General features: G+C 67.2%; 49 protein-coding genes, 1 tRNA gene and 2 pseudogenes (1 of these 52 running past the window's edge). 16 read left to right on the top strand and 36 right to left on the bottom strand.

Translation table 11 applies throughout. The features are described from left to right. Positions 1-227 precede the first annotated feature (227 nt). On the bottom strand, positions 228-2,354 hold the full coding sequence (gene helR, locus ACFVHY_RS20985) for an RNA polymerase recycling motor ATPase HelR (RefSeq protein WP_390275239.1): 2,127 nt from the start codon (positions 2,352-2,354) through the stop codon (positions 228-230). Between the two features lie 612 nt (positions 2,355-2,966). Between helR and ACFVHY_RS20990 the strand changes: the two genes are divergently transcribed. Together ACFVHY_RS20990 and ACFVHY_RS20995 are read left to right on the top strand one after the other, a co-directional pair. Next, complete coding sequence (locus tag ACFVHY_RS20990) at positions 2,967-3,752, top strand: hypothetical protein (RefSeq protein ID WP_390275241.1); 786 nt, start codon at positions 2,967-2,969, stop codon at positions 3,750-3,752. A gap of 160 nt (positions 3,753-3,912) precedes the next feature. Further along, positions 3,913-4,467, top strand: coding sequence for a putative glycolipid-binding domain-containing protein (locus ACFVHY_RS20995; protein ID WP_390275326.1), 555 nt, complete (start codon positions 3,913-3,915; stop codon positions 4,465-4,467). 34 nt (positions 4,468-4,501) lie between these two features. Here ACFVHY_RS20995 and ACFVHY_RS21000 read toward each other — a convergent pair whose 3' ends face one another. Continuing rightward, complete coding sequence (locus tag ACFVHY_RS21000; protein WP_078111845.1) at positions 4,502-5,476, bottom strand: prephenate dehydrogenase; 975 nt, start codon at positions 5,474-5,476, stop codon at positions 4,502-4,504. Positions 5,477-5,554: 78 nt separating this feature from the next. On the opposite strand from ACFVHY_RS21000, the gene ACFVHY_RS21005 reads away from it, so the two are divergent. From ACFVHY_RS21005 to ACFVHY_RS21025, 5 genes are all read left to right on the top strand, one after another. Continuing rightward, positions 5,555-6,097 carry a tRNA adenosine deaminase-associated protein gene (locus ACFVHY_RS21005; RefSeq protein ID WP_058250986.1) on the top strand — a complete coding sequence of 181 codons (543 nt, stop codon included), beginning with the start codon at positions 5,555-5,557 and terminating at the stop codon, positions 6,095-6,097. Positions 6,098-6,116: 19 nt separating this feature from the next. Then, positions 6,117-6,581, top strand: a complete 465-nt coding sequence (locus ACFVHY_RS21010; protein ID WP_176455868.1) for a nucleoside deaminase — start codon at positions 6,117-6,119, stop codon at positions 6,579-6,581. A 123-nt stretch (positions 6,582-6,704) separates the two neighbouring features. Next, complete coding sequence (locus tag ACFVHY_RS21015; RefSeq protein WP_137810127.1) at positions 6,705-6,974, top strand: hypothetical protein; 270 nt, start codon at positions 6,705-6,707, stop codon at positions 6,972-6,974. 170 nt (positions 6,975-7,144) lie between these two features. Continuing rightward, entirely contained in the window at positions 7,145-7,354 is a 210-nt protein-coding gene (locus ACFVHY_RS21020; RefSeq protein ID WP_058250988.1) for a CsbD family protein, read from the top strand. Positions 7,355-7,636: 282 nt separating this feature from the next. Continuing rightward, a tRNA-Ser gene (locus ACFVHY_RS21025) sits at positions 7,637-7,724 on the top strand. A gap of 66 nt (positions 7,725-7,790) precedes the next feature. Here the strand turns inward: ACFVHY_RS21025 and ACFVHY_RS21030 are convergent. From ACFVHY_RS21030 to ACFVHY_RS21045, 4 genes and pseudogenes are all read right to left on the bottom strand, one after another. Then, a pseudogene (locus ACFVHY_RS21030) lies at positions 7,791-8,189 on the bottom strand (MspA family porin); the annotation flags it as partial. Positions 8,190-8,219: 30 nt separating this feature from the next. Continuing rightward, positions 8,220-9,956, bottom strand: a complete 1,737-nt coding sequence (locus ACFVHY_RS21035; protein WP_390275244.1) for a SulP family inorganic anion transporter — start codon at positions 9,954-9,956, stop codon at positions 8,220-8,222. Positions 9,957-10,029: 73 nt separating this feature from the next. Further along, positions 10,030-10,506 (bottom strand): hypothetical protein, encoded by a 477-nt coding sequence (locus ACFVHY_RS21040; protein ID WP_390275246.1) that lies wholly within the window; start codon positions 10,504-10,506, stop codon positions 10,030-10,032. Positions 10,507-10,607: 101 nt separating this feature from the next. Next, a complete protein-coding gene (locus ACFVHY_RS21045; protein ID WP_390275247.1) occupies positions 10,608-11,204 on the bottom strand; it encodes a TetR/AcrR family transcriptional regulator in 597 nt (198 codons plus the stop codon). 36 nt (positions 11,205-11,240) lie between these two features. Here ACFVHY_RS21045 and ACFVHY_RS21050 point away from each other — a divergent pair, with 36 nt between their 5' ends. Further along, positions 11,241-12,197: a DMT family transporter gene (locus tag ACFVHY_RS21050; RefSeq protein ID WP_390275249.1), complete on the top strand. Its 957-nt coding sequence runs from the start codon at positions 11,241-11,243 to the stop codon at positions 12,195-12,197. Between the two features lie 41 nt (positions 12,198-12,238). On the opposite strand, the gene ACFVHY_RS21055 is transcribed toward ACFVHY_RS21050, so the two are convergent. Next, positions 12,239-14,014, bottom strand: a complete 1,776-nt coding sequence (locus tag ACFVHY_RS21055) for a DUF3556 domain-containing protein (RefSeq protein ID WP_390275250.1) — start codon at positions 14,012-14,014, stop codon at positions 12,239-12,241. A gap of 128 nt (positions 14,015-14,142) precedes the next feature. On the opposite strand from ACFVHY_RS21055, the gene ACFVHY_RS21060 reads away from it, so the two are divergent. Beyond that, the gene (locus ACFVHY_RS21060) at positions 14,143-17,511 is read left to right on the top strand and encodes an SNF2-related protein (protein WP_390275252.1); all 3,369 of its coding nucleotides are present in this window, start codon (positions 14,143-14,145) and stop codon (positions 17,509-17,511) included. A gap of 13 nt (positions 17,512-17,524) precedes the next feature. On the opposite strand, the gene ACFVHY_RS21065 is transcribed toward ACFVHY_RS21060, so the two are convergent. Then, entirely contained in the window at positions 17,525-18,496 is a 972-nt protein-coding gene (locus tag ACFVHY_RS21065; protein ID WP_390275254.1) for a hypothetical protein, read from the bottom strand. 120 nt (positions 18,497-18,616) lie between these two features. On the opposite strand from ACFVHY_RS21065, the gene ACFVHY_RS21070 reads away from it, so the two are divergent. Then, positions 18,617-19,546 carry a hypothetical protein gene (locus tag ACFVHY_RS21070; protein WP_390275255.1) on the top strand — a complete coding sequence of 310 codons (930 nt, stop codon included), beginning with the start codon at positions 18,617-18,619 and terminating at the stop codon, positions 19,544-19,546. A gap of 111 nt (positions 19,547-19,657) precedes the next feature. Here the strand turns inward: ACFVHY_RS21070 and ACFVHY_RS21075 are convergent. The 3 genes and pseudogenes from ACFVHY_RS21075 to ACFVHY_RS21085 form a co-directional block, all read right to left on the bottom strand. Next, a pseudogene (locus ACFVHY_RS21075) lies at positions 19,658-19,852 on the bottom strand (GNAT family N-acetyltransferase); the annotation flags it as partial. Positions 19,853-20,444: 592 nt separating this feature from the next. Beyond that, complete coding sequence (locus tag ACFVHY_RS21080; RefSeq protein ID WP_390275256.1) at positions 20,445-20,963, bottom strand: OsmC family protein; 519 nt, start codon at positions 20,961-20,963, stop codon at positions 20,445-20,447. Positions 20,964-21,237: 274 nt separating this feature from the next. Next, the gene (locus tag ACFVHY_RS21085) at positions 21,238-21,462 is read right to left on the bottom strand and encodes an amphi-Trp domain-containing protein (protein ID WP_058251007.1); all 225 of its coding nucleotides are present in this window, start codon (positions 21,460-21,462) and stop codon (positions 21,238-21,240) included. A gap of 133 nt (positions 21,463-21,595) precedes the next feature. Here ACFVHY_RS21085 and ACFVHY_RS21090 point away from each other — a divergent pair, with 133 nt between their 5' ends. Further along, the gene (locus tag ACFVHY_RS21090) at positions 21,596-23,197 is read left to right on the top strand and encodes an alkaline phosphatase D family protein (RefSeq protein ID WP_390275257.1); all 1,602 of its coding nucleotides are present in this window, start codon (positions 21,596-21,598) and stop codon (positions 23,195-23,197) included. Between the two features lie 67 nt (positions 23,198-23,264). Here the strand turns inward: ACFVHY_RS21090 and ACFVHY_RS21095 are convergent, their stop codons facing one another. The 18 genes from ACFVHY_RS21095 to ACFVHY_RS21180 all read right to left on the bottom strand — a co-directional run bounded on the left by ACFVHY_RS21095 (position 23,265) and on the right by ACFVHY_RS21180 (position 44,560). Beyond that, positions 23,265-25,037, bottom strand: a complete 1,773-nt coding sequence (locus ACFVHY_RS21095; RefSeq protein ID WP_390275259.1) for a penicillin-binding transpeptidase domain-containing protein — start codon at positions 25,035-25,037, stop codon at positions 23,265-23,267. 99 nt (positions 25,038-25,136) lie between these two features. Further along, positions 25,137-26,063 carry a serine hydrolase gene (locus tag ACFVHY_RS21100; RefSeq protein WP_390275260.1) on the bottom strand — a complete coding sequence of 309 codons (927 nt, stop codon included), beginning with the start codon at positions 26,061-26,063 and terminating at the stop codon, positions 25,137-25,139. Further along, a complete protein-coding gene (locus tag ACFVHY_RS21105) occupies positions 26,060-26,938 on the bottom strand; it encodes a LysR family transcriptional regulator (RefSeq protein ID WP_390275262.1) in 879 nt (292 codons plus the stop codon). The genes ACFVHY_RS21100 and ACFVHY_RS21105 overlap by 4 nt, the downstream gene beginning before the upstream one ends. Positions 26,939-27,129: 191 nt before the next feature. Next, positions 27,130-28,902 carry an NADH-quinone oxidoreductase subunit NuoN gene (gene nuoN, locus ACFVHY_RS21110; protein WP_390275263.1) on the bottom strand — a complete coding sequence of 591 codons (1,773 nt, stop codon included), beginning with the start codon at positions 28,900-28,902 and terminating at the stop codon, positions 27,130-27,132. Further along, positions 28,902-30,506 carry an NADH-quinone oxidoreductase subunit M gene (locus tag ACFVHY_RS21115; protein ID WP_390275265.1) on the bottom strand — a complete coding sequence of 535 codons (1,605 nt, stop codon included), beginning with the start codon at positions 30,504-30,506 and terminating at the stop codon, positions 28,902-28,904. The genes nuoN and ACFVHY_RS21115 overlap by 1 nt, the downstream gene beginning before the upstream one ends. Continuing rightward, positions 30,503-32,416 carry an NADH-quinone oxidoreductase subunit L gene (gene nuoL, locus ACFVHY_RS21120; protein ID WP_390275266.1) on the bottom strand — a complete coding sequence of 638 codons (1,914 nt, stop codon included), beginning with the start codon at positions 32,414-32,416 and terminating at the stop codon, positions 30,503-30,505. The genes ACFVHY_RS21115 and nuoL overlap by 4 nt, the downstream gene beginning before the upstream one ends. Before the next feature lie 10 nt (positions 32,417-32,426). Next, positions 32,427-32,726, bottom strand: coding sequence for an NADH-quinone oxidoreductase subunit NuoK (gene nuoK, locus ACFVHY_RS21125; RefSeq protein ID WP_058251017.1), 300 nt, complete (start codon positions 32,724-32,726; stop codon positions 32,427-32,429). Further along, positions 32,723-33,511 (bottom strand): NADH-quinone oxidoreductase subunit J, encoded by a 789-nt coding sequence (locus tag ACFVHY_RS21130; RefSeq protein ID WP_390275268.1) that lies wholly within the window; start codon positions 33,509-33,511, stop codon positions 32,723-32,725. The genes nuoK and ACFVHY_RS21130 overlap by 4 nt, the downstream gene beginning before the upstream one ends. Then, positions 33,508-34,071 (bottom strand): NADH-quinone oxidoreductase subunit NuoI, encoded by a 564-nt coding sequence (nuoI, locus tag ACFVHY_RS21135; RefSeq protein ID WP_068972608.1) that lies wholly within the window; start codon positions 34,069-34,071, stop codon positions 33,508-33,510. Before nuoI ends, ACFVHY_RS21130 begins: the two co-directional genes overlap by 4 nt. Then, the gene (gene nuoH / locus ACFVHY_RS21140; protein WP_390275270.1) at positions 34,064-35,344 is read right to left on the bottom strand and encodes an NADH-quinone oxidoreductase subunit NuoH; all 1,281 of its coding nucleotides are present in this window, start codon (positions 35,342-35,344) and stop codon (positions 34,064-34,066) included. The genes nuoI and nuoH overlap by 8 nt, the downstream gene beginning before the upstream one ends. Beyond that, positions 35,341-37,758, bottom strand: coding sequence for an NADH-quinone oxidoreductase subunit G (locus ACFVHY_RS21145; protein ID WP_390275272.1), 2,418 nt, complete (start codon positions 37,756-37,758; stop codon positions 35,341-35,343). Before ACFVHY_RS21145 ends, nuoH begins: the two co-directional genes overlap by 4 nt. Further along, positions 37,755-39,818, bottom strand: a complete 2,064-nt coding sequence (gene nuoF / locus ACFVHY_RS21150; RefSeq protein WP_390275273.1) for an NADH-quinone oxidoreductase subunit NuoF — start codon at positions 39,816-39,818, stop codon at positions 37,755-37,757. Before nuoF ends, ACFVHY_RS21145 begins: the two co-directional genes overlap by 4 nt. Continuing rightward, positions 39,815-41,128: an NADH dehydrogenase (quinone) subunit D gene (gene nuoD / locus ACFVHY_RS21155; RefSeq protein WP_065631169.1), complete on the bottom strand. Its 1,314-nt coding sequence runs from the start codon at positions 41,126-41,128 to the stop codon at positions 39,815-39,817. The genes nuoF and nuoD overlap by 4 nt, the downstream gene beginning before the upstream one ends. After that, complete coding sequence (locus ACFVHY_RS21160) at positions 41,128-41,835, bottom strand: NADH-quinone oxidoreductase subunit C (protein WP_390275275.1); 708 nt, start codon at positions 41,833-41,835, stop codon at positions 41,128-41,130. Before ACFVHY_RS21160 ends, nuoD begins: the two co-directional genes overlap by 1 nt. Continuing rightward, complete coding sequence (locus ACFVHY_RS21165) at positions 41,832-42,386, bottom strand: NADH-quinone oxidoreductase subunit B family protein (protein WP_004021558.1); 555 nt, start codon at positions 42,384-42,386, stop codon at positions 41,832-41,834. The genes ACFVHY_RS21160 and ACFVHY_RS21165 overlap by 4 nt, the downstream gene beginning before the upstream one ends. 38 nt (positions 42,387-42,424) lie before the next feature. Beyond that, a complete protein-coding gene (locus tag ACFVHY_RS21170) occupies positions 42,425-42,829 on the bottom strand; it encodes an NADH-quinone oxidoreductase subunit A (RefSeq protein WP_004021559.1) in 405 nt (134 codons plus the stop codon). Positions 42,830-42,990: 161 nt separating this feature from the next. After that, positions 42,991-43,398: a hypothetical protein gene (locus ACFVHY_RS21175; protein WP_390275277.1), complete on the bottom strand. Its 408-nt coding sequence runs from the start codon at positions 43,396-43,398 to the stop codon at positions 42,991-42,993. Between the two features lie 85 nt (positions 43,399-43,483). Beyond that, a complete protein-coding gene (locus ACFVHY_RS21180; protein WP_390275278.1) occupies positions 43,484-44,560 on the bottom strand; it encodes a D-alanine--D-alanine ligase family protein in 1,077 nt (358 codons plus the stop codon). 69 nt (positions 44,561-44,629) lie between these two features. On the opposite strand from ACFVHY_RS21180, the gene murF reads away from it, so the two are divergent. Continuing rightward, positions 44,630-45,943, top strand: a complete 1,314-nt coding sequence (murF, locus tag ACFVHY_RS21185; protein ID WP_390275280.1) for a UDP-N-acetylmuramoyl-tripeptide--D-alanyl-D-alanine ligase — start codon at positions 44,630-44,632, stop codon at positions 45,941-45,943. A 44-nt stretch (positions 45,944-45,987) separates the two neighbouring features. On the opposite strand, the gene ACFVHY_RS21190 is transcribed toward murF, so the two are convergent. Next, complete coding sequence (locus ACFVHY_RS21190; protein ID WP_390275282.1) at positions 45,988-47,412, bottom strand: glutamate decarboxylase; 1,425 nt, start codon at positions 47,410-47,412, stop codon at positions 45,988-45,990. A 46-nt stretch (positions 47,413-47,458) separates the two neighbouring features. Then, entirely contained in the window at positions 47,459-48,223 is a 765-nt protein-coding gene (locus tag ACFVHY_RS21195) for a MerR family transcriptional regulator (protein WP_374611600.1), read from the bottom strand. A gap of 234 nt (positions 48,224-48,457) precedes the next feature. On the opposite strand from ACFVHY_RS21195, the gene ACFVHY_RS21200 reads away from it, so the two are divergent. Then, on the top strand, positions 48,458-49,351 hold the full coding sequence (locus tag ACFVHY_RS21200; RefSeq protein ID WP_390275284.1) for an SGNH/GDSL hydrolase family protein: 894 nt from the start codon (positions 48,458-48,460) through the stop codon (positions 49,349-49,351). Between the two features lie 63 nt (positions 49,352-49,414). Continuing rightward, a complete protein-coding gene (locus ACFVHY_RS21205) occupies positions 49,415-49,900 on the top strand; it encodes a DUF1877 family protein (protein WP_390275286.1) in 486 nt (161 codons plus the stop codon). An 83-nt stretch (positions 49,901-49,983) separates the two neighbouring features. On the opposite strand, the gene ACFVHY_RS21210 is transcribed toward ACFVHY_RS21205, so the two are convergent. Next, entirely contained in the window at positions 49,984-50,487 is a 504-nt protein-coding gene (locus ACFVHY_RS21210) for a hypothetical protein (RefSeq protein WP_390275288.1), read from the bottom strand. A gap of 91 nt (positions 50,488-50,578) precedes the next feature. Here ACFVHY_RS21210 and tgt point away from each other — a divergent pair, with 91 nt between their 5' ends. Continuing rightward, positions 50,579-51,847 (top strand): tRNA guanosine(34) transglycosylase Tgt, encoded by a 1,269-nt coding sequence (gene tgt / locus ACFVHY_RS21215; RefSeq protein WP_390275289.1) that lies wholly within the window; start codon positions 50,579-50,581, stop codon positions 51,845-51,847. A gap of 13 nt (positions 51,848-51,860) precedes the next feature. Here the strand turns inward: tgt and ACFVHY_RS21220 are convergent, their stop codons facing one another. The 4 genes from ACFVHY_RS21220 to ACFVHY_RS21235 form a co-directional block, all read right to left on the bottom strand. Then, positions 51,861-53,561: a DUF222 domain-containing protein gene (locus ACFVHY_RS21220; protein WP_390275290.1), complete on the bottom strand. Its 1,701-nt coding sequence runs from the start codon at positions 53,559-53,561 to the stop codon at positions 51,861-51,863. 316 nt (positions 53,562-53,877) lie between these two features. Beyond that, positions 53,878-54,795: an SDR family NAD(P)-dependent oxidoreductase gene (locus ACFVHY_RS21225; RefSeq protein WP_390275292.1), complete on the bottom strand. Its 918-nt coding sequence runs from the start codon at positions 54,793-54,795 to the stop codon at positions 53,878-53,880. 49 nt (positions 54,796-54,844) lie between these two features. After that, positions 54,845-55,798 carry a carbohydrate kinase family protein gene (locus ACFVHY_RS21230; RefSeq protein WP_390275293.1) on the bottom strand — a complete coding sequence of 318 codons (954 nt, stop codon included), beginning with the start codon at positions 55,796-55,798 and terminating at the stop codon, positions 54,845-54,847. Beyond that, positions 55,795-56,454, bottom strand: a complete 660-nt coding sequence (locus tag ACFVHY_RS21235) for a class II aldolase/adducin family protein (protein WP_390275295.1) — start codon at positions 56,452-56,454, stop codon at positions 55,795-55,797. Before ACFVHY_RS21235 ends, ACFVHY_RS21230 begins: the two co-directional genes overlap by 4 nt. Before the next feature lie 265 nt (positions 56,455-56,719). Between ACFVHY_RS21235 and ACFVHY_RS21240 the strand changes: the two genes are divergently transcribed. Further along, positions 56,720-57,671, top strand: partial view of a hemolysin family protein gene (locus ACFVHY_RS21240; RefSeq protein WP_390275297.1) — the 5' portion only. Its footprint extends 515 nt past the window's final position; only the first 952 of its 1,467 coding nucleotides appear in the window; it begins with the start codon at positions 56,720-56,722; its stop codon lies beyond the right edge, outside the window.

Raw genomic sequence — 57,671 nt, forward strand, 5'->3', positions numbered from 1 at the left:
AGCGCCTCGAAGAACCGATCCTTCAACTCTGCAGAAACCACGATCCCCGCAACTCCCTGAAAGCCAGGGTGTTGCGGGGATCGCTAGAACCCGCCTCCCGGTGACGGGCCCCTTCTGTGTGCACCGGAACCCTGGGTGGGTGGACGAGGTGCCGGTGCTGTCTTCCATCCTCACCGGAGTCCGGGACGTCGACACGAGTACGGCACTACCCCAATCGGTGGTGGGGTCTACGTACGGAGGATCACCAACTGCTGAGTCGCCCGGGTCATCGACACGTAGCGGTCGACCGCGCCCTCGGTGTCCGCGCCGAAGGCGTCGGGGTCGACGAGCACCACGAGGTCGAACTCGAGCCCCTTGGCGAGGGTGGGGGTGAGCGACCGCACGCGGTCGGTCCCGGCGAAGCCGGGTTCGCCGATCACACAAGCGATTCCGTCTCGATGCGTCGAGGTCCAGTCGTCGACCACGGTGTCGAGGTCCGCGCGGGCGCCGTAGGTGACCGGAATGCCCGCGCGCCGAACCGAAGTCGGCACGTTCGCGTCGGGGAGCGCCGCGCGGATGACGGGGGCGGCCGCATCCATGATCTCTTCCGGGGTCCGGTAGTTGATCGTGAGTCCTGCCGAGGTGACGTCGCGCAGACCGACGCGACGAAGTCGCTCTGCCCACGACTCGGGGAATCCGCGTCGTGCCTGTGCGCGGTCGCCGACGACGGTGAAGCTCTTCGACGGGCAACGGTCGATCAGCATCTGCCACTGGGCGTCGGTGAGCTCCTGCGCTTCGTCGACGACGATGTGCGCGAACGGCCCGGACAGTGGGCGGGCGGTCTCGCCCACTGACCCGTCCCCGAGGTGGTGGCGCAGGTTCTCGTGCCGGAGCATCGTCATGAGTCCCTCGCCGTCGTCGTGGACCTCGGCGGCGATCAGGTCGTCGACCACCTGGTCGATCCGCTCGCGTTCCCTCGTCAGTTCCGCGCGCTGCCGGCGACGACGGGTCGACGCTACCGGGTCCCCGATCCGGCGGTGGGCGCGGTCGAGGATCGGCAGGTCGGCATCGGTCCAGGCGTCGGGGACGCTGCGCTGGAGTGCGCGTACCTCGCCGGGCGACAGCCACGGCGCACACATGCGGAGGAAGGCCGGCACCGACCACAGGTCACCGACGATCTCGGCGGCATCCAGGATCGGCCATGCCCGCGAGAAGGCCGCGGCGAGTTCGTCATTCGCCGCCAACGCACGACGCAGCGCGTGCTGGGGCACGTCGTCGTCGTGTCGCGACGCGATGATCGACACCAGTTCTTCCCACACCTCGTCCCGCGCCTCGTTGTGTGCGGTTCCGCGCTCGGCTGCGTCGAAGGCGTCCGCCCAGTCGCCGGCGGTCAGAGTCGTCTCCGTCCAGGGTGTTTCGACCACGAACGGCGTCGTCGGCGGTTGTTCGTAGAACTTCACCGCCGGCTCGACCGCCTCGACCATGCGAGCTGACGACTTCAACCGCGCCACGTCGACGTCGGCTTCGGTTGTCGCCGAATCACCTTCGACGACGAGGTCGGCGAGGGTGCACGTCTGGACGCTCTCCTCCCCGAGGCTCGGCAGCACATCGGCGACGTAGGCGAGGTACGGCCGATGAGGCCCGACGACGAGCAGCCCGCCCCGATGACCGGCGAGCCGCGGATCGGCGTAGACGAGGTAGGCGGCACGATGCAGCGCGACGACGGTCTTGCCGGTTCCCGGTCCGCCGTCGACGACGAGCGTCCCGTGCGAGTCCGCTCGGATGATCGCGTCCTGATCGGTGGCGATGGTGCCCAGGACATCTCGCATGCGCGGGGAACGACTGGCGCCGAGGTCGGCGAGGAAGGCGGACTGCTCGTCGAGCGCCGCGTGCGAGGTGAGCACCGCGCGGTCGTCGACGAAGACCTCGTCCCAGTAGTCGGTGATCCGGCCGTGGGTCCAGCGGTAGCGGCGCCGGCTCACCAGTCCCATCGGGTCACGGCGGGTGGCGGCGAAGAACGGCGCGGCCAGCGGGGTGCGCCAGTCGACGAGCAGGGTCTCGCCCGCGGCATCGGTCAGCCCGAGCCGGCCGATGTAAAGAATCTCCCCGTCGTCGCGGACCAGCCGACCCAGGCACAGGTCGAGGCCGAACCGCCGCAGCGATCGGATACGTGCGCCGAGCTGGTGGATCTCCATGTCGCGGTCGACGGCCCGACGACCCCTGCCACCGGCTTCGCGCCGAAGGTGCTGCAGGCGCTCATCGGCGTCGGCCAAAGTGCGTCGCAGGTTCGTGGTGATCGAGGCGAAGTGTCGGGTGTCGTCGGCGACGAGGGCCGGATCGTTCTTCGGGGACAGGCTGTCGGGGAGGGCGAACACCGCGGTGGTCGTTGACGTCGCGTCGTCGGGGACTGAGGTCTCAGGGACTGGGGTTTCGGGGACTGGGGTTTCGGGGACTGGGGGCACAGAGATGACTCCGAATCAGCAGGTGGCAGGGGTGGTCGTCGCAGGTGAGACAGCGATTCTGCACCGGATAGGGGGTCTTGCGGCAAGCCCCTGTCCAGGGCTTATGGTGAAAGGGGCAGAGATCGGCGGGTGCGCAGGTGAAACGGACCCCGATATCACTTGTCTTGGACGTCCGCGCAGCTGTTGCAGCCCGCGGTGCTGTATGTGAAAGTACTTTCAGTTCACTACGGTGAACTCTCTTCGGTGGGGCCTGTCAGGGGGCTGCCGCCCCCGAGGGCACGGGGGTGGGGCGGCAGCGCGGCCACGGTTTCCGCGTCGTCGGTGTTCGGGCTCATTCGACCGACTGGTTCGCTGTCGTCGCGGCATCACCATGACCTGCGGTTTTCCGATCGTTGCGGTGGGCTCCCGACTTCGCGCCGTAAGGTCGGAGAGGGACTGACGCGCGGCGTCGAGCCGAATCGCAGGTTTCGGTCGAGGCCGCGCCGCGTCGACGACGACGCTCGACAATCCGACCGGAGGCCGACGATGGGACAGCCGTACGGGGGGCCGAACCCCGGCGCTCACGACCCTCGACGCCGCGACGGAGGCGGCAGCCAGACCGGCGGGTCGCCTCGCGATCTCTACGGGCAACCCGTCGCACCGCAGCTCTATCCGCCGCTCGGTTATGCCGCGGACGGGACCCCGATGTTCCGCCCCGGCCAGCCGACGAACACCGAGCTCACCATGGCCGAGCGCGCCGAGCGTGCCGAGGCCGAACGCATCGCGACTGCCGAGCGGGAGGCCGAAAGCGCTGACGGCCGACCGGGTTCACGCATTCGCAAGGTGCCCACCCCGACCCTGATCCTGACTCTGGGCGTGGTGGTGCTGCTCGTGGTGGCTTTCGTCGGGTTCCTCGGGCTGCGGGAGGAGGCACCGCAGGACCGCTTCGCCGACTCGCCGCCGGTCACAGACACCATGCCGATCCCACGCACCTTCGAACCGCCCAGCCTCACCCCGCCCGACCCGGGACGGCAGCTCCCGGGTCAATCCGGTGAGCGCATCGATCCGCAGAACAAACCGGTGACCTACGAGGCGACCATCGACGGGCAGGCCACCATCCTCTACGTCGACGACAACGGCCTGCGCTCGGAGTTCGCCCCGACGAATCCGTGGACCGTCCAGTTCACCGGCGGGGTCAACCCCCTGCGCCTCCTGGTCATCGCGGGAACGGGTAGCTCGGTGAGTTGCTCGATCACCGTGGCGGGAGAGGTGGTGGTCGAAGACACCGTGACGCCGTCATCGACCCGCCGAACCGCGTCCTGTATCGCCTGAACGGTCACGTCTTCGGGGTCCCGGGCCGGGTGATCGGTCGGGTGACCAGGTCGTCCGATGTGTGATCGGGGCGGTTGCTCGCTACCGTGGTCACGTGAGTTCTCCGCAGACAGCCCCTGACAGCGGTCAGTCCTCCGCCACCAACGACGAGTTCAAGACGATGCTCACGTGGCGAGGCGAGGACACCGATCGACTGGAACAGGTCCGCCTGGTCGTGTCCGGCGCACGACTCAAGGCCTATGGACGGATCATCGCCGCGGCGACCGCCGACCACGAGGCGTTCTCCGCGTCCTACGAACTGCAGACCACCGATGCCGGTGTGGTCAAGCGGCTCACCGTTCACCTGGTTCGCACTGACGGTGAGACGCAGTTCGGCATCACGCGCGACGACGAGGGCACGTGGCTGATCCGTCGTCCCGACGGTGAGACCACCCGTTCGGACTTCGACGGCGCCGAAGACGTGGACCTCGCTCTGTCGCCGATGTTCAACGCCTTGCCGATCCGGCGACGTGCTCTCTCGGCGTCGACTCCCGGTGCGGTCGAGATCCCCGTCGCCTACATGTACCTGCCCAGCGGAGACGTGAAGCCGGCGACGGTGTCGTACACCCCGGGCACGGACGGATTCCGTGTGGTGTCGCCGCTTGCGACCACCACCATCACCGTCGACGAGAACAACTTCGTCGTCGACTACCCGGGCCTCGCACGCCGGGTCTGACGTGTGCGGGCGGCCCCAGGGACACGCGCGGCGGTCAGCCCACCCACACCCGGCCCTGATGGGCCTGCCGGCGTAGTTCCTGCTGCCAGCCGTCGTCGCCGACCGTCACCCCGGAGATGACCTCCGCGGCGCCGGAATGCAGTTGCTCGTACGCCTTTCGCGCGCGGTGCCCGTCGTCGACCAGCACTTCGGCGGTTCCGTGGTCGCGGAGTTCGTCGCGCACGGCGGTGAGGCGGTCGATGGTCTCGCTGAGGACGTTGAGCACGGCGATGCCGTTGGCCTCGATCATCGCGCGCTGCAGGGCGGGTGCGGTGCCGGCGACCCGGGTGCCGTCCCGGAAGCTGCCGGCGGCCAGGCGCAGGGCGAGGTCGCTCTCACCGGCCCCGACGGCGGCCGTGGCCGCGGCGGTCAGGTGTGGCAGATGCGAGATCGCGGCGACCGCCCGATCGTGCGCGTCGGGTGCTACCGGCACGACTCGCGAGCCGACCGTCACGGCCAGCGCGGCCACCGTGAGCCAGTCGTCGGCCGGGGTGTGGTCGGTGGTGGTGACCGCCCACATCGCCCCGTCGAAGAGGGTGGCGTCGGTTGCCGCCCAGCCCGACGAACTTGTCCCCGCCATCGGATGCCCGCCGACGTACCGACCTCCGGGATGCAGATCGGCGAGTAGGCGCTCGACTTCCTGCTTGACGCTGATGACGTCGGTGACCAGGAGCCCGGGCGCGTTCTCGGCGATGGCCGTCACCAGGGGGCCGATCGTCGTCACCGGTGTCGCGAGCACGAGCAGCGCGTCCGACGACGCCGCGCGCCGAAGCGTCGCAACAAGATCCGCGGACGCGTCATACCCGTCGCCGATGGCCGCATCGACGGTCGTGGCCGACCGGTTGTAGCCGAACGCCTCGTGCCCGGCGTCGTGCAGGGCCCGCAGCAGCGAGCCGCCGATCAGGCCGAGACCCAGCACACAGACCGGCGTGGGAAGGGCGACAGCGGGGGACGACGGCGCGGCAGTCACCCTGACACGTTCCCATACCGGTCATGCCCGGTGAACCGGGACTTGGGAGTACCGGTGATAGGGGCTACGGTTTGTCGCATGGCCGGTGCCGGATTTGGGAAGTCGGGGTCGAACGCGCAGGACGTGGACGACGACATCGACGGTTTCGCCGTGGCGGTCGTCCGCGACGAGAGCGGTTGGAAGGTCACCGCGATGAAACCGTCGGCGCTCTCCGATCTCGAGGACGCCGAGACCCAGTTGCGTGAGCTGCGTTCGGCGGGCGCGGTCTTCGGACTCCTCGACGTCGACGACGAGTTCTTCATCATCGTCCGGCCGTCGCCGACCGGGGCGCGTCTGCTGATCTCCGACGCGACCGCCTCCGTCGACTACGACATCGCGGTCGACGCATTGGACGCCCTCAACATCGAGGTCCCCGACATCGATCCGGACGAGCTCGATCAGATCGATCCGTGGGAGGAAGGGGACCTCGGGTTGCTCGCCGACCTGGGACTGCCCGACGCGGTCATGAGCATCATCGTCGGGGACACCGATCTGTATGCCGACGAACAGCTCGGCATGATCGCGGCGCGGCTCGGTTTCGCCGACGAGCTGGGCAAGGTCCTCGACTCCCTCGGCCACTGAGCCCGCACGAAGCCGCGCGATGAGTGCGCCCGCCTGGGAGGCCATGGTCCGCTCCGCGCTCGACGCGGCGGCACTGTCGGGCACCGACGACGTACCCATCGGGGCAGTCGTGTTCGACCCCGAGGGCGTCGAACTGGCCCGCGCCGCCAACCGACGCGAGGCCGATTCCGACCCGACGGCCCACGCCGAGGTGCTTGCGCTGCGTGCCGCGGCGCGGGCGTTCGGTGATGGATGGCGGCTCCCGGGATGCACGATCGCGGTGACCGTCGAACCGTGCACGATGTGTGCCGGAGCGATCACGCTGTCCCGGGTCGACGCCGTCGTCTTCGGGGCGTGGGAGCCCAAGACCGGTGCCGTCGGTTCGCTGTGGGACGTCGTCCGCGATCCACGGCTGTCGCATCGCCCCCAGGTGAGGGGCGGAGTCCTCGAAGCCGAGTGCCGCGCACTCATGGTCGACTTCTTCGCCACCCGACGACACCCGTGACCGTCGTCATCTCGGGGTCGTGAGGACTCAAGATCGGTGAGATCTCAGGGTGCGGACCGGTGGTCGGCGGCGGGCGGTCCTGGCAGATTGGACGTCAGCATCCCCGATCCGCGAGGAGTAATGATGACCGATCCGTCCGACAAGGTGACCGCGGCCTTCGACACCGCCAAGGCCAAGATCAACGAGTTCGCCGAGAGCGGCAAGGTCCAGGAGGCGCTGGGTACCGCGCGCGACAAGATCGACGAGTTCGTCGAGAGCAAGCAGGTCCAGGATGCGCTGGGCACCGCCAAGGACAAGCTCAACGATCTCGCCGAGAACGAGAAGGTCCAGGAGGCGTTCAGTACCGCCAAGGACAAGATCAACGAGGTGTCCCAGAAGTTCAACAGCCGCTGACAGGTCGCTGACCTGCGGTCATGCAGCTCAGTGCACACCTGTGGCACGGTGGGATGCGGGAGTCCGCTCCCCAGGCGGCGCCAGTGTCGAGCAGCCGGCGCGTCGGTCGTCGCCGAGTTCTTCCACATCGGACGGCACCCGGCCGCGCCGAACCTCACCGAGGAGGCTTCATGGGAACCACGGACGACGCCAAGAACAAGGCCGAAGAGCTCAAGGGTCGCGGCAAGGAAGCTGCCGGCAGCCTCACCGACGATCAGGACCTCAAGAACGAGGGCAAGGGCGACCAGGCGCAGGCCGAGGGCAAGCAGAAGATCACCGACGCCGCCGACGCAGTCAAGGGCAAGATCGACGACGTCAAGGACAAGCTGACCGGCCACTAGGTCCCCTGCTCCCTGATCCGAAAGAACCCTCAAACCGCTGGTCCCGAGCCTGCGGCCCTCCTCCGCCACTGCCCCCTGAGGAGCGCCCGGAGCTTGCGGAGGGCGCGTCCCCCCTCGCTCCCTGAGGAGCGCCCGGAGCTTGCGGAGGGCGCGTCACGAAGGGTCTGCCTCGCATCTCACCAAGACCCTCCGTGACGCTCGCAAGCTCGCTCCTCAGGGGGCGGGGGTGGGCCTGAGCAGCCGATTTAAGCCTGACCGCGGGTCTGCGGTACAGTCTTCGGCGGTGGCGTGTCCGAGCGGCCGAAGGTGCAGCACTCGAAATGCTGTGTGCGGTAACCCCGTACCGAGGGTTCAAATCCCTCCGCCACCGCCGGAAATGGCCCCCCATCCGCACGGATGGGGGGCCATTTCGCATCTCTGGGAGAGCGGTGGTCGGTCAGCCCATGCGGAACGGCTTTCCGTACACGGCGATCGACTGCGACACGTTGTCGGTCGTGATGCTCACCTTGGCGTACGACCAGGCCTGCGCGAACCGGCGCAGCCGGTCGTTGATGACGTGATTGACCGCCTGGCCGGGCCCGATGGTCACGCCGGCGCCGGTCTCGGCCGTCGTGGTCGCGCTGTGGAGGTCGAAGTCGGGTGCGGTCGCGCCGGCCCTGCTGTTCGAGTTACCGCCCAGCGTCAGCTGGCAGCCGACGACGTAGCCGGCGCCGACACCGATCTTCGCGGCTGTGTCGGAGGCGGTCCCCACGTACTTGCCAGACACTCAGGCGTTGCGGTGCAGGGGCGTGGCGCCCATCGACGGGGTGATCCGCGCGGATCGGCCTGCGCGGGTGCGGCATTGAGCGCGGGTATCAGGGCCGCGTCAGGCCCGACCGTCCGACGGTTCGATGTCCCGACGGAGTTGCCCGGTGATCTCGTCGATCTTCGCTCCCGTCGTGGGCGCGAAACGCGAGTCGTCGAAGCGAGGCCTGCCGTCGACCCGCAAGTCGTACCGCCGGAGTTTGTCCCGCACCGGATCTTTCATCTCCGCGAAGACGAGTTCGATGTCGTGGGTGCGGAGGTAATCGTCGAGTTCGACGAGTTCGTCGACAGCGGTGGCGTCGATGTCGACGACGGGCTCGGCGGCGAGGATCACGGTGTGCAATTGCCTCCCGGCCGCCCTCGCGTCGCGGACCATGCCGCGGACGTAGTCGTCGAACATGCCGCCGTTGGCGAAGAACAGCGGCGCGTCGAACCGGACGATGAGAACGCCGTCGATGCGCTCGGCGTCGGGGTGACGGGTCACGTCGTGGTAGCCGCGCAGTCCCGGCACGCGGCCGAGCTCGGTCCGGTACGGACGCCACGCGAGGTTGACGAACGCGATGAACGACAGGCCGATCGCGACCAGGATGCCCTGCAGGACACCGATGAGCGCGACACCGAGGAAGGCGGCGATCGACAGGGCGCCCTCGACCCAGTTGGCGCGGAACAGCGTCACCACGCCGGAGACGTCGATCAGTGAGACGGCCGCGGCGATCACGACGGCCGCCAGGGCGGCCGACGGCAGGTAGGCGGTGACCCCCGGTGCGACGAAGATGAAGACGACGATCAACAGCGCCCCGACGACAGCGGCCAATTGCGACTTGGCCCCGGCTTGTTCGGCGACCGGGGTCCGGGATGACGACGCCGAGATGGCGAAGCCGCGCAGGAAGCCGGTGGCGATGTTCGCGGTGCCGATGGCCGCCATCTCCTGGCTGCCGTTGACCTGGTCGCCCGCGCGCGCGGCGAAGGTCCGGGACAGCACGCTGGTGTCCGCGAACGCGATCAGCGCGATGCCGACGGCCGGGCCGATCAGGCTGATGACGTCGTCGAGGGTGACGCCTTCCAAAGACGGTGAGGGGAAGCCGCGGGGCATGGCGCCGACGACCGGCAGGTCATCGGACCAACCGAAGACCGCGACCGCGATGATCGAGGCCACCACGGCGACGAGGACTCCCGGAATGGCCTTGCGCCAGAACTTGAGTCCGAAGATCAGGACCAAGCACGACACCCCGATGACCGTCGGCGACAGCTCGGCCTCGCCGGACGTGACGCCCCGGACGATGGCGACGGCTTCCTGGAGGACCGAATCGCCATCGACGCTGAAGCCCAACAGTTTCGGCAACTGGCTGAGCACCACGACCAGTGCGATCCCGTTGAGGTAGCCGATGCGGATCGGTTTGGACAGCAGGTCGGTGACGAAGCCGAGCCGGAGGAGGCCGCCGATCAGCAGCACCAGACCGACCTCGATGGCGAGCACTCCGGCCAAGGCGATGCGCTCGGCGTCGAACGCTGCGAGCGGAATGATCGACGCCGCGATGATCGGGGCGAGCGACGAGTCGGGGCCGAGGACCAAGATGCGGGACGGTCCGACGACGGCGTAGACGAGCAGCGGTATGACCGTCGCGTAGAGACCGGTGACCGGTGGCAACCCGGCGACTTCGGCGTACCCCATGCCGGCGGGAATGAGCAACGCCGTCAGGACGATCCCGGCGACGATGTCACCCTTCAGCCATGACCGCTCGTAGCTGCGGAGCACTCCCAATCCGGGCAGGAATCGTGAGACCGTTTCCGGTTGCATCAGGCGATTATGAGCCCTGGCGGCGATCTCGGCTTCTCTTTGTCCAGTAGTTGTCGTGCCGTGTGCGTTCGTGTCAGGCGGTGACCGCCCGGGGGGCGTGTCGCGGGTCCGTTGTCCGCGGCGGGATCACGGGCGACAGGGCCAGGGCGATGGTGCCGGTGACCGTGAGGTGTGCGGGGGCTTCGGCGTGCAGGGTGCGACGATGCCGGGACAGGTCGACGACGGTGATGTCGACCATGGTCCCTCCCGCCAGATGAGTCCCCGGGAAGGCGACATCGAGCAGTGCGGAGTGGAGCGGGAGGGCGGCGTCGACATGGACGACGACGCGTTGCCGGGCGACGACCGCAGACGTGACCCGGGTGACCAGCGTCGGAAACCACACCCCGGTCGGGCACAGGGATTGGCAGACGGGCTCGCCGTCGGCATCGAGGTAGAACGCGATCTTGCGGTGCAGCGATTCTGCGCGGAGGGACAGGTCGCCGGCGACGACGTCCGATCCGACGGTGCGTAACGGTGTTCCCCACGTCGCGGTGTCGAACGATCTGGTCACGGTGACGCCTTTCAGAGAGGGCAGTATGTCGAACAAGGTCACCGCATCAGATCTACTCCGCATCATGTTGCTGGGGAACGCATCCGGGCGCTAAGAGTTCGTCAAATCGATTGCTGGCCGTCGAAGATCTCGAGTGCGAGATCGCGAGCCGCGTCGAGGGCTCCTGGCTCGACCCCCATCCCGGCGGTCACCAGCGCGCCCTCATGGAGGATGAACAGCCGCTGTGCCAATGTGCGCGGGTCGGGCGCGCCGGACTTCGTCGCGATCGAGGCGAAGAGGTCCCGTAGCTCGTGTTTCTGGCCGACGATGATCGAGAACGCGGGATGCCCGGGGTCGCTGATCTCGGCGTGCGCGTTGATCATCGCGCACCCTTTGTGACCGCGGTCCGCCGACCAGTCCCGCGTGGCGTCGAAGATCGCGGCGAGTTGTGCGCTCGGCGACGCATCGGCGGCGTCCAGGCGGGACCGGAGGAACTCTTGCCAGGCGGCGTTGCGGGCGCGTAGATACTCGACGACCAGTTGCTCTTTGGAGCCGAAGCGGTCGTAGAGGGTGCGTTTCGTGACGCCCGCGGCTGCTGCGATGGAGTCGACACCGACCGCGTGGATGCCGTGTTCGTAGAACAGTGCCGAGGCCGCGTCGAGGATGAGTCGGGCCTTGGGTGTCCACTCCACGGTCGAGGGTGTGGTCTCGGCAGTCACATGACAAAGACTACACCGATCGGTAAGGTCGGCTGCATGCAAACTTCACAGATCGGTATACCTGCGCGATGGGTGACAGTTGTCATGTCGGCGGTGTTCGTCGTCTGTTGGTCGTCGGGTTTCATCGGCGCGAAGCTGGGCGCGGGTGAGGCGCCGGTGCTCACGGTCCTCATGTGGCGATTCCTGGTGGTCGCGGTGGTACTCGGGGCCGCGGTGTACTTCCTGTGGCGTCGGCGTGGCCTCGCGCCGATGTCCGGGCGAGCGATCGGTTCTCAGGTCGTCATCGGTGCGCTCTCGCAAGCCGGCTACACGGTCACGGTGTACTGGGCGATCGCTCTCGGCGTCAGCACCGGGACGACCGCACTCATCGACGGTGTGCAACCGCTCGTCGTCGCCGCACTGGCAGGTCCGTTGCTCGGGGCGGTCACCCACCGACGACAGTGGTGGGGTCTGCTCGTCGGGGCGGTCGGGGTTGTACTGGTGACCTGGTCGGACGCGACGTCGTCGGCGGACGCGCCGTGGTGGGCGTACCTCGTGCCGCTGCTCGGTATGGCCGCGCTGGTTGCCGCCACCTTCCTCGAACGGCGCGTTGTCGGCCCGCCGTCACCCGTGGTCGTCCTGGCGATCCACTGCGGCGTCTCCGCGGTGATCTTCACCGCGGCAGGTGTTCTCGCGGGAGTGGCGGTGCCACCGGCCGACCGTACGTTCTGGCTGGCGATCGCCTGGCTGTCGATCCTGTCGACGCTCGGCGGTTACGGGCTGTACTGGATACTCCTACGACGATCCGGCGTCACCTCGGTGAACACGTTGATGTTCCTGATGCCACCCGTCACCGCGGTGTGGGGCACCGCGATGTACGGCGAACCCTTCGGCTGGGCAACGGCTCTCGGGCTTGCCATGGCCGGTGGCGCCACCTGGGTCGTGAACCGTGCGGGGGCGTCTACCGAGGTGCGTGACCGGCGCCGGCCTGCCGAAGCTGTGGGGGCATTGTGATCCGCCTGGCGGACCCAATCGCCCCGACTCACCCGGTGGGATCATCTGCACGGGCCGTCGTCGGCGCGCCAGGTGACCGTGACGGGAACCTGGTCGTCCCACGGTTGCCGGGTGACGAGATCCGCGACGCGCACGTAGCCGCGTTCGAACTCGCCGACCGCCGGGTCGACGAGGCGGTACTCCTGCGTCTGTCGGTGGATCGGTTGCGCGTCGAGCAGTACGATGCGGACCTCGCCGGGCTCGAAATGACAATGCCGCTGCAAGGATTCGATGAGCTGCTCGTTGGAGAGATGTCCGTCCCCGAAGTTCCATCCCATCGCCGTACTGCAGATTCGTTCACCGTCGGTCAGCACATACTCTGACTCTGCGACGCCGTTCTCATCCGGCCCGCTCGCTCCGCTCCCGGCGCCGGCCATCGCTCGGTGCGCCAACGTGAACAGCGCCCGACCGTGACTGTTGAACGAGCGGAACGCGTATCCCATGTAGAGCGGTATCTGGGCCGCTTCGGGACTGCCGTAGAACCGTTCGAGCTGTGCGGCCGGCATCGACGCGATGGCGACGATGCCCTGTTCGATCTTCGCCGACGCCGACGGCTTGATGCACCACAGGCCGGTGTCCCAATTGCCGGCGTAATAGCGCATGCCGGGCAGGAACGAGACCTTGCGCGGCATCAGGTTCCCGATGATCACCGTGCCGGCGGAAACTGCGAACAGCAGTAGCGGCCAGGGCGATTGGAGATCGGCGAGTCCGATGTCGGGGTGACCCACGAAGATCGCCACAATGCCGAACATCATGAAGACGTTCCACTCCAGCGGGACGCCCATCGGGATCGACGACAGGATGCCGAAGTGGAAGATCAGCATGATCGTCGCCGCCACCGCGGTCACCCACCCGCCGTGGGAGAAGAACAGGACGAGCGGCACGAGTCCTTCGACCGCAGTGGAGAAGTGCGCGATCCATCGTGATCGACGGCCCGGTCGCAGGTCGTCGGGAAAGTTCTCGAAGAACTTCCGTTTGATCTTCGGGGAACGCCAGATCGGGTTGTTGGACATCATCGTCGCGATGACGAAGGGGAAGTGCTTGTTCAGCTTCGACGTCGCTGCCCCGAGCCAGATGCAGAGGAAGACCAGCTTCGCGGCGATGATCATGTCGACACCACTGAAGAGAAATGCCACCGTGAACGCGCCGTAGACTTCACCGCGCGCCGCGAGGAAGACGGTCTTGTCACGGAGACCGATCGCAGCTAGCACACCCAGGACGGCCCAGATCTGCCAGCTGGGGAGGACGCCGACGGTCGTGTCCAGCTCCGGGATCGCGCCGGTACCCGGACTGAACAGCGCTATGACCAGCAAGGCGAGCAGAGCGCCATAGAGGATGACGTCGACCGGGTTACGGGAATCGCCGGCAGTCAACGGGATTCGTGGCCATGGTGGCTGCCGGATCGTCTTCGGGCGTAGCCAGTAGAGGATCGAACCCAGTGGCGGGAAGAACCGGTTGTTCAGCGGCCCGAACCCACATCCCAGACCGACGACCTCGAACAGCATCGTGTAGAGCACGACCTTCTGGAAGACGATCGGCTCGTCGTACCAAGTGGTGGCGTCGAAAAAGCCGTCGATCCCGGGCGTGCTGATCACGACGACCCAGCCGACGAGGACGTAGAGGAGGATCTTGCCGACGTAGAACAGGTGCAGCGCCACCGGTGTCCCGAACCCGACCTCGGCCCAGTGCCGCGCCATCGGCTTGATCTTCTCCGCGCGCGTGCCCTGACTCCAGGTCGGGAAGTCGATCTCCGGGGTCGTCTGTTTCAGGAATCCCATCGACCGAGAACCTAACAAACCAAGTGCTTGCTTGGTGCCGATTCGGTGGCTGTGGAGAAACGTGGATGACATCCGACGCGGTGCAGACGTTGAGTCCCGCCGCCGGCAGAATCGCCTAGCCTCGTCGTGTGGGAGCGTTCGATCAGTTATCGCCCGCGGAGTCGGGCCTCTTCGCAAGTTTCGACGACGCCACGGTGGGCCGCGGTGCCGTATACGCGCAGCAGGGGCGCGTAGCTCTCGAGAGCTGGGACCCGGCGTTGATGTCGGCGACCGGGACCTGCGTCGGTTCGAGCGGCGACTTGTACTACCTCGAGGTCGGGTTCGTCGACAACACCCGCCAGTGCGTAGTCGACTTCACTGAATGCGACTGTCCGGTCGGGGAGGCCTGCAAGCACGCCGTTGCTCTGGCGCTGGGGGTGATGCGTGCTGGGCTCATTGGTGCATCGGCTCGAGGCGTGAGGCATGCGTCGGCGCCGTGGCGGGCTTTGCTGGGTGACCTTGTCGCCGATGCCACCCCGAAAGAGCCGGGATCGGCGCCCATCGGACTGCTCGTCGAGCTCGACGATCCCGAGTGGATGAGCCTGAAGACGGTGACATTGCGCCTGGTGACCCCCGGCAAGAAGGGCAATTGGGTACGCACCGGGATCACCTGGAGTTCCATCAAGCCGGGTTATGTGACCGAGTACTACAGATCCACCACCGACCATCCGGCTGAGTACTTCGACCCCGTTCACCTGGCGCGAGTCCGTGCCATCGACCTCTGCGCCGGGGACAGGCACCTGTACGGGACCTCCCAGGTTCACCGATTGGACCAGGCGTCCGCCGAGATCTGGACCGCTCTACAGGCGGCGGTCGACGATGGTGTCGTACTGGTGGCGCACAAGTCGACGGGCGCGAAAAAAGTCGAGTTGCTTCCACCCGCGTCGGCCGCGTTGACCGTCGATCGCGACGACGAGGGTCTCGTGGTGTCCGGCGGTGTCGATTTCCCGACCGTCGGGCCGGCTGGGGACGAGGCTCTGATGCTGTTCGGCTCGGAACCTCACGGAGCGAGCCTGATACGAGGCGGCACGATGTTCCTGGCGCCGCTCGTCGACGACGGGTCGTCGAAAGCCCTCCGGGCACTGCTCGACGCCGGGACGGTCAGAGTTCCCGACACCGACATCGCGGAGTTCGCCGACGAGATGCTCCCCGACCTCGCCGGTCGGATATCCGTGACCGTGGCCGATGGCGCCGTGACCCGACCCGAGATCACCGGCCCAGACGCTGCAGTCACGCTTCGGGTTGCCGACGACGGCGGCGCGCACCTCGAGTGGGGTGCCGTCTACCGCGTGAACGGGAGCAGACGGTTCTTCCCGTCCGGGCAGAGCTCGGGGTTCGGTGACGACGTGGCCGAACGTCGCCTGTGGAAGCAGCTCCGTGGTCACCTCGAAGCTGCGGCTCGGGTGTGTGATCGATGGCAGATCCAGGTCGCCGGGTTTCCGGGAAGCAAGTTCGCAGACGATCCGGAACTCGCCGAGATGAGTCGCGACGAGGCTCTCGCATCGGCATCGGTTGCGCTCCTGACCCGCCGCTACCGTTACTCGCCCGTCGACACTGCGCGTTTCGTCACCGAGGTCGCCCCGGAGCTGCGGGCTGACGGGATCGAGGTGGAGATCGTCGGCGAGCTCCCCGACTACCGCGCCGCCGAGGTCGTCCCCGAGATCGGTTTCGGTGCCGAACGGTCCGATGACAACGACTGGCTCGGCCTGTCGATCACCGTCGAGGTCGACGGCGTCGCGGTGCCGCTGCACCAGGTGCTGACGGCGTTGTCGAACGGAGCGACACACATGCTGTTGCCCGACGGGGCCTATTTCGTACTCGACACCCCGGAGCTGCAACGCCTGGCCGAACTGGTGGCCGAAGCTCGCGACTTGGGAGAACTCGACCGCGGGCGGGTCCGCCGGGATACGCACAACGCCACGCTGTGGGACGAGCTGCTCGAACTCGGCACCGTGAAGGACGACCTCGCACAGTGGAGGAACCAGCTGAAGCGTCTGGCCGCCGCGACACCGCCGGCGCCTTGTCCGGTGCCGACCGGGCTGCGCGCGGACTTGCGTGACTATCAGAGGGCCGGCCTCGACTGGCTGAACTTCTTGTGGGAGAACAGGATCGGCGGAGTGCTGGCCGATGACATGGGTCTTGGCAAGACCCTCCAGTCCCTCGCGCTGATCGCGAAAGTCATCGAGGAGGAGCCGCGGGCTCGCTTTCTCGTGGTCGCACCGACGAGCGTGATCTCGAACTGGGCGGTCGAAGCAGAACGGTTCGTACCAGGTCTGAGGATTGCAACGGTGACCGAGACGAGCGGACGGGCGAAGATCGCGTTCGCCGATCGTATTGCGGGAGCGCAACTGGTCGTCACCTCGTACGCGCTGATGCGCATCGGGATCGACGAGTTCACATCGGCCAGTTGGTCGGCCGTGTTCTTCGACGAGGCGCAGTTCGTCAAGAACCACGCCAGCAAAGCTCATCAGTGCGCTCGCCGTCTTGATGCCCAGGTCAAGATCGCGATCACCGGCACGCCGCTGGAGAACAACCTGATGGAACTGTGGTCGCTGATGGCGTTGACCGTGCCGGGTCTGTTCCCGTCGGCGAAGACCTTCACGTCGTACTTCCGCAAGCCGATCGAAAGTGGCACGGAGCCCGGGCGGTTGGCGTTGCTACGACGACGGATCCGTCCGATCATGCTGCGGCGCACGAAGCATCAGGTTGCCACAGACCTGCCCGCCAAGCAGGAACAGGTACTGTCGATCAGCCTGAACACGAAGCACGACAAGCTGTATCAGACGCGCCTCACTCGGGAGCGGCAGAGCGTGCTCGGCCTGCTCGACGACTTCGACGGCAACCGGTTCCAGATCTTCCGATCGCTCACCATGCTCCGGCAACTGAGCCTGCACGCCGGGCTGGTCGACGAGAAGCACGCCGACATCGACTCGGCCAAGATCGAGTTCCTCGTCGAGCAGATTCCCGAGCTCATCGCCGAAGGGCATTCCGCCCTGATCTTCAGCCAGTTCACCGGCTTCCTTAACCTCTTGGAAAGAGAACTCGCCAGTGCCGGAATCGATTACAGCTATCTCGACGGGTCGATGACCGCACGCCGGCGCTCTGCGGCGGTCAAACGTTTCACGAGTGGGTCGTCGAAGGTGTTCCTCATCAGCCTCAAGGCCGGCGGTTTCGGCCTCAACCTGACCGAGGCGGATTACTGCTTCGTCTGCGACCCGTGGTGGAATCCGGCGGCCGAGGCCCAGGCCGTGGACCGCGCCCATCGCATCGGTCAGACTCGTCCGGTCACGGTCTATCGCCTGGTGTCGGCGAACACGATCGAAGAGAAAGTGGTTGCGCTGCAACAACGTAAGCGCGACCTGTTCGACGCCGTCGTCGATGACGGCGACATGTTCGGTACGGCCATCGACGCCGACGACATCCGCGAGTTGCTCGGCGGGACCATGCCGGGGGACTGACGAGCGAAGGCGCCTAGGGCCCGACGATGTGCGGCTCAGGTGGGTCGAAGCTGGGATTGTCCGGAAGCGGTGTCTGACCCAGACCGTCACCGATCTCCTTGATGGTCTTCACTCCCGACAGCTTCGACGCGCCGCGGCGGGCGAGCGAGTCGTCGTACCACTCGAACCACGGATAACCATATCGCTGGTACTCGGTGATCGTCGGTGGAGCATGGTGCGGTGCGGACCCGGTGAGATCGTGCCATGCGTCACTGTTGACGATCCGCAGGGTCGCCTCGACGGTGTCGCCCACCGCCCAGTTCTCGCGCGGTTCGAGCGGACTGGCGATGGACTGGGTGATCGACCCACCCGCGCCGAGGCCCATCGCGGAGTCGGATGTAGGTGCGGGACAGAAGTTCAGGGTGCCGAGATCAGCCGGCGGCTCCGGTGTCGCGCGTCGAGCAGCCAGGCGCTCGTTCCATATCGACGCGCGGAGGGGCGTGACCTGGATGCGTATCGCGCCGTCGTCGGACCCGACGAGCTGCTCCGCGGCGGTGTAACCGGAGCCGAGTGGCATGGCGACGAACTGACGGACGGATCTCTCGTCGACGCGGAAACCGTCGAGCCAGGGTTGTTCGGGTACCTCGAAATAGTCCTCGGCGTCGAAGTCCACGGTTTGCGCGAAATCCTCGCCGGTGATCGCATCGATCCCGCCGACAGACATGCGTACGAGGAACGGGTAGTCGGTCGGGGAGGTGAAGCGAAACCATGCCGCCTCGGCCTGCCACATAGGGAGCAGCGTGTCGGACTCGGACCACTCGGCACGCCGGCCTCGAAGTCTGCCTGCGTTCGTGAGGTGGAAGCGTCCCAGCCCGGGCGGTAGACCGTATGCGGTCTGGTCATCGGGGACGCGCAGGGTTCGCTGCACTGCGATGGACAGGCGGGCCTCGGCGTGGACCTCCGGGAATGCGAAGTCCAAACAGTCGTCGTCGATGGTCATGGGCATAGGGGGCCTCCGCGGAGTCGGTTGTGGCTCGAGGGTATGCACGTGGTCCGACATCTTCAGGCGTGCGCTGTCCTGCACAGGAATCGGCCACCTCGTCGTCAACCGTGGTGTACTGGATTGATGATGTACGTCGTGATTGCCGTCTTCGTGGTGGTCATGGCGGCGGCCTTCGTCGTCTTGTTGGGAATGGCCATCGGCGCGTTCTCGGCGATGTTCACGGGCATGCGCGACGACCGACGCGCCCGGAGGTCGGCGGCACGGTTGCGGTCGGGCAACCCGGGCCCGGCGCGGGCGGCTCAGGACTCCCCGGCGGATCCGCTGGGCGACCTCGCTGACACGCTTCGACTCGCACAGGCTCGACGCTGTGAGTCGTGTCAGGCAATCCGCGAGCGACTGGACGGCGATTCCACCGACAGCGGAGAGATCGATGCCGACGGGTTCAAGCTCCGTGCCCTGGAGATCTGGTGCGGTCGGCCGTCCGAGGGGATCGACGTCGGATCTGACACCGGCGCACTCGACCGCTTCGCATCCGACCCGATAGGCCAGATCGCATGGACGACCGCGGCGGTTGCCGACCGCATCAGTGAACTACCCGCGTGGCGTCTCGACTTCTTCGATCGCCATTCCGTGCGCGTCGACCTGAGCGGTGAGGTCAACGCCATCGCGAGCGCGGCCGTCGGCCTTCGCGACCAGTTCTCGTTGCTCGGCGAGGCGCCGTCGGGGCACCTGGCCGCCGACCCGGAAGTGGTCTCGACCTTCGCCGACAAATCGCTCCTCCTTTCGGGGCGACTCGACGAACTCGTGCGGCGACTCGAGGCGTTCGCCGGGTACGAGCAGATCGTCGCGCAGATTCAACATCGCCAGGAGAAGCAAGCGTGGCTCGACCGTGTCGGTGAGATCGACGATTTCGAGCACGTCGTTGCCACCGAATGGGATCGGGCCGAGGCCGATCGGGTGCGGCACCTGGCCGACGAATCGGATGTGCTGGCCTCGATCTACCTCGATGAGATTGCGCCGCTGGTGAAGTCGCTGAAGCGCGATCGACTGTAGGGCTTCTGGCACCGTGATCACTGTGGGGCAGTGACGATCTGGAACAGCACTTTCCCGGCGGACGACGAAGCCGAGCTGCTCGTACAGTCGGATTGCGCCGACGTTGCGGGCATCAGCATGCAGGATCGGGATATCGCCGCGTGTCCGGATGCGGTGCGCCAGGTCGAGTACGAGCCGGGACGCGAGTCCGCGCCCGCGGTGGTCGGGAGCGGTGCAGACGGCGCTGATCTCGGTGTATCCCGGTGGGCTACGTCGGGATCCGACGCAACGGCCGCCTCGTCCCGTCCGAGGTGCATCTTCACCCACAGCAGTTTCTCGGTCCAGGCGAGGGGATTGTCCCAGGACGCGGTTGACAGGATGTAGGTGTCGAAGAGGCTCGACAGATGATGAAACGCCTGGACGGCGCCGGGCATCGGGTCCATGAGAGAGAAGATGCCGGAGACATCGTCGAGGCTGCCTTCGAACTTCCGGCGCTCGACCGCGCTGAGTCTGTCGATGCCGGACTTGAAGTCGACGAGGGTGTTGTCCATGTCGATGTAGAGGATCTTCTTCGTGATCCCGACGGGAGTGTCTGTCATGAATCTTCGATTCCTTCTGTGATGGGTAGGCTGCGCATAATTGACGCGCTCGGGCGTCGACCGGGTTTCACACGAGACCGCGGCGACTGGAGTCATGAACTACCCGGACGGGGAGGACTCATGCCCGCGGTCGGGAATGCGTCTCGATCACGTGGCACTCGCAGAATAGGACCGGGCTACGACAGTGTGACCGTTGGCGATTGCCGAGCCGCTGGGTGGCACTACTGCTGTACAGACGAAGAGGCTGGGCGAGCGCACTCGTTGGTGCACTCGCCCAGCCTCTTTCGGATCTCGACCAGACGGTCGCCGAGTCCGAGAACTCAGCTCAACACGATCTCCACCGACACCGCGTTGGCGAGGGTGTGTCCGACCGGTGAACTGGCCTGGACCTTGGCGTGCAGCTCATCGAGCTTCTCGCGCGGGGCGTCGGAGTCGATGGTGACTCTCGCAGTGATGGATTCGAATCCGGCATGTCCCTCCGCCAGTCCGAGGAAGACGTGGAGGTCGACGTCGCCCTTCAGGTCGATTCGCAAGTCCTTGAGTTCGATGCCCGCCACTGTGGCGTTCGCGGCGTACCCGACGGCCAGGCAATTACCCAACGCACCGAGGAGCTGTTCGACCGGGTTGGGTGCCGTGTCACCGCCGCCGAGCGCAGCGGGCTCGTCGGACGGGATCGGCGGGAAGTCGCGTACCCGTGCCGCCGACGCGAACGAACCGTTCCACTGGACATGCGCGGCCCATGTCGTCTGGGCCTTGCCGGCGTCGTCCTGAATCGCTTCGACCAGTTGGCCGACGGCGGCGACGTCTACGTCGTTGAGGCGGGTGGCGGTCTCGGTCATGGTGCCCCTTCGACGGTCCGGTTGCCGACGAAGCTATCGGGCACCGTCGAGAACGACGACGGTCTGCCTCACGGTGAGCGGAACACTTGGATGTTGCGGCGCGGAGGAGCATCCTGCGCGATCGCATGGGCCGGTTGAACGGTCAGCGTCGTCGCCCCGACCGCCGGACTTCAACTCGACTGCCAGACCTCGATCGAAGTCTGGCAGTCGAGTTGAGGTCTGAGCGTCGAGTTGGTCGGGTTCGGCTGTCGCCAGTCGCCCGCTGTTCGAACACCTACCAGGTGATCTCGATCTCGAGTTCGGATTCGTCCTCGCCCCGCTCGATCTCGATCTTCAGCTGCACCTTCGCCGGGATGTCGACGCGAACGGTCTTGTTGTTCTCCACGAAAGACACCTCGTTGTGACGCGCGATGGCGTCCGCGAGCTCGTGGATCCTCTTCGCCGCCTCTTCACGGGTCAGTTCGGTCTTGGTCTTGTGCTCGAACAGTTCGTCGCTCATCAGTCCATCTGAGCCGACCGGGCATATCCGGTCAAGCGGCACGCGTGCCGGATGACACCGAGCTCGGAGGCGGACACCTTCTCGTCACCCACTTGTCACCAGCCATTGGAAGTGCTGCGCCACCCTGGCGCCCATGACCCGACCTCATCGAGCAGACCGTCCCACGTCCCGACGCACGATTCTGCGGACTGCCGCCGCGGGCGCGCTCCTCGTCCCGGTCGGGTCCGCGCTGGCGGCCTGCGGGTCGTCGAATCCTGGTTCGGCGACGCCGAGTCTGGTCAGGAACCGGCCGGACCTCACCCACGGAGTGGCCGCCGGCGAGGTGACCAGCGGAGGGGCGCTGGTGTGGGCGCGGTCGGACCGGCCGGCAACCATGATCGTCGAGACCGCATCGAGCGAGTCCTTCGCCGCTGCACGAAAATTCCGCGGACCGCAGGTGACGCCCGCCGGCGACGGGACCGGCCGACTACGGGTGGCCGGCCTGGAGCCCGGCCAGACCGTGCACTATCGCGTCACCTTCGAAGGTGAGGACGGCGCGCTCTCCGAACCGGCGACCGGCACCTTCACGACAGCTCCGGTGCGGGAGAGCGACATCACGTTCCAGTGGTCCGGCGACGTGGTCGGCCAGGGGTGGGGCATCAACCCAGATATGGGCGGGATGACCATCTTCGCCACCATGGCCGACCGTGACCCGCAGTTCTTCATCCACTCCGGCGACGCCATCTACGCCGACAACCCGGTCGAGGCGACTCAGGAACAGAACGACGGGAAGACCTATCGGAACATCACCAGTCCGGCGAAGGCGCAGGTGGCGCAGACCGTCGATCAGTTTCGTGGAAACTACGCGTACAACCTGACCGACGACCACTTCCGACGCTTCGTCGGATCAGTCCCGCAGCTGGTGCAGTGGGACGACCACGAGGTCGTCAACAACTGGTTTCCAGGGGAGAGTCTCGAGGGGCAGGGGCGCGAGGGATACACCGAGATGAGTGTCGACGTGTTGGCGCGCAACGGACGTCAGGCGTGGCAGGAATGGCAGCCCGTCGAAATCGGTGCCTCGGATCGTCTGTACCGCAAGATGTCATACGGTCCGCTGCTCGACGTCTTCATCCTCGACATGCGCAGCCACAAGGACCCGAACCCCGATGCGTGGTCGAGGGACAACGTCGACGGCTTGCTCGGTCCGGAACAGACCCAGTGGCTCATCGACGGACTACGGGGGTCGACGGCGACCTGGAAGATCGTCGCCAATGACCTGCCGCTGAGCATCGTCGTGGAGGACAAGAACACGACACCGCCGGACGGTCCGAAGGCGATGGAAGCGGTGGCCCAGGGGGATGCCGGCGATCCGCTTGGTCGTGAGATCGCGTTATCCCGCATCCTGTCTCAGACGAAGAACGTCCGGAACGTGGTGTTCCTGACCGCAGATGTCCACTACACCGCCGCGATCTCCTACGAGCCCGACCGCGCCGGCTTCAAGGATTTCGCGCCGTTCTGGGAGTTCGTCGCCGGACCGTTGCACGCCGGTGCGTTCCCGGAGAGCCCGTTGGACAGCACATTCGGTGCCGAATACGACTTCGTCCATGCGCCCACCGAGTCGAATGTGTCACCGGCCGAGGGGTTTCAACACTTCGGCGAGGTGACGATCGACGGCAGGACCAAAGTGCTGAGCGTGGATCTGGTCGACGCGTCGGGCAAGACCCTGTACCGAAAGGACCTCGAGCCGGCGTCGTGACGACCCGTTGAGAGAGTGCGGGATTCGTCCCGGAATACGGTACCGTTCCCGCACTCTGCGGAAGCGCTCACTCGCTCAGCGGCCGCAGGAAATCCCCGGTCACTTCGACAGCGGGTGCGGACGACCCGCCTCCGACGACGAGCGTCGCGAACGCGAGGTCCCCGACGATCCCCGCGAACCAGCCATGCGGGTTCTCGTTGTCGCCGTACTCCGCGGTACCGGTCTTGCCTCCGAGATCGGGAATGTCGCGGAGGGCGGTGGCCGTCCCGCGGGTGACGGTGTCGCGCATCATGCTTCGGAGTGCACGAGTGACGTCGCCCGGGATCTGTTGCGGTTCCACGTCCGCCGTCGTGTCCCTTCCGCGAACCAGGCCGGGGGTCACGGTCTCACCGCGCGCGAGGCTCGCCTCGGCCAGGGCGAGACCGAAGGGGCTGACGGTCACCGTACCCTGACCGATACCGTTCTCGACCCGCAACGCAGGCGAATCGGCGCGGGGCACCGACCCGGTGACGGTCGTCAGGCCCGGAACGGTGAAGTCCGCGCCGATGCCGAACCGTCGTGCCATGGCGGTGAGCGCGTCGTCGGGGAGCCTGTTCGCGAGGGCGCCCATCGTCGTGTTGCACGAGCGCGCGAAAGCTGTTGACAGTGGCACGGTCCCGAGGTCGAAGTCGTCCTCGTTCGGGATCGTCCGACCTTCGATCGTGGTGCGGCCAGGGCAGCGGACCTGCGACGTCGGTTGCACGGCTCCGGCGTCCAGTGCTGCTGCGGTCGTGATGGTCTTGAACGTCGAACCCGGAGGGTAGAGCCCGGACAGCGAGACCGATCCCGACCTGTCGGCGGCATCGTTCTGCGCGACGGCGACGATGCCTCCGGTCGACGGTTCGATGGCCACGACCATGGCAGGGCGTCGTTCGCCGTCGACGGCGAGTTGTGCTCGGGTCTGGACATCGCGATCGAGGGTCGTGCGTACCGGTGGCGTGACACCGGGTTGCGCTGAGTCGACGAGATGAGTGGGTGTGCCGTCGGCGCCGACGATCTGGACGGACCACCCCGCCGTGGCGTCGATGTGCTCGCGCCAGATCTCCTCGAGTCCCGACATCGCCGGCGAATGCAGTGCTCTGGTGACGCTGAGCAGCGCGCCTTGCTCGCTGAGCGCGACACCCGGGATCGGCTCCACCGAGCGCTGGACGCGCCGGAGATCGGACTCGCGGAGCCGGATCACCGTGTGCTGCGGCGCATTGTTGCCCGCGAAGGCCGCGCGGATACCGGCGGCGGTCATGCCGGGTTCGACGGGTCGGAGGGCGCGGGCCAGCATCTCCGCCGAATCGAGTTGCGCGCGTTGCAACGTGACCACGGTGACGGCCTGCCAGGTCATGAGCGGTCGATCGTTGGTGTCGAGGACCGGCGTCCGGTAGGCGCGATCGTCGCTGTACGAGAACGATTCTCCGGCACGGAGTTGCCGGTGCAGGACGGATGGCTGCCACCGGATCTTCCAGTGGGAATCCGACTCGGCGAGAACGACAGAGGTCTGATACCCGACGCTCCGATCGCGGATCTGCCAGCGATGGTCGAGTGTGCCACTGACCTCCTTGTCGTCGACCAGGTCGGCCGCGACCGAGAGCTTGGGCGTGCGGCCCATGCCGTCGAACATGGCGGAGATCGCCGCGCCTGCCGCGGCCGGATCATCGGTGAGCGCCGCGGCTCTGGTGGCATCGCCCTCCTGCAGCGCGGCCGCGAACGACCGTAGCGCATCCGCAGGCGAGTCCGAGGACAGGAAGCAACCCGACACCGTGCCCACGATCACCACACATGCACTCACCAGTGCCCACCATCGACGCATGTCCCGAGCCAACCCATCGGGCCGCCGTGATGCCAAGTTTCGGCACGCGATCGGCCGATAGCGGATCGCTATCACCGCTGTTGCCGGGCCGGTTTCCGGTCAGTCGTCCGGTCTTCGGAGTTCGGTGACGATCACGCGGGCCACCTCTCCGATGGCGCGGTCGACCTCGGGTAGCGCCATCTCGGATCTCGCGCTCATCGTGAACATCGCGACCGCGATCGGCACTTCACCGGGGAACTCGATGACGCCGATCTCGTTGCGAACGGCGACGAGCGTGCCCGTCTTACCCGCGACGCTCACCCGGCGGAACGGAAACCCCGAAGCGAGGCGCGAAGTGAAGACCTGTTTCCTCATTGTCTGGCGAATGAACTCGCACGACGCCGCGGAGGCTGCGCGATCGGTCCAGATCGCGTCGAGCAGCGTCGTACAGTCGCGCGGTGTCGCGGCACTGGAGTAGGCGGCGTCGTAGGCGCTGACCGAGGCGTCGAGGTCGGGATCGGCCAGGGCCGCGAAGGCCTCGGCGACGGTGCTCGTGCCGGTCTCCCGCTGAAGGCGCTCGTGCAGTTCTGCGACCCCACCGACGATCCGGGTGTTCATCAGGCCGAGTTCGACCAGGTCGTCGTGGATCTGCGGCAGTCCGATGTGGGCGAGTATGACGTCGGCGGCGACGTTGTCCGAGACGGTCATCATCGAGGTGGCGAGGTCGCGCCATGAAATGGTGACCGGGTCCGAGAACAGTGCGAGCCCGGTCGGGCCCTGAGCCCACCGGGTGGGATCGATGGTGATCGACGCCGTGAGATCGATGTCGCCGCGATCTGCCATGCGGCACAGGGAGACCAACACCGCGAGTTTGTAGACCGACGCGAGGACGACCGGGGTGTCGGCGTCGTGGCAGTACTCGACCGGCGTCGGACCGATCGTCCGAACATGCACGCACCCCGAACAGCCGGCGTCGGCGAAGGTCTCGTGGACAGTGCGATCGAGCTCGGTGCGGACCGACTCGGGCAGGGGCGCCGACGAGCTCACGTCGCCTTGCCGATCCGGTAGAGGGCGGCGGTGACGACCTCTGCCACCTCGCTGAGGCCGGGTTCGCGGTAGACGACTCGAAGACGCAGCGCGGTGGCGTCCGGTCCGAGGGGCAGGCAGCGGACGGCATCGACCGCGGCGAGGACACCGCGATCGACGGTCAGCGCGAAGGCGTGCCCGGCGGCGACCGCGGCCAGCACCTGGTCGGCGGAGGTCCCCGGATTCAGTTGCGGGTCGAGGCCGGACTCTCGGAGCCGGTCGATCAGCTGGTCGTGCGCAGGCGGGTTGAACGACCTTGGTGTGTGGCAGAAGTGCAACCCCGCGAGTTGACGCAGGCGCGGCCGGTCGGTATCTGCTGTCGGATGCGAAGCGGGCACCACGACCGAACGCTTGAGGACGACAATCGGGCCGGTGGTCAAAGAGCCGGTGACACAGGGCGCTTCGACGACCGCGAGGTCGAGTGACCCGGCCGACACCTGTTCGACGAGATTCACCGTCGAGGAGCTGACCGTGTCCTGTCCGGACGCGACTCCGGCGATGCGGCGTGCCAGCGTGGCTGTGATCGTCGGGCCGATCAGTGATGGGGTACCCCAACGCAATACCTCGGTGCGCTCGTGGAGCCGACGGGCCTCGCCGACGAATCTCGAGGCGTCGTCGACGAGTAGACGTGCGCGCGGAAGCAGTTCGCGTCCGGCATCGGTGAGTTCGGCGCCGCGCGTGGTGCGTCGGATGAGCTTGAGTCCCAGCTGCTTCTCCAGGCGACGCAGACCCTGCGACACCGGCGGTTGTGTCATCTCCAAGCGCGCAGCGGCCTCGCCGAAGTGGCCCTCCTCGGCCACGGCGACGAAGAACCGCAAGTGCCTGATCAGATCCACGGGTTCCAGGATGGCATGGTTGACCCCGGGAATGGTTCAGCTGAGAAGTGACCACACACAGCGCCTGACGTCGGGGCAGTGTGCGTCGCATACCGGACCCAAATGCCCCAACTCGACACGTGACCGTGCACGATCCTGCACAACTCCGCAGTGGTCGACGTTTCGCTGACAGATCCGTTCCTGATCATCTGTCAGCGCAAGAACACCGCCGCTGAGTCGGCGAGGTCGAGCAGCGGTTGCGGGAAGACGCCGAGGGCCACCGTCACGAGGGTGCACAGGGCGATGCCAGACGTCGTCAGGACACTGGGTTTGACCACGTGCGGGGCGCCGGAGGTGGGGACGTCGTCGAAGAACATGGCGACGATGATGCGGACGTAGACGTAGGCGGCGATGGCGCTGCTGATGACGCCGATGACCACCAGGACGCCGCCGCCGGAACCGGCCGCTGCGGCGAAGACATCGAATTTGGCGATGAAGCCACTGGTCAGCGGGATGCCCGCCAAGGAGAGCAGGTACCCCGAGAACATGGCGCCCACCAGTGGGTAACGGCGCCCCAACCCCGACCACTGGGTGAGGTCGGTGGCCTCGCGGCCGGACAGGTGTGGGTTTCGCGGCAGCGGTGCCGTGCCGTGGATGGCGACCGTGCGGGCGGAGGGACCGGAGTCGGTGTCGGGCTCACGGATGACGGCGACGGTGGCGAAGGCGCCGAGAGTGGTGAACGCGTACGCGGCGAGGTAGAACAGCGTGGCGCCGAGTCCGGCCTCGTCGAAGGAGATCAGGCCGAGCAGGATGAACCCGGCGTGCGCGATGGACGAGTACGCGAGCATTCGCTTGACGTCGTTCTGGGTCACCGCCATGACCGAGGCGATGACCATCGAGGCGATGGCCACCGCCCACAGCGCGGGTTCCCATTGCTCACGCAGCCCCGGGAAGCCGACGTAGAAGACCCGGAGCAGCGCGCCGAAAGCGGCGACCTTGGTGGCGGCGGCCATGAACGAGGTGACGGGCGTCGGAGCGCCCTGATAGACATCCGGAATCCACGAATGGAACGGCACCGCACCCACTTTGAAGAGCAGGCCGACGGCGAGCAGTGCGAGCCCGATGAGTGCCAGCGTGGTGTCACCGCCGCTGTCGGCGGTCGCCGAGATCGACGCACCGATCGTCGCGAGGTTCAGCGAACCCGTGGCGCCGTAGACGAAGGCCGCTCCGAACAGGAAGAACGCGGACGAGAACGCGCCCAGCAGAAAGTACTTCAGGGAGGCTTCCTGCGAGATGAGGCGCCGACGCCGGGCCAGTCCGCACAGCAGATACAGCGGGAGCGAGAACACCTCCAGCGCGATGAACATCGTGAGCAGGTCCCCACACGCCGGAAACAGCATCATCCCGCCCACCGCGAGCAGGGCCAGGGGAAAGACCTCGGTCGTCACCGCTCCGGCGCGGGTGGCCTCGAACTCGGCATCGGTGTTGGGTACCGAGGCGCCCGAGGGGGTGAACATGTCGGCGTCCACCCCGCCACCGCCCGGGCCGCCACGCGTGATCGCGTCGTCTCCGCCGCCGACCCCGGCGAGCCTACGCATCGTCACCGGTGCGACCACTCGCTCGAGTCGGCGCTCGGCCATGAACCCGACGGCGATGACCGCGATGATCAGCAGCAGCCCTTGTAGATACAGCGCCGGTCGGTCGATCACGACCGCACCCGACATCGCGAACTCGCCGTTCGCGCCATCGTGTGTCTGCGCGACCGCCACCGCGATCAGGGCGCCCAATCCGACGACCAACCCGCCGAGCGCGAGTGAGAGTTGCAGGGGATACCGCAGACGACGCGGCGCGAACGCCTCGACGAGCACCCCGACCACCGCCACGCCGAACACGATGAGCATCGGTGCGAGAGAAGCGTATTCGACGCTGGGTGTGTCGATGGCGGCCAGCGCCATCGGGCTGTCGTCGAGGGTGGTCGATGTCATCAGTTGCCCTCCGGATCAGACTCGGCGACGGCCGGTTCGGGCGCCTCGACGCCGACAGTGGTGAGCGTTGCCTGGACCGCCGGATCTATCAGGTCGATCATCGGCTTCGGATACACCCCCAGCGCGATGAGCAGGGCGAGCAGCGGAGCGACGACCACGAGTTCGCGACCCGCCAGGTCCCGCATCGACGACAAGCGGTCGCCGGCCGGTTTCGTCGGTCCGCCCATCATGCGCTGATACGTCCACAGGATGTAGATCGCCGACAGGACGAGCGCCGAGCAAGCGATCACCGCCGCCACCGGGTAGCGGGTGAAGGTGCCGATGAGAACCAGGAACTCGCTGATGAACGGGGCCAGCCCCGGGAGCGAAAGGGTGGCGAGCCCGGCGACGAGAAAGGTGCCGGCGAGGACGGGCGCGACCTTCTGCACGCCGCCGTAGTCGGCGATCAGGGTGCTCCCACGGCGTGATACGAGGAAGCCGGCGATGAGGAACAGTGCGGCGGTGGAGATCCCGTGATTGACCATGTAGAGGGTCGACCCGGTCTGGCCCTGGTCGGTCATCGCGAAGATGCCGAGGATGATGAAGCCGAAGTGCGAGATGGAGGTGTAGGCGATGAGCCGCATCACGTCGGTCTGTCCGATTGCCAGTACCGCGCCGTAGACGATGCTGACGACCGCGAGTCCGCAGACGAGGGGCGCGAAGTACTGGGACGCGTCCGGGAACAGCTGCATGCAGAATCGCAGCATCGCGAAGGTCCCGACCTTGTCGATCACGGCCATCATCAGCACCGCCGAGGCGGGCGTGGCGGCGACGGCGGCGTCGGGCAACCACGAATGCAGGGGCCACAGCGGCGCTTTCACCGCGAAGGCGAACAGGAAGCCGAGGAACAGGAGTTTGGCCAGCCCGGTCGAGTCGTCGATCTGTCCGCTCGCGACAGCTGCGGCGATGTCCGGCAGCGCGAACGTCCCGCCACCGTCTGGGCCCACCCCGCCCTGGGCGGTCACCACGTACAGTCCGATGACCGCGGCCAGCAGAAGGAGTCCGCCGAAGAGGTTGTACAACAGGAACTTCACCGCGGCTGCAGATCGGTTGGGTCCGGTGCCGAACCCGCCGATCAGGAAGTACATCGGGATGAGCATCGCCTCGAAGAAGATGTAGAACAGCAGCACGTCGAGCGCGACGAAGCTCATCAGCACCATCGCCTCGGTGGCGAGGAACAGCGCCAGGTAGATGTGCGGGCCCTTCTGTGCGCGGCCACCCGAATTGTCCAGCGAGCCCGCCGACTCGGCATCGCGCCAGCCGGCCACGAGCAGCAGGGGCAGGAGCGCCGCGGTCAGGAGCACCAGGACAAGTCCGATGCCGTCGAGCCCCAGCGCATACCGCGTGCCCAGCGCCGGTATCCAGCTGACGTCCTCGACGAACTGGTAGCGCTCGCCACCGGGATCGAAACCGGCCGCGAGACCGATCGACAGGACGAGGACGGCCACGGACACCACGAGCGCGAACCATCTCGCCGCGGTCGGCCGGTGCGCCGGGACCGCGAGGACAAGGGCCGCGCCGACGGCGGGCGCGACCCAGAGGATGGTCAACCAGGGGATGCTCACAGGACGTTCACCGCCATCACCAGGGCCACGATCACGGTGGTACCCGCGAACATCGACAAGGCATACGACCGGACATAACCGTTCTGCCACCCGCGTATTCGACGCGACGCGCCGGTCACCGCATCACCGACACCACTGGTGAGCGCGTCGACGCCGTCGGACTCGACCGCGACGAGGCCGGCGGTGACCCGCTGGCCCGGCCGCATCAGCAGCTCCTCGTTGACGGCGTCGCCGTACAGATCGCGGCGAGCGGCGACGGTGAGCACGGATACGTTCTCGGGCGCGGTCACCGGCACCGGTCGAGTCGTGTACTGACGGTAGGCGACGGCCACGCCGACGGCGACCACGAGCAGGATGATCGCCGTCATGACCCACACCGGGAGGAGATGGTGCGCGGTGTGTTCTCCGACAACGGGTTCGAGCCACGTCTCCAGCGACCCGCCGACGGCCAGGAGGCCGCCCGACGCGACAGAGCCGAGCGCGATCAGGATCATCGGGCCGGTCATGACACGCGGCGACTCGTGCGGTTGCGGTGCCGGCGCGTCCGTGCCGTCGTGCCAACGCTTCTCGCCGAAGAAGGTGAGCAACATGACCCGGGTCATGTAGAACGCGGTGATCCCGGCGCCGAGAAGTGCCGCGGCACCGAGGATCAGACCTTTCGCTCCGCCGGCGCCGAACGCGGCCTCGATGATGTGGTCCTTCGAGTAGAAGCCCGCGAACGGCGGCACACCGATGATCGCGAGATACCCGACGCCGAAGGTGACGAAGGTGATCGGCATGAGGGCGCGCAGTCCACCGTAGCGGCGCATGTCGGTCTCGTCGTCCATCCCGTGCATCACCGATCCCGCGCCGAGGAACAGCCCCGCCTTGAAGAAGCCGTGAGTGAGGAGGTGCATGATGGCGAACGCGTAACCCGCCGGACCGAGCCCGGCGGCCAGGACCATGTACCCGATCTGGCTCATCGTCGACGCGGCGAGCGCCTTCTTGATGTCGTCCTTCGCGCAACCGATGACGGCGCCGAACAGCAGGGTGACCGCGCCGACGACCACGACCCCGACCTGGGCGGCGGGGGCGAGGTCGAAGATCGGGCCCGAGCGCACGATGAGGTAGACGCCGGCGGTCACCATGGTCGCGGCGTGGATCAGCGCCGACACCGGCGTCGGGCCCTCCATCGCGTCGCCCAGCCACGACTGCAGCGGAACCTGCGCCGACTTGCCGCATGCGGCGAGAAGCAGCACAAAACCCAGTGCGGTGAGTGTCGTCTCGCCCGCCTGGGAGGCACCGTCGAACACCGCGGTGAAGGCCACCGAGCCAAAGGTGGCGAACATGATCATCAGGGCGACAGCGAGTCCGATGTCGCCGACCCGGTTGACGACGAATGCCTTCTTGGCCGCGGTGGCCGCCGACGGCTTGTGCTGCCAGAAACCGATCAGCAGGTACGACGCGAGTCCGACGCCTTCCCAGCCGAGGTAGAGACCCAGGTAGTTGTCGGCCAGGACCAGGACGAGCATGGCCGCGAGAAACAGGTTGAGGTAGGCGAAGAATCGGCGACGATCGGGATCGTGCTGCATGTAGCCGATCGAATAGACGTGGATGAGCGAGCCGACGCCGGTGATCAGCAGGACGAAGCACATCGACAGCTGGTCGAGCAGAAACCCGAAGTCGACCTGGAGCTCGCCCACCGGTACCCAACTGAACAGGATGTCCGATACGGCGCGTTCGTCGGCAGATCGGGACACCATGCCGGTGAACATGATCAGCGCCACCGCGAACGACGCGATCGCGAGGCCCGTCCCGAGCAGATGCCCCCACCGGTCCGTGGCGCGGCCACCGAGAAGGAGGATCGCCGCACCCAGGAGCGGCAGAGCCGGGATCAGCCAGAGCAATGACGCAGTGAGTTCGGCGTTCACCAATCCTCCTCTACCTCTTCAGCAGATCCGCGTCGTCGACCGACGCCGAGCGGCGCGATCGGAAGATGGTCATGATGATCGCCAACCCGACCACCACTTCCGCCGCGGCGACGACCATGGTGAAGAAGGCGATGACCTGACCGTCGAACGATTGGTTCATCCGGGCGAAGGTGACGAAGGCGAGGTTGGCCGCATTGAGCATGAGCTCGACGCACATGAACACGACGATCGCGTTGCGTCGCAGCAGTACTCCGGCCGCACCGATGGTGAACAGCAGCGCTGCGAGGTAGAGGTAGTTCTCCGGGTTCACCGGTCGGTCCCCGGGTCGTCGGCCGGGCGGGTGCGGAGTGTCCGCGCGGCCAGGATGGCGTTGACCGACAGGTCCGACGGTGACCCGTCGGGCAGACGGGCCGGCACGTCGACCGCGTTGTGTCGCGCGTAGACCCCGGGTGTCGGCAGCGGGGTCAGGTTGACCCCACTGCGGAACCGCGCCTGCGACAGTTCTTTCTGGGTGAGCCGTGGGCCGAAACGTTCCCGGTGCGCGAGCACCATGGCGCCGAGCGTGGCGGCGATGAGGAGGGCTCCGGTGAGCTCGAACGCCCACAGGTAGCGGACGAAGATCAGCTCGGCGATGGCCTCCACACCGGCGTCGCTCTGCGCGGCCGCGACGCCGGGGTCGGTGGCACCGGTGACGACACCGACGGTCGCGCTGCCGATCCCGGCGATCAGCAGGATTCCGAAGCCGACACCGATCAACACCGCGGACAGCCGCTGGCCGCGCAGGGTCTCCCGTAGTGAGTCCGAGGAGTCGACGCCGATCAGCATGATGACGAACAGGAACAGCATCATGACCGCACCGGTGTACACGACCACCTGCACCACGCCCAGGAACAGCGCACCCTGCGCGACGTAGAACACGGCCAGCACGATCATCGTGGTGGCCAGGAAGATCGCCGAGTAGACGGCCTTGGTGGCGAAGACGACACCCAGCGCACCGGCAACCGCGACGGCCCCGAGAACCCAGAACTGGATCGCCTCACCGGTGGAGGTGCGCACCACCTCGTCGGCGAGCCACAGGGCGCCACCGGAAGTCATGACCGCGACTCGCGTTTGGTCGGGACAGTCGGATCAGGCAGGGTGACGCGGCCGTCGGCGGTCACCTCGCCCCGGTAGTAGTTCTCCTCGGTGGAGCCCGGCGCCATCGCGTGCGGCGGCGCGTCGACGCCGGGTTGCAGCGGGGCCAGCAGACGGTCCTTCTCGTAGATGAGGTCGGCGCGGTTGTCGTCGGCGAGTTCGTAGTCGTTGGTCATCGTGAGCGCGCGCGTGGGGCACGCCTCGATGCAGAGCCCGCAACCGATGCACCGCAGATAGTTGATCTGGTAGACGCGCCCGTACCGTTCGCCGGGCGAGTAGCGCTCGTCGGGTGTGTTGTCGGCGCCCTCCACATAGATGGCGTCGGCCGGGCACGCCCACGCGCACAGCTCGCACCCGATGCACTTCTCGAGACCGTCGGGGTGCCGATTCAACTGATGGCGACCGTGATAGCGCGCTGCGGTCGGCCGTTTCTGCTCGGGGTACTGCTCGGTGATCGTGGGTTGGAACATGCCGCCGAAGGTGACGCGCAATCCGCTCACCGGTTTCAGGAAGTCAGGCATCGGTGGTCTCCCTCACGGTGCTGGGCATCGGCGGCACGGGGAATCCGCCGGCCATCGGGTCGAACTCGTCGGGTGCGGCGGACAGGTCTGCGGAGTCCTGCGTCGGGTCCGGGATGTCGGGGACCCGCATCAACCGCCACACCGCGTAGGCGATGAGCCCGGTGACGACGAGTCCGGCGCCGGCGGAGACCAGCGCGCGGGTGAGGTCGGCGTCCTCGCCGGCGAAGGCGGCGCGGATGATCGCGACGACCATCACCCAGGTGAGGGAGATGGGGATCAGGACCTTCCAGCCCAGATTCATGAACTGGTCGTACCGCAGGCGCGGCAGACTGGTTCGCAGCCAGATGAACACGAACAGGAACGCCCACACCTTGAGCGTGAACCAGAGGACGGGCCACCAACCGGAGTTCGCCCAGTCGAACGTGCTCAGCGGCCACGGCGCCTGCCAGCCGCCGAGGAACAGAGTGGTGGCCAGCGCGGAGACGGTGACCATGTTGATGTACTCGGCGAGCATGAACATGGCGAACTTCAACGACGAGTACTCGGTGTGGAACCCGCCGACCAGCTCACCCTCGGCCTCGGGCAGATCGAAAGGCGCCCGGTTGGTCTCGCCGACCATCGAGATGGCGTAGATGACAAACGAGGGCAGCAGCAACAACACGTACCAGTGGTGTTCCTGGGCGGCAACGATTCCCGACGTCGACATGGTCGCGGCGTCGAGGAACACCGCGGCGAAGGTGAGTCCCATGGCGATCTCGTACGAGATGACCTGTGCCGTCGAGCGGAGTCCGCCGAGCAGCGGATAGGTCGAGCCCGACGACCAGCCGGCCAGCACGATCCCGTAGACACCCACCGACGTGACCGCCAGGACATACAGCACCCCGACGGGGAGATCGGTGAGCTGCAACGGAGTCTGGTGACCGAAGACCGACACCATCGGACCGAACGGGATGACCGCGAAGGCCATCACCGCCGGGACGACCGCGATGATCGGCGCCAGCAGATAGATCACCTTGTCGACGCCGGTGGGGATGATCCCCTCCTTGAGTGCGAGTTTCACGCCGTCGGCAAGGCTCTGCAGGATTCCCTTGGGGCCGACCCGATTCGGCCCGAGTCGGGTTTGCATGCGTGCCATGATCTTTCGCTCGAGCAGGATGGCGATGAGCGGATTGAGCACGAGGAACACGAACACGGCCAGCGCCTTGGCGACGACGAGCCAGATCGGGTCCTGGCCGAAGTCGTCGAGGGTCGGGAAATCGGTGGCGAGGTTCACGCGGCACCCCCTGCGGCGTCGGTGGCGTCGACCGGGGCCGGCGCGAGGGCCACGAGGTCACCCTCCTGTGCGCGAAGCGCGGCGTGGACATGCGAGCCAGGTGAGAACAGCGGGAGCCACACGACCCGATCCGGCATGTCGGTGATCTCCACCGGCAGAACGATGGCACCGTCGGCGGTGCTGACGCGCAGGAGGTCGCCCGACCCGACACCGGCTTCGGCGGCGGTCGACGGCGCGAGCCGGGCGACCGGCGGGCGGGCGGTGCCGGCGAGGTGCGGTTCCCCGTCTTGCATCCGGCCGTCGTCGAGCAGGGTGTGCCACCCCGCAAGCACCGCCTGGCCGGCAGCCGGGTCGGGCTGGGGCCGGTCCTCGGCGTCGATGGGGGCCCGCCGGCCGGACCATGCGCCGATGCGTCGCAGGTCGATGTGGATGGTCGGGACGTCGGCGCACCGCAGGTCGACACCCATCTGCCGGGCGATCGCGTCGAGGATGCGGTGGTCGGACAGGTGGCCCGAGTCCGTCAGGGCGGTGGTGAAGCTCCGCGGGCGGCCCTCCCAGTCGACGAACGTGCCCTCCTTCTCCGCGACGGCAGCCACCGGGAAGACGACGTCCGCGCAGCGTGTCACGGCGCTGTGGCGTTGCTCGAGGCTGACGACGAACGGTGCGGCGGTCAGCGCCTCGGTCGCCGCGACGGGGTCGGGGAGGTCGTCGACGTCGACGCCGCCGATCACCAGCGAGAGTCCGTGATAGCGCGCGGCGTCGATGATCCCGGCGGTGTCGTGTCCGGGCCGCGGGTCGAGATCGGTGCCCCAGATCTCCGACACCGGCGTACGGGCGTCCTCGTCGTCGAGCGGCCGGCCGCCGGGTAGCAGGCCCGGCAAGGCGCCCGCTTCGAGCGCGCCTCGTTCGCCGGCGCGGCGCGGAATCCAGGCCAGCCGGGCGCCGGTACGGTCGGCCAGTTCCGCGACTGCGGCGAACGCGCCGGGCCGGGTGGCCAGCCGTTCGCCGACGAGGATGACCGAGCCGGCGGGCCGCAGATGTGCGGTCACCTCCGCCGACCGGAGCACCTCTGCCTCGCTGCCGGGAACGGACCGGAAGACCGCGGCGTCGAGTTTGGTGGCGCCGCGACTCGCGAACGGGGCGACCGTCGCGACGCGCTGCCCGGCGGTGCGTACCGCCCGCCGGAGACGGAGGAAGACGATCGGGGACTCTTCCTCGGGTTCGAAACCGGCGAGCAGCACCGCTGGTGCGGCGGACAGGTCGTCGTAGGTGGTCGCGAGTCCGTGGCCGGCGATACGCGCGGCGAGGAAGGCGGCCTCCTCGGTGCTGTGGCTCCGGGCTCGGAAGTCGATGTCGTTGGTGTACAACACGGTTCGCGCGAAGCGTGAGTACGCGTACGCGTCCTCCACGGTCAACCGGCCGCCCGTGAGTACACCGACGTTGCCCGGTGAACGGGTCAATCCCTCGGCCGCCGTACGCACGGCGTCGGCCCACGACACCTCACGGAGTTCGCCGTGCCGGTCGCGGACGAGTGGGGCGGTGATCCGATCAGGTGACGACGTGTAGGCGAACGCCCATCGTCCCTTGTCGCAGTTCCACTCCGAGTTGACCTCGGGATCGTCACCGGCGAGCCGGCGCAGCACCTTGCCACGGCGGTGATCGGTGCGCTGGGCGCACCCACTCGCACAGTGTTCGCACACGCTCGGCGTCGACACCAGGTCGAACGGCCGGGCGCGGAACCGGTACTGCGCCCCCGTCAGCGCACCGACCGGGCAGATCTGGACGGTGTTGCCGGAGAAGTAGGAGTCGAACGGTTCGTCGGCGTAGATGCTGACCTGTTGCAGCGCACCGCGATCCGCGAGCTCGATGAGCGGATCACCCGCGACCTGCGTGGAGAACCGGGTGCAGCGCGCACACAGCACACATCGCTCCCGGTCGAGCAGGACCTCCGACGACAGCGGGACCGGCTTGGTGAAGGTCCGCTTGACGCCGTCGAACCGCGACTCGGAACGTCCGGCAGACATCGCCTGATTCTGCAGCGGGCACTCACCGCCCTTGTCGCACACCGGGCAGTCCAGCGGGTGGTTGATCAGGAGGAGTTCCATCACCCCGCGTTGCGCTCCCGCCGCGATCTCCGAGCTGAGCTGCGTCCGCACCACCATTCCTTCGGTGGCGACGGTCGTGCACGACGCGAGCGGTTTGCGCTGCCCCTCGACCTCGACGAGACACTGCCGGCAGGCACCGACCGGTTCGAGCAGCGGATGGTCGCAGAAGCGCGGGATCATGATGCCGATCTGCTCGGCCGCGCGGATCACCAACGTGCCCTTGGGTACCCGGACGGCCCGGCCGTCGATGGTGATGCCGACCAGGTTGTCGATCGCGGCCGCCGGGTCGCTCCCGTGGGTGAGTGTCATCGGACGCCTCCTGCCCAGACGGTTGAGCGTGAATGGTCGAACGGGCACCCGTGGTCGAGGTGGGCGAGGTACTCGTCGCGGAAGTACGTCAAGGACGACACAATCGGACTGCCCGCTCCGTCCCCGAGCGCGCAGAACGACTTCCCGACGATGCTGTTGGTGACATCGGCGAGGGTGTCGAGGTCCGCGGCGGTTCCGCCCTCGTGCTCCAGCCGGTGCAGCAGTTGCACCAGCCAGTACGTGCCCTCGCGGCACGGGGTGCATTTACCGCAGGACTCGTGTTCGTAGAACTCCGTCCACCGCAGGACCGCGCCGACGACGCAGGTCGTCTCGTCGAAGATCTGCAGGGCCTTGGTGCCCAACATCGAACCGGCCGCGCCGACACCCTCGTAGTCGAGCGGGACGTCGAGGTGCTCCGGCGTCAGGAGTGGCGTCGACGACCCGCCCGGTGTCCAGAACTTCAGCTCGTGCCCGGCGCGCACCCCGCCGGCCCGGTCGAGTAACTCGCGTAGCGAGACACCCAGCGGCGCTTCGTATTGTCCGGGGCGCGTCACGTGCCCCGACAGCGAGTAGAGGGTGAACCCAGGTGACTTCTCGGTGCCCATGGACCGGAACCAGTCGACGCCGTTGCGGATGATGGCCGGGACGCTCGCGATCGACTCCACGTTGTTCACGACCGTCGGACTCGCGTACAGGCCGGCGACCGCCGGGAAGGGCGGGCGCAGACGCGGTTGTCCCCGGCGGCCCTCGAGCGAATCGAGTAAGGCGGTTTCCTCGCCGCAGATGTAGGCGCCCGCGCCGGCGTGGACGACCAGTTCGAGATCGAAGCCGGATCCCAGGATGTCCGTGCCGAGATAGCCTGCCGCGTATGCCTCGTCGACGGCGGTGCGCAGTCGACGGAGAACCGAGGCGACCTCGCCGCGCACGTAGATGAACGCGTGGTGCGCGCGGATGGCATACGCCGCGATGATCACGCCTTCGACGAGCGTGTGGGGTGACGCGAGCATCAGCGGCATGTCCTTGCACGTGCCCGGCTCGGATTCGTCGGCGTTGACCACGAGATAGTGCGGGACAGACGGGTCGGTCTGCGTGGAATCCTGCTGGGGAATGAACGACCACTTCATCCCGACCGGGAAGCCCGCGCCACCTCGACCGCGGAGACCGGAGGCCTTGACCGTCTCGATGATGTCGTCGGGGGGAGTGGTCAGTGCGGTCGACAACGCTCGATAACCGTTGTGGCGCAGATAGTTGTCCAGGGTCCAGGAGTGCGGTTCGTCCCAGTGGCGGGAGAGGATCGGGGTCTCGGGGGGTTCGGGTTCGGGGGTGGGTTGTGGTGGTTGGGAGGTGGCTTCGACTCGGCTCCTCGCTCCGCTCGGGGCCGGCTCAACCAGCGGAGGACGGGCCCCGGCCAGGTCGCGTTCGGTCTCGCGGAACGATCGCACGGGGCCGGTACCGCGAGCCGGGGTGACCTCGACACCGGCGCGGAGGTCCTCGATGAGCTCGATGGTCGACTCCGGGGTCTGGTCGTCGAAGAACTCCCAGTTGACCATCACCACCGGAGCGAAGTCGCAGGCCGCATTGCATTCGACGTGTTCGACGGTGATGCGATGGTCGGCCGTCGTGTCCCCGGGTTCCACGCCCAGGTGCTCGCAGACCGAACGGAGGATCTCGTCGCCACCCAGGGTCGCGCACAGGGTGTTCGTGCAGATCCCGACCAGGTACTCGCCGGTGGGTGTGCGTCGGTACATGGAGTAGAAGGTGGCGACCGAGGCCACCTGTGCGGGCGTCAGATCCAGCTGCGCGGCACAGAATTCGACACCGGCACGCGTGAGACGGCCGTCGTTCGACTGCACCAGGTGCAGCAGCGGCAGCAGTGCCGACCGCGCCTGCGGATAGCGGGCGATGATCGGAAGCGCTTCTGCGGTCAGCTGTTCGACGACCTCGTCCGGGTAGGCGGCCGGGCCGTCGAATGTGATCGGTGGGACGGGTGCGCCGTGCGTCGGCGCCGATCCCTCCGGCGGGGGTGCGGTGCTCAGGTCCACGAACACGGGATCGGTCATCGGTCCACGCCTCCCATCACGGGGTCGATGCTGGCCACCGCCGTGATGACGTCGGCCACCATCCCCCCTTCGCACATCGCCGCGACGGCCTGCAGATTCGTGAACGACGGGTCGCGGAAGTGGACGCGATACGGCCGGGTGCCGCCGTCGCTGACCATGTGCACGCCGAGCTCGCCGCGCGGTGATTCGACGGCGACGTAGCACTGGCCGGCCGGGACGCGCATCCCCTCGGTGACGAGTTTGAAGTGGTGGATGAGGGCTTCCATGGAGGTGCCCATGATCCGGGCGATGTGCTCGGGCGAGTTGCCCAGTCCGTCCGGTCCGAGCGCGAGGTCGGCCGGCCAGGCGAGCTTGCGGTCGGCGACCATCACCGGCCCCGGCCGGAGCCGTTCCAGACACTGCTCCACGATGCGGATCGACTCGCGCATCTCGCGCACGCGGATCAGGTAGCGGCCGTAGGAGTCGCACGTGTCCTCGGTGATGACGTCGAACTCGTAGTTCTCGTAGCCGCAGTACGGCTCGGCGCGGCGCAGGTCGTGGGGGTAACCGGTGGACCGCAGCACCGGACCGGTGATCCCGAGTGCCATGCAACCGGTGAGGTCGAGATAACCGACGCCCTGGGTTCGCGCCTTCCAGATGTAGTTGTCGTTCAGCAGGTCTCCGAGTTCGTCCAGGCGGCCGGGGAGCTGTCGGATCACCTCGGCGACCCGGTCGATGCCATCCTCCGGCAGGTCCTGCGCGACACCTCCGGGACGGATGTAGGCGTGATTCATCCGCAGGCCCGTGATGAGTTCGAACAGGTCGAGGATCATCTCCCGCTCGCGGAAGCCGAGGAACATCGCCGTCACGGCACCGAGTTCCATTCCGCCGGTGGCCAGCGCGACGAGATGGCTGGAGATGCGGTTGAGCTCCATCAGCATCACCCGGATGACGGTGGCGCGTTCCGGGATGTCGTCGGTGATACCGAGGAGCTTCTCCACGCCGAGGCAGTAGGCGGTCTCGTTGAAGAACGGTGACAGGTAGTCCATCCGGGTGACGAACGTGACGCCCTGCGTCCAGTTGCGGTACTCGAGATTTTTCTCGATCCCGGTGTGCAGGTAACCGATTCCGCAGCGGGCCTCGGTGACGGTCTCGCCCTCGATCTCGAGGATCAGGCGCAGGACGCCGTGCGTCGACGGGTGTTGCGGACCCATGTTGACGACGATGCGTTCGTCTCCCGGTTGCTGCTCGGCGCGGGTGCGGACGTCGGACACGATCGAGTCCCAGTCCTGCCCGGACACGGTGTAGGTGTGCGTGTGGGTGTCGGTCATCAGTTGTACGACCTCCTCCGGTCCGGCGGGTCGACGCGGGTTCCCTTGTATTCCACCGGGACTCCGCCCAGCGGGTAGTCCTTGCGCTGGGGGTGGCCCTCCCAGTCGTCGGGCATCTCGATCCGGGTCAGCGAGCGATGGCCGTCGAAGACGATGCCGAAGAAGTCGTAGGTCTCGCGTTCGTGCCAGTCATTGGTGGGGTAGATGTCGCAGATGCTCGGGATGTGCGGGTCGGCGTCGGGCGCCGCGACCTCGAGGCGGACGCGACGCCCGTGGGTCAGGGAGGCGAGCGGATAGACGGCATGGAGTTCGCGGCCCGGGTCGCCGGGATAGTGGACCCCGCTCACGCCGAGGCAGAGTTCGAATCGCAACCCGGGCGCGTTGCGCAGAGTCAGTGCGACGGCGGGAAGATGCTGTCGTACAACGTGGATGGTCATCTCGCCGCGGAAGATCACGACCTTCTCGATCGCGTCGTCGTAGCCGTCGCCCATCTCGTCGAGCAGACGGTCGGCGATCTGGTCGAAATACCCGCCGTAGGGTCGGGACGTACTGGGCGGCAGCGTGACCGGCCGGACCAGGCCGCCGTACCCCGACGTGTCGCCGGTTCCGGGCGGACCGAACAATCCGTGCCGAACGCCGATCTGCTCCGCGTCATGCGGAGGGGGTGCCGGGTTCTCGGGGTCCTGATGGCCTGCGGGCGTGGTCATCGGAGCAACCCCTTCAGCTCGATCGTCGGGGTGGCCTGGAGGGCGGCCCGTTCGGCCGCCCAGATGGCCTCCTCGCGGTTGACACCGAGCGGCATCTCCTGGATCTTCTCGTGCAGCTTCAGGATGGCGTGCAGCAACATCTCCGGGCGTGGCGGACAACCCGGCAGGTAGATGTCGACAGGGACCACGTGATCGACGCCCTGGACGATCGCGTAGTTGTTGAACATCCCGCCCGACGACGCGCAGACCCCCATGGCGAGAACCCATTTGGGCTCCGGCATCTGGTCGTAGATCTGCCGGAGGACGGGGGCCATCTTCTGGCTGACGCGGCCGGCGACGATCATGAGATCGGCCTGTCGCGGCGACGCCCGGAACGCCTCCATGCCGAACCGGGCGAGGTCGTACCGTCCCGAGGTGGTGGCCATCATCTCGATGGCGCAGCAGGCCAGCCCGAAAGTCGCCGGCCAGAGCGAGCCCTTGCGCATGAACCCGGCCAGATCCTCGACGGTACTCAGCAGGAATCCGCTGGGGAGTCGTTCCTCGAGTCCCATGGGTGACCTCCTTGCCGTATCGGATCGGTGAAAAGCGCTCAGTCCCAACTCAGTCCGCCGCGACGCCACTCGTAGGCGTACGCGACGGAGACGTTGACGATGAACAGGAGCATGGCCATGAGGCCGAACCACCCGAGTGAGTCGAAGGCGACCGCCCACGGGTAGAGGAACACGATCTCGATGTCGAAGATGATGAAGAGCATCGCGGTGAGGTAGTACTTGACCGGTACGCGCTGGATCGAGCCGGTTGCCACCGTGCCGCCGGCGGTGCGTCGCGTCGGGTAGAGCAGACTCTGTTCGACCGGCTCGATGCCGCACTCGTAGGGCTCGAGTTTGGCGCGGTTGTACCGTTTCGGACCGATCGCGATGCCGATGAAGACGCTGAAAACGGCAAACGCCACGCCGATTGCCCCGAGGACCATGATCGGGACGTAGGCGTTCAAAGCGCGGACCCCTCCTCGCTTGTGGCGACCGGAGTGCACCTGTTCGATGCGGCCGGCCCGGGTGTTCGTCCTATCCGTGCCGTCGGCCGATCTGGTCCGGCAGTACGAATGTGAGCTGCAACACAAGCCTAGTGTGAGTGTGTGGCGCGAGTCACTGTTTTCTAGAGTTCGGCGTTTCCGATCATGTCGACGAACGCACGCGGAAGAGTGATGGGGTCGACGGGCAGGACGGCCACGGCGTCGGCGCGGGACCAGTCCGCGAGCCACCGGTCGTCGGCACGCCCGAGAAGGACGAGCACCGGTGGACAGGGATCGAGTTCGTCTTTCATCTGCTTGGCCAGGCCCATGCCACCGGCCGGGGTGGCTTCCCCGTCGGCGATCACGGCGTCGACGACACCGGCGTCGAGCTGCGCGAACACCATTGGGGCGGTGGCGACCTCGATGAAGCTGACCGGTGGGATGCCCGGGTCGGGCCGGGTTCCGATCGCGCCGATGACCTGCGTGCGGGTCTGTGCGTCGTCGGAATAGACCAGCACCCGCAGGGCCCGCGCAGACTGGGAGTCGGTCACGGTTGGCATGCTACAACCCGGCACCCTCGCCGAGCCCTGGAACATGCGCGCGTCTGCACATCGGCGTCACGAGCGTGCGCCGCGCTCAGTGCTCGGTGGAGAACCCCGTGCGACGGCGGTGCACCTGAAGCGCGAACGTGACGAGCTGATCGATCAGGTCCGGGTAGGGTACGCCGGTCGCCTCCCACAGCTTGGGGTACATCGATCCCGGGGTGAACCCCGGGATGGTGTTGACCTCGTTGAGCAGCCAGCCGCGGCCGGACTCCTCGTAGAAGAAGTCGACGCGCGCCATGCCGGTGCAGCGCATCGCGGTGAACGTCGTCGCCGCGAGCTCGCGGACCTGGGCGGCCGCCGCGTCGGACACCGCAGCGGGGATGACCAGCTGGGCGGCGCCGGTGACGTACTTGTCCTCGTAGTCGTAGAACTCGCTCCCGGGTTTGATCTCGCCCGGCACCGAGGTCTCGGGCGCCGTGTCACCGAGGACGGCGACCTCGATCTCCCGCCCGGTGACGGCCTCCTCGATGATGACCACGTTGTCGTAGCGGAGCGCGAGATTCACCGCCGCGTCGAGTTCGGACTCGTCGTGCGCCTTGGTGATGCCCACCGACGAGCCGAGGTTCGCCGGCTTGACGAACACCGGGAGCCCCAGCGCGTCGATCGCGCGGGCGGTGATCGTCTCCGGGTCGTCGACACCGTCGCGGAACTCGACCCAGCGGCACTGCGGGATGCCTGCCTGCTCGGCGACGATCTTGGCCATCGCCTTGTCCATGCACACCGCGGACGACAACACACCCGCACCCACATACGGCAGCTTGAACAACTCGAGCATCCCCTGGATGGTGCCGTCCTCACCGTGCGGTCCATGGAGAAGGGGAAGGACGACCGTGATCGCCTCGTCCGCGTGACCACGCAGTTCGGTCAGCGGGTCGACGGCGGTTCCGGCGACCTCGAGGGTGTCGGGGAGTGGCGTGCCGTCGGCGATGGCGGCGATCGCCTTGTCGTTGCGCAACCACGTCCCGTCCTTGGCGATGCCGATGGGGACCAGGTCGTATTTGGCCCGGTCGGCCGCGGCCAGGACATGAGCCGCTGTGACCCGCGACACATCGTGCTCGGCGGAGACGCCACCGTAGAGAACCACCAGACGCAACAGCCGAGAAGACATGCCTGTCACGATACGGCCCCGCGCAATCAGGTTCTCGGCGTGTGCTGGGGACTCGGCTAGCGTGAGACCGTGCATTTCAGAGCAAGCGAGGTCGCGGAGGCCGTGGGCGGGGAGCTGCTGGGCCCCGACGTGCAGATCGACGGGGCGAGCATCGACTCGCGGAGTGTTCGGCCGGGCCAGCTGTTCGTGCCGATCGTCGCCGAGCGCGACGGCCACGATTTCATCGAGTCCGCACTCGACGGCGGGGCCACCGCCTACCTCACCTCGAGGGTCGACCCCGTCGGGGGGACCGCCATCCGCGTCGCCGACACCGCGCTCGCCCTCGCCGACCTCGGTCGAGCGGTCCGCGCCCGGGTCCCCGATCGCGTGGTGGGCATCACCGGCTCGGTGGGCAAGACCTCGACCAAGGATCTGCTCGCGGGCGTGCTGCGCACCACCTACCGCACCGCGGCGAGCGAGAAGTCGTTCAACAACGAGCTCGGGCTGCCGATCACCCTCGCCGCGGCCGCCGACGACGTGGAGGCGGTGGTCCTCGAGATGGGCGCCCGTGGCATCGGGCACATCGATCTGCTGTGCTCCATCGCGAAACCGACGGTCGGCGTGATCACCCGCGTCGAGGGCGTCCACCTGGAGCTGTTCGGTGACATCGAGTCCGTCGCGCGCGCGAAAGGTGAACTGGTGGAATCGCTCCCAGCCGACGGGATCGCGGTGCTCAATGCCGACCATCGGTACGTCGCGGCGATGGCGGATCGCACCTCGGCGCGTGTCCTGCGCTACGGGCTCTCGCCGGACGCCGACGTGTACGCGTCCGACATCGCCCTGGACGACGAGTTGCGCGCGACGTTCCGGCTGCACACACCGTGGGGTTCGACGGAGGTCCGGCTGGGCGCCCGCGGCGAGCACCAGGTCCCCAACGCGCTGGCCGCGGCGGCCGCCGCCGGCGGGCTCGGGGTGCCGGTCGAGTCGATGGCGGACGGGTTCCTCGCCGCCGAATTGTCCGGTTTACGAATGGAACTCACCACCTCGTCGCGAGGCGTCACGGTCCTCAACGATGCCTACAACGCCAACCCGACGTCGATGTCGGCTGCGCTGCGGTCGCTGGCGACCCTCCCCGCGTCGCGTCGGGTGGCGGTTCTCGGCACCATGGCCGAACTCGGCGCCGACTCGCCGGACCAGCACCGTGCAATCGCACTGGAGGCCAGAAACCTCGGGATCGAGGTCATCGCGGTCGCCGAGGCCGACTACGGTGACACCGCCCGGCACGTTTCCGACGTCGACGGCGTGTCGGCCGAACTCGGCGACCTCGACGACGGGACCGCAGTGCTGGTCAAGGGGAGTCGGGTCGCCGCGCTCGAGCGCGTGGCGCAGGCGCTGCTGGACTGAGGGGGGTTTCGACAAGCTCAACCGGCGGGGAAACCGGCGAGAGCTCAGTGGTGGAAGTGTGACCCGTCGCCCTCGCGTGGCATCGGGCTCTCCAGGCGATTGAGGAAGTCGACCTCGGTCCGGATGTCGGCGATGAGTGCACGGGCGAGGTCGTGGCTCAGCCCGGCGCGCACGACGATTCGCTGCACGGTCAGGTCGGCGAGGTCGTCGGCCATCGGGTATGCGGGAACCAGCCAGCCCTTCATGCGCAGGCGGTCGGACAGGTCGTAGAGGTTCCAGTTCTCGCTGTGCCCGGCCTTCAGTTTCCAGGCGAAGACCGGGATCGTGTCGCCCTTGCTGACCAGTTCGAGGCCGTCGATCTGGGCGATCTGTCCGGAAAGCCATTGCGCCACATCGAGAGAACCCTGCTGGACCTGGGTGAAGCCGTCGCGGCCGAGCCGCAGGAACACGTAGTACTGCAGCAGGACCTGTGCGCCGGGGCGGGAGAAGTTGAGTGCCAGGGTCGGCATGTCGCCGCCGAGGTAGGAGCAGTGGAACACCATGCTTTCGGGCAGTGCGTCGGTGTCGCGCCACACGATCCAGCCGACACCTGGATAGACCAGTCCGTACTTGTGGCCCGAGGTGTTGATCGAGACGACACGGTCGACACGGAAGTCCCATTCGAGGTCCGGCTGACAGAAGGGGGCGATCATCGCACCCGACGCGCCGTCGATGTGGATCTTGACGTCGAGTCCGGTGTCGGCCTGGATGTCGTCGAGCTTGGCCGCGATCGCGGTCACCGGCTCGTACATCCCGGTGTAGGTCTGTCCCATGATGGCGACGACCCCGATCGTGTTCTCGTCCACGTACTTCTCGAGTTCGTGACCGTCGAGGACGAGGTGGTCGGGGCTGATCGGTACCCATTTGGGCTCGACCTCGAAGTAGTTGCAGAACTTCTCCCAGCACACCTGGACCGCCGTCGACAGCACGATGTTGGGGTTCTCGGTGGACTTGCCCTCGGCGCGGCGCCGGGTCTGCCAGTGCCGTTTCAGCGCGAGCCCACCGAGCATGCAGGCCTCCGACGAGCCGATCGTCGAGGTGCCGATCGCGTTGTCGACGTCCGGGTTGTGCCACAGGTCGGCGAGGATGCGCCAGCACCGGTCCTCGATCGCGGCCGTCTGCGGGTACTCGTCCTTGTCGATCATGTTCTTGTCGAACGTCTCCGAGTACAACTTCTTCGCCTCGTCGTCCATCCACGTCGACACGAAGGTCGCGAGGTTGAGGCGGGCGTTCCCGTCGAGCATCGCCTCGTCGTGGACGATCTGATAAGCCGTGTCGGGCAACAACATCGAGTCGCCCAAGGCGAACTTGGGGAGGTCGGTGGCCTCGCCGTCGCGGTTGAAGACGGTGCGCAGGGTCATCGCATCGCCGATGTTGGTGGTGGCGCGGGCGCCACCGCTCTTGTTGTGGACGCCCGGGTCGGTGGTCATGGACACCGAACCTATCCGACCCGGACGACCGGCGGGTGGCGATCTTTCACCCTCGTCCCGCGTTTGCGTGGATCACCTCCCGCAGGTAGACGGCCAGGCCGGGGGCCTGTTCGTCGTAGTGTGCGGTGAACCGCGGGTCGGCGACGTACATGTCGGCGAGGCAGACCTGCATGTCGTGATCGCAGTCGTAGAAGCGCCCGATCTGTGCGCGGTGCTCCTCGGCGAGCGAGTTCGCCTCGGCGGTGCCAGGAGTCACCCCGCGACGCATCGCGTCCGCGAGCCGCCGTTCCAGGTCGTCGGTCTCGTCCTTGATGCGCTGCCAGTCCTCCTTGGAGAACTGCCCGGTCCGCTTCTGGCTCTGCTTCCAGGCGTCGGTGTTCCCCCAGCGTTCCTCGGCCTCGGCGGCGTACTCCTCGCCTGGCCATTGGTCGCCGAAGATCTCGGCCTGCTCGGCCGCCGACAGGGCGATGCCTTCCTTTTTTGCGTTCATCATCTCCTCCAGTGAGGCGACCATCCGGAGCAGGCGATCGATCCGTTCGGTCAGCAACTCGCGCTGCGTCTCGAGGTGACCCATGGGGTCCACGTCCGGATCGTCGAGCAGGGTCGCTATCTGCTCGAGGGAAAAGCCCAGCTCGCGGTAGGTGAGTACCTGGTGGAGTCGTTCGACGTCGGTGTCGTCGTAGACGCGGTACCCGGCCGGTGTCCGACCGGATGGCACCACCAGGCCGATCTGGTCGTAGTGATGCAGCGTGCGGATGCTGACGCCGACCATGCCGGCGACGACACCGACGGTCAGCTCCCGGGTGTCCACCTTCGAAGTGTGCTTTTCCTCGCTCACATCGACAACCCTGCTGCCTGACGTCGCGTGAGGGTCAAGCGAGCGGAGCGATCGTGGACGACCCATGCCGTCGGCGTCATAGAAACTTGACATGTGTATCAGATTGGAAACTAGGGTACGTGTGCACCGAGCTCGGGCCGTCTGCCCGGTAGTGTTGGTATCACCTGCAACACCAGTAACACGCGTACCACGATCTGGAGTCACCGTATGTCCGTGCCGTATGGCCGCAGCCCCCGCCGAGGCCTCGGCATCCGAGCCCTGCTGACCGCGGCGTCCACCGTAGTCGCTCTCCTCGTCGGACTCGTCACGGCCGGCGGAGCCCAGGCAGCGGACGGGTACCCATACGTGAATCTGGGTGACAGTTACAGCGCGGGCGCATCGGTGTTCCCCCAGGCGACGAGTGCGGCGACCTTCTGCTCGAACTCGGCGATCAACTACTCCAGCCTCGTTGCCAAACGACGCGGTACCGAGGTCGTCGATGTCAGTTGCGCGGGCGCGACGACCGAAGACCTGACCAAGTCGCAGTATCGGTGGCAGGGACCGCAGATCAGCGCGATCGGACCGGACACCCGCTTGATCACCCTCACGATCGGCGCGAACAACAACGGACTGTTCAGCCATTCGACCTCGGCCTGCCAGCAGGCATGGCTGTCCGCGCCGCTGTCGGCGACCCCATGTCGCGACGAGTTCGGTACCTCGCTGGTCGACAAGATCGAGTCCTCGACCTACCCCGACCTCGTGAACGCCTTGCGCCTCGTCGGCCGCGAAGCGCCGCGCGCACGCGTCGTCCTCGTCGGATATCCGCGGATCTTCCCGGCCACGGGTTCAGCGCTCTGCTCGGCGTCGTTGCTCACGACACCCGGGGACACCGCATACCTGCATCGTGTCTTCAAAGCCCTCAACGACGCCATGCGCCGCGCCGCCGCAGCCACCCGCGTGACCTTCGTCGACATGACCAAGGTCTCCGCGGGCCACGACGCCTGCGCGGGCGAACGGCGATGGGTCGAGCCGACGCTGGGTGCGGTCAGCTTGCCCGCGATGCACGCCAACGCGCGCGGCCAGAAGGCAATGGCTGACCAGGTCGTGGCCGCACTGCGCTGAGGGACCGTTGTGCGGGTTGCTCGCCGTGTGGAGGCACTGCCCCATGGGCGGTAGGGGGTACTCATGGGACTCATTCGGTCGTACACCAGGCTCAGCGACGATGAAATGCACGAAATCAGCACGATGGGTTCGGCCCGGGACATCGCCGACTTCGTCGGCAGCCTCCGTGAAGCCGACCCGACCATCTCCACCGACATCGACAAGGCGTATCAGGCACTCGAGCTGATGTTCGACCGATCGGCGATGCCGGTGAACCCGGTCCGAGGGCACGGAATGGTGCCCGGCAACATCGACTTCGGTGAAGGTATCCCGAACTACATGAGTCCCGAGTACGTGGTGGCCACCCGGGACATCCTCGCGCACATCACCTTCGACACGTTGCTCGATGACACCACCGCGGCAGAACTCGCTCGGCAGGAGGTGTGGCCGATGATGCGCCATTGGGACGATGGGGCTGTCGAATACCTGCGAGAAAAGTACGCGATCATGGCTGGTTTCGTCAGCCTGGCCGCCGATCTCGACAACCACGTGGTGCTGGAGCTCGTGTAGGACAGACGTGCCGGCCGCGGGTGGGTTCGTAGCCGGCTCGAACACTTTGGCCCGGCTGCCCGACTGACGCCCCAAAAGAAGAACTACGGCGCGAAGCCGATGACCGCAGTGCCCTTCTGGCAGGCCGCGAGGACGCCCTCGAGCTGAGACGGTGCGCAGGTCCAACCGGCCACCGACTGCTGCTGACCGGTGGTGATCTTCGGTCCGTACTGGGTGGCGATGGTCCGCGCCGAATCGCAGGACACGTCGCCGGCGAGGATCATGACACGCAACGCGCCGTCGGGGCCCGGGATGGTGCCGCAGGTGGTGTCGGAGTCGCCGGATGCGGTCGCACTCGACGTCGTCGTCGACACGGGTTTGCGACCGGGGACCACCGGCGGCGAGGTGGCGGGCTGTTCGGCGGACGGTGATCCCGACTCCGCGGCGACGGCCTGGGTGGTCGACGACGCGGTGGTCACGTCCTGTTCCGCGCCGCAGGCCAGAATCGTGGACATCGCCGCCGCGAGTCCCAGGGTTGCCGCCGCGACCCTGATCGGTCGGCGAGAGCGGCTCGTGGTGGGACCGGTGGGACGAGTTCTGCGCGACATGGTTCACCACGGTAGCGAATGCGGTGTCGTCGACCGCACCGGTGGCCGGTGCCGGCCGTCGGTTTGGGATGGGCGCGCCCGACCTGCGAAGATGCTGGACGTGAGCAGTACCGGAACCGAAGTCGCCGACCCTACCTACGCCGTCGGCACCACCCTCGCCGGCACCCGTGGGCGCACGGGGACGATCACCACACCGCACGGGCCGATCCACACCCCCGCGTTCGTCCCCGTCGGTACCAAGGCCACCGTGAAGACGGTCCTCCCGGAATCGGTCTCCGCCCTCGGCGCCCAGGCCGTGCTCGCCAACGCCTACCACCTGTATCTGCAGCCGGGGCCGGAGATCATCGACGCGGCCGGCGGGCTCGGCGCGTTCATGAACTGGCGGGGGCCCACGTACACCGACAGTGGCGGCTTCCAAGTGATGTCGCTGGGTGCGGGGTTCAAGAAGGTCATCTCGATGGAGGCCACCGGCACCCCCGACGACGACCTCACCGCCAACGGCAAAGAACGGCTCTCGCGGGTCGACGACGACGGGGTGACCTTCAAGTCGCACCTCGACGGTTCGGCGCATCGGTTCACGCCGGAGGTGTCGATGCAGATCCAACATCAGCTGGGCGCCGACATCATTTTCGCCTTCGACGAGCTGACCACCCTGATGAACACTCGCGAGTACCAGGTGAATTCGCTCGAGCGCACCCACTTGTGGGCGATCCGCTGTCTCGCCGAACACAATCGGTTGAGCGTCGAACGCGCACACCGGCCGCAACAGTCGCTCTGGGGTGTCATCCAGGGCGCCCAGTACGAGGATCTGCGGCGCAAGGCCGCTCGTGACCTCGTCGCCTTGAGCGAGGCGGACCGCGCTGCCGGCGGAAAGGGCTTCGGCGGGTACGGGATCGGCGGAGCACTCGAGAAGGACAACCTCGGCACGATCGTCGGCTGGGTCAACGACGAACTCCCGGAGGACTCCCCGAAACACCTCTTGGGGATCAGCGAACCCGACGACATCTTCACCGCCATCGAGAACGGAGTCGACACCTTCGACTGCGTGTCGCCGACCCGGGTCGCCCGCAACGGTGCGATCTACTCACTCGACGGCCGGTACAACGTCACGAATGCCAAGTATCGCAGTGACTTCCGGCCGCTCGACCCCGAGGTCGAGAACTACACGTCGCAGTACAGCCGGGCCTACCTCCACCACCTGTTCAAGGCGAAGGAAGGACTCGGTCCGACTCTCGCGACGCTGCACAACGTGTCCTTCATCGTCACGCTCGTCGACCGGGCCCGCCAGGCCATCGAGAACGGCACATACACCGAGTACCGGGACGAGTTCCTGCGGCGCTACTACGGAGGTCCCCGGTAGGCGTGACCATTGCTCAGAATGGCGGTGGGTTGGCGTCGTTCCAGCGCTTCTCGGCGCGTTGGTGGCGTCGGAAGTCGTTGTCGCGCTGCGTGTTGAGTCTGTCGCGGGCGGGGTGATCGGGTGACCGTCTGGGGAAGAGCTTGTTGAACAGGTCGCGTCCGCTGAAGGCGTTGCCGACGAACATGTGTCCGGTGGGTGTGGTGAACCACGCGGTCTGGAATTCGTCTTGGTGGTCCTGCCAGCTGGTGAAGGTCTTGATGCGGTGATGGAACCGGCACAGCGGTTTGAGGTTACGTGCATCGGTCGGGCCGCCGCGACGCGGGTCGGTGTGGTCGAAGGGTTCGGTGTGGTCGAGGTCGATCTGCCAGACCGGCGCGTTGCAGCCGGGGAAGGTGCAGCACAGTTCGCCGGCGCGCACCAGGGCCTGCAGCTTCTTCGACGGGGTGTACCGCGTTGTCGAATTGCCCGCGTCGGGAGGCGATACCGGTGGCGCGTCGGGGGTCGGTGCGGGCTGGATGTAGGTGCGGCGGGCTTCGGCGAGGAGTGTTCGCGCGGTGTCGGCGTCGATGATGCCGTGGCGGTCGAGGAAGGCAGGGTCGTCGTCGAGACCGATCAGGGTCGACAGGTTCACCACGATGTGAAAGGTCGCGCGCGGCGCCGGCGATGACGACGTCGACGCGTCCGGCTCGGCCGGGTCGTCGACAACGACGTCGGCTGACGGGTCGACGATGGTGTCCGCCTCCACCATCGCAGCAGTCGGTTCAGGCGGCTCGACGGTATCCACTGTCGTGGCGTCGGAGTCTGGTGCTGTGTCGGGTTCGGTTGCGGCAGGTCGGCAGTCGTCGCATAGGCACGTGATGGCGGCTTCACCGCGAGCGAGCGCTTTGAGGGCGTCGACTCGGCGATTGGCCAACATCCGCGGGTCACCGGCGTGGACGGCGGTGGCGATCGACGTCAGGCGTGCGTCGAACTCGGCGGCATCAGCGGCGGGCAGGGTTCCGGAGATCCGGGACTGCCCGGGGGTGAAGCGGTCGGGTGTGATGGTCACCTTGCGGTCGGACTTGACTCGCTCCTTTCGTCGGCGGATCGCGTCGGGTGCCCACTTGGCGACGATGGAATCGACCATGGCGGTGAACCGGGCCGTCGACATCGGTGCGCGGGCGAAGATCGCTTCGGCGAGATGGGCGTCGACGGTCTGCATCTCTTCGTCGTCGGTGATGAGGTCGGTGCGTTTGAGGGCGATGAGGAAGCGGCGTTTGTCGATTCGACCGCACGCGAGTGCGTGTCCGGTGAAGGAGAGTCGGTAGCGCAGTGCGTCGCCGGCTTCGATGAGGTCTTTCGCCTCGGCCGGTGTCACGGTGAGGGTGGCGCCGACTTCGGCGATGGCCTGTTCGAGGCCGTTGGGCCCGAACTGCTCGTAGGGGTTCTCGCCGGCGGCCACTCGTGCGGACAGGTGCTCGAAGGCTTCGATGGAGTCGAGTTCGCCGCTGTGCGTCTCGGCGCGCCGCTGTGCGTAGTCCATCTCGCGTTCGTCGTGAATGAGACTGGCCACGACCATCATTCGATGAGCGGACGCCGCCGCCAAGCCGGCGCAGTGATTCAAGACCTCGACGAGTTCAGAAGCGGAGAGTTCATGGTCGGGACGAAAGCGCGGCTCGACTGACTCCTGCGATGGGTCCACCGATGTGGATCCGGCCCCCGCCCCCGATGACATACCTCCACAATACTCGAATATATGTTCGAGTCAAGGGTTTGATCTCGGGATCTCCCGGGTTGTCTGGCAATCGAAGCACGCCGCACCGACAGGAGTGAAGCGTCGCCTCGGTGGCCTCGACGGGCGCGGCGTCCTCGCTTCGCTCGGTCGACGCTGCTCGACCAGCGGGACTCTGCGGCGCTGCTCGACCAGCGGGACTCTGCGGCGCTGCTCGACAAGCGGGACTCTGCGGCGCTGCTCGACAAGCGGGACACTGCTCCTCTGCTCGACCAGCAGAGAGCGGCGGCGCACCACAACGAGCGACGGCCGACAGGCGTCAGCGCGAGTCCTCGGCAACCATCCGTTCGCGGATACCGCCGGCGACCCCGGTGCTGTTCGGGTTGGGGTCGTGGATCGCACCCGCGTGCGGCTCGACCGGTGTTCCCTTCTCGGTCTCGGACTTCGCAGTCGCCGCCGAGAACCGCTCGGTGATCCCGGGCATGAGGTGATGAGAAGCGTTGGCGGCCTTGGCCTTGTAGCCGACTGGCTGGTCCAGCTTCGGGTTCGTGCAGGCTGCCACGATCGCGTCGACCACGATCTGCGGATCGTCCATCGCGGACATCCGCGGTTCGTGTCCGGTGTAGTTGGCGGCGTGGACCCACCACGGTGTGTCCACGGCCCACGGCATGATGGTGCCGACCTTGATGGCGTCGTCGCCGGCCATGCGCAGCTCTTCGCTGATCGAGTGCCCGAGGCTCCGAACCGCCGCCTTCGTTGCGGCGTAAGTGTTCTGGAGTGCGATGGGTACCTCGCTGTCGACCGAGCCCACGTTGATGAGTGTTCCGCGACCCTGCGACCGGAAGACGCGCAGCGCCGCATGCGCGCCGTAGATCAGGCCCTTCAGGTTCACGTCGACGAGGCGAGCGTGGTCCTCGATCGGGATGTCCCAGAAGTACCCGACCGCGCCGACGCCGACGTTGTTCACCCACACGTCGATCGACCCGAACCGTTCGAGCGCGGCGGACGCGAGATGGGCGACGGCACGCGGATCGCTGACATCGGTGGGCACCGCCAGCGCCGATCCGCCCTTGCCGGTGATCTCTGCGACGACCTCGTCGAGCACCGCGGTTCGACGCGCCGCGACCACCACGTTCGCGCCCAGTTCTCCCAGTCGCACCGCGGCACCGCGTCCGAATCCGCTCGACGCGCCGGCGATGACGACGGTGGAGCCGCTGATTTCCTTGTTGTCTGTCATGGTGATCGCCTACCCGAGGCGGGGTTCACCAAACCGACTCGGAATGCGCTCAGCCCGCGGCGCGGGCCTGCCGGAAGGACTCGATAGCGGCGAGATCGTACGAGTTCGCCCCGGTCCCGATGCCCTGGGCGACGTGCGCGGCCACCGCGCAACCGAGTTCGGCGGAGTCGGCGAGACCGAGCCCGCGCAGTCGGCCGGTCAAGAACCCGGCGGAGAACGAGTCGCCGCAACCGGTGGTGTCCACGACGTCCACCTCGAACGCCGGCACCGCGACCACATCGTCGCCGGTCACGACCAGCGCGCCGTCGGCGCCGCGGGTGAGCGCGACGCAACCGACACCGCGGTCCAGGAGCGCCCGTGCGCCGTCGGTGAGGTCGTCGGTTCCGGTCAGTCCCCGGATCTGGTCGTCGTTGGGCAGCAGGTAGTCGAGGTGGGGAAGTGCGTCGGCTATCCACTCGAGAAGGCCGGGGTCGCCACCCGACAGCAGATCGGCCGACGTCGTGATCCCGCGGTCGCGCGCCCGGCCGAGGAGCTCTGCGGCGACGGCGCCGCCGAGGAACTCCGGGCCACCGAGGTGCAGGTGGTCGAGCCCGGTCAGCGCGTCTGCACCCAGGTCGTCGAGCGTGAACTGCGCGTTCGCCCCGATGCAGTGCCACGCGGGACGGTCCCCGTTGGGTCGGACGGGTATGACCGATGACGACGTCTGGACCCCCGGCTTCGGAACCAGGCCGCCGGTGTCGACGCCTTCGGCGTCCAGCAGTGCGGTCAGCGAACGCCCGATCGAGTCGTCGCCGATGGCTCCGTGGGTCCGGACTTTGGCGCCCAGCCGGCCGAGGACGAGCGCGGTTCCGCCGGCGGTGCCGGCGGCGGAGAAACCGATGGACTGGACGAGCGCGCCGTCGGACCCCGCCGGGATGGACTCGATCCCGACGACGTGGATGTCCAGCACATGGACGCCCACGGTTGCGATCGTCGGCGGTTCGAGCAGCGGTGCGGGTGTCACGTCCGGTTCTCCTTGGGTGTCCCGTAGTCCAGCCGGATCGCCTGGGCGACGGTGGACTGCTGTTGGTCCTCGGTGAGTTCGCGAGGCCGGCCCATGCTGATGGTCCGGTGATAGAGGGTCGCGAGCCACTCCAGCAGCAGGGCGTTCTCCACCGCGTGGGCCAGGCTGGAGCCGCGTGCCACCGAACCGTGGTTCGCCATCAGCGCTACCTGGGTGTCGACCAGCGCGTCGGCGACGATCCCGGCGAGCTCCGGGCTCCCGAATGTGGCGTACGGCGCGACCGGGATGGCACCGCCGAGGCCGAGTTGCTGGTAGTGCAGCACCGGCAACGAGGTCAGTCCGCTGACACAGGCGACCGCGGTCCCGAAGGGTGCGTGTGTGTGGACGACCGCCTGTGTGCCGGTTCCCTCGTAGACGCGAAGGTGCAGGTCCAGCTCGGACGACGGCACGATCGCCCCGTCGACGACGTCGCCGGCAAGGGACACCACCGTCACGTCGGTCGCGGCGCAGTTCGCGAGTACTACCCCGGTTCCGGTGATCGCGACGTGATCGCCCGTACGCGCCGACACGTTGCCGGAGGTGCCGATCAGCAGACCTTCGGCCGCCAGCCGTCGAGCGGCTGCGGCGACCTCGTCGCGTATCGACGGGGCGCTCATCGGCCGAATGTGTCGATTCGCACTCCGCGGACGAGGATCGCCGGGCATGTCGCGGAACTCGGAGCGCATTCGGTACGTTGGGACCACATACCGGACATTTACGCACATGCCTTTGCTCCCGGCACCCGGTATGAAACACCCGAGCACCAGCGAGAGAGACGATGAGACGCGGAAAGCGCCGAAAACGCCGACGACACCAGTCGGCCCCCTGTTGTGAATTGAATGACCCGGGTGTTCCGCCCGGCCCCGGCACCGGGACGGTCTCATGCTGACCCTCCTCGGAATCGGACTCGGAATCCTGGTGGTCTTCCTGATCACCGCCCTCACCGGATACTTCGTGGCCCAGGAATTCGGCTACATGGCGGTCGACCGGTCCCGCCTCAAAGCCCGTGCCGAAGCCGGTGACGCCGCCGCGAAACGCGCGCTCGCGGTCACCCGCCGCACGTCCTTCATGCTCTCCGGCGCCCAGTTGGGCATCACCGTCACCGGCCTTCTCGTCGGCTACGTGGCCGAACCCCTGATCGGTTCCGGCGTCGGCGAGCTGCTCGGCGGCGTGGGCATCCCGGTGGGCGTCGGTGTCGCGATCGGCACCGTCATCGCGATCATCTTCTCCACCGTCGTGCAGATGGTCTTCGGTGAGCTGTTCCCCAAGAACCTCGCGATCGCCCGGCCTGAGCCGGTCGCACGGTGGCTCGCCCGTTCGACGACGATCTACCTGGCAGTGTTCGGTTGGCTCATCGCATTGTTCGACAAGTCGTCGAACCTGCTGCTGCGAGCGCTGCGCATCGAGCCCGTGCACGACGTCGAGCATTCGGCGTCGGTGCGCGACCTCGAGCACATCGTCGCCGAGTCCCGCGATGCGGGTGACCTGCCCGACGAGCTGTCCGTCCTGCTCGACCGTGTGCTCGAATTCCCCACGCGCACCGCAGAACACGCGATGATCCCGCGACCGAACACCGATCATGTCGACGCCGATCTGGCGGCGGGTGAGGTGCTGACACTGATGAGCACCGGCCACACGCGGTACCCCGTGCTGGCCGGCGGTGACGACGAGGTACGCGGCGTGATCCACCTCCAGGACCTCCTGGAGTGGAGCTACGCGCTGAAAAAGCAACCGCCGCAGGCCGATTCGTCGGCCACCGCGGTCGACCTGTGTCGTCCCGCGGTGGTGGTGCCCTCGACGCTCCCGCTGCCCGAGGTGTTGGAGACCCTCGCGG

Source organism: Gordonia sp. NPDC127522, assembly GCF_042672305.1.
GTDB classification, from domain to species: domain Bacteria; phylum Actinomycetota; class Actinomycetes; order Mycobacteriales; family Mycobacteriaceae; genus Gordonia; species Gordonia hongkongensis.

What these genes read in the sequence shown, in the direction of transcription:
- ACFVHY_RS21130 (WP_390275268.1), bottom strand. Translation starts at nt 33,511, where the DNA reads ATGACTTCCGGTGGCGCCCTGTGGCTCGCCGACGAGGTGGTGCGCACC.
- ACFVHY_RS21225 (WP_390275292.1), bottom strand. Translation starts at nt 54,795, where the DNA reads ATGACAGACAACAAGGAAATCAGCGGCTCCACCGTCGTCATCGCCGGC.
- ACFVHY_RS21180 (WP_390275278.1), bottom strand. Translation starts at nt 44,560, where the DNA reads ATGTCTTCTCGGCTGTTGCGTCTGGTGGTTCTCTACGGTGGCGTCTCC.
- ACFVHY_RS21085 (WP_058251007.1), bottom strand. Translation starts at nt 21,462, where the DNA reads ATGAGCGACGAACTGTTCGAGCACAAGACCAAGACCGAACTGACCCGT.
- ACFVHY_RS21235 (WP_390275295.1), bottom strand. Translation starts at nt 56,454, where the DNA reads ATGAGCGCCCCGTCGATACGCGACGAGGTCGCCGCAGCCGCTCGACGG.
- ACFVHY_RS21190 (WP_390275282.1), bottom strand. Translation starts at nt 47,412, where the DNA reads ATGACCACCGACCCGGGCGTCCACAACAAGAGCGGTGGCGCCCGCGCC.
- ACFVHY_RS21055 (WP_390275250.1), bottom strand. Translation starts at nt 14,014, where the DNA reads ATGGGATTCCTGAAACAGACGACCCCGGAGATCGACTTCCCGACCTGG.
- nuoF (WP_390275273.1), bottom strand. Translation starts at nt 39,818, where the DNA reads ATGACCGATCCCGTGTTCGTGGACCTGAGCACCGCACCCCCGCCGGAG.
- ACFVHY_RS21080 (WP_390275256.1), bottom strand. Translation starts at nt 20,963, where the DNA reads ATGACCGAGACCGCCACCCGCCTCAACGACGTAGACGTCGCCGCCGTC.
- ACFVHY_RS21205 (WP_390275286.1), top strand. Translation starts at nt 49,415, where the DNA reads ATGGGACTCATTCGGTCGTACACCAGGCTCAGCGACGATGAAATGCAC.
- ACFVHY_RS20995 (WP_390275326.1), top strand. Translation starts at nt 3,913, where the DNA reads ATGCTCACGTGGCGAGGCGAGGACACCGATCGACTGGAACAGGTCCGC.
- ACFVHY_RS21070 (WP_390275255.1), top strand. Translation starts at nt 18,617, where the DNA reads ATGATGTACGTCGTGATTGCCGTCTTCGTGGTGGTCATGGCGGCGGCC.
- ACFVHY_RS21020 (WP_058250988.1), top strand. Translation starts at nt 7,145, where the DNA reads ATGGGAACCACGGACGACGCCAAGAACAAGGCCGAAGAGCTCAAGGGT.
- ACFVHY_RS21010 (WP_176455868.1), top strand. Translation starts at nt 6,117, where the DNA reads ATGAGTGCGCCCGCCTGGGAGGCCATGGTCCGCTCCGCGCTCGACGCG.
- nuoN (WP_390275263.1), bottom strand. Translation starts at nt 28,902, where the DNA reads ATGACATCGACCACCCTCGACGACAGCCCGATGGCGCTGGCCGCCATC.
- ACFVHY_RS20990 (WP_390275241.1), top strand. Translation starts at nt 2,967, where the DNA reads ATGGGACAGCCGTACGGGGGGCCGAACCCCGGCGCTCACGACCCTCGA.
- ACFVHY_RS21220 (WP_390275290.1), bottom strand. Translation starts at nt 53,561, where the DNA reads ATGTCATCGGGGGCGGGGGCCGGATCCACATCGGTGGACCCATCGCAG.
- ACFVHY_RS21200 (WP_390275284.1), top strand. Translation starts at nt 48,458, where the DNA reads ATGTCCGTGCCGTATGGCCGCAGCCCCCGCCGAGGCCTCGGCATCCGA.
- ACFVHY_RS21065 (WP_390275254.1), bottom strand. Translation starts at nt 18,496, where the DNA reads ATGCCCATGACCATCGACGACGACTGTTTGGACTTCGCATTCCCGGAG.
- nuoI (WP_068972608.1), bottom strand. Translation starts at nt 34,071, where the DNA reads ATGCCTGACTTCCTGAAACCGGTGAGCGGATTGCGCGTCACCTTCGGC.
- ACFVHY_RS21160 (WP_390275275.1), bottom strand. Translation starts at nt 41,835, where the DNA reads ATGACCACGCCCGCAGGCCATCAGGACCCCGAGAACCCGGCACCCCCT.
- ACFVHY_RS21095 (WP_390275259.1), bottom strand. Translation starts at nt 25,037, where the DNA reads ATGCGTCGATGGTGGGCACTGGTGAGTGCATGTGTGGTGATCGTGGGC.
- ACFVHY_RS21035 (WP_390275244.1), bottom strand. Translation starts at nt 9,956, where the DNA reads ATGCAACCGGAAACGGTCTCACGATTCCTGCCCGGATTGGGAGTGCTC.
- ACFVHY_RS21050 (WP_390275249.1), top strand. Translation starts at nt 11,241, where the DNA reads ATGCAAACTTCACAGATCGGTATACCTGCGCGATGGGTGACAGTTGTC.
- ACFVHY_RS21015 (WP_137810127.1), top strand. Translation starts at nt 6,705, where the DNA reads ATGACCGATCCGTCCGACAAGGTGACCGCGGCCTTCGACACCGCCAAG.
- ACFVHY_RS21090 (WP_390275257.1), top strand. Translation starts at nt 21,596, where the DNA reads ATGACCCGACCTCATCGAGCAGACCGTCCCACGTCCCGACGCACGATT.
- ACFVHY_RS21165 (WP_004021558.1), bottom strand. Translation starts at nt 42,386, where the DNA reads ATGGGACTCGAGGAACGACTCCCCAGCGGATTCCTGCTGAGTACCGTC.
- tgt (WP_390275289.1), top strand. Translation starts at nt 50,579, where the DNA reads ATGCTGGACGTGAGCAGTACCGGAACCGAAGTCGCCGACCCTACCTAC.
- ACFVHY_RS21210 (WP_390275288.1), bottom strand. Translation starts at nt 50,487, where the DNA reads ATGTCGCGCAGAACTCGTCCCACCGGTCCCACCACGAGCCGCTCTCGC.
- ACFVHY_RS21005 (WP_058250986.1), top strand. Translation starts at nt 5,555, where the DNA reads ATGGCCGGTGCCGGATTTGGGAAGTCGGGGTCGAACGCGCAGGACGTG.
- ACFVHY_RS21145 (WP_390275272.1), bottom strand. Translation starts at nt 37,758, where the DNA reads ATGACACTCACCCACGGGAGCGACCCGGCGGCCGCGATCGACAACCTG.
- nuoD (WP_065631169.1), bottom strand. Translation starts at nt 41,128, where the DNA reads ATGACCGACACCCACACGCACACCTACACCGTGTCCGGGCAGGACTGG.